General features: G+C 72.3%; 60 protein-coding genes (2 of these 60 only partly in view). 12 read left to right on the forward strand and 48 right to left on the reverse strand.

Annotation, left to right across the window (positions count from 1 at the left end):
• Both groL and groES read right to left on the reverse strand, forming a co-directional pair.
• On the reverse strand, positions 1 to 1,445 hold the 5' portion of the coding sequence (gene groL, locus RF640_RS03505; RefSeq protein WP_035924783.1) for a chaperonin GroEL. Its footprint begins 163 nt before the window's first position; the window shows 1,445 of its 1,608 coding nt (coding positions 1–1,445); the start codon lies at positions 1,443 to 1,445; the stop codon falls past the left edge of the window.
• A gap of 158 nt (positions 1,446 to 1,603) precedes the next feature.
• Positions 1,604 to 1,900, reverse strand: coding sequence for a co-chaperone GroES (gene groES, locus RF640_RS03510; protein WP_017834525.1), 297 nt, complete (start codon positions 1,898 to 1,900; stop codon positions 1,604 to 1,606).
• Between the two features lie 431 nt (positions 1,901 to 2,331).
• On the opposite strand from groES, the gene RF640_RS03515 reads away from it, so the two are divergent.
• From RF640_RS03515 to RF640_RS03545, 7 genes are all read left to right on the forward strand, one after another.
• Positions 2,332 to 3,327, forward strand: coding sequence for a siderophore ABC transporter substrate-binding protein (locus RF640_RS03515; RefSeq protein WP_095650567.1), 996 nt, complete (start codon positions 2,332 to 2,334; stop codon positions 3,325 to 3,327).
• 81 nt (positions 3,328 to 3,408) lie between these two features.
• Positions 3,409 to 4,395, forward strand: a complete 987-nt coding sequence (locus tag RF640_RS03520; RefSeq protein ID WP_035924791.1) for an ABC transporter permease — start codon at positions 3,409 to 3,411, stop codon at positions 4,393 to 4,395.
• Positions 4,388 to 5,455: an iron chelate uptake ABC transporter family permease subunit gene (locus RF640_RS03525; RefSeq protein ID WP_017834522.1), complete on the forward strand. Its 1,068-nt coding sequence runs from the start codon at positions 4,388 to 4,390 to the stop codon at positions 5,453 to 5,455. The genes RF640_RS03520 and RF640_RS03525 overlap by 8 nt, the downstream gene beginning before the upstream one ends.
• Positions 5,452 to 6,207, forward strand: a complete 756-nt coding sequence (locus RF640_RS03530) for an ATP-binding cassette domain-containing protein (protein ID WP_336649910.1) — start codon at positions 5,452 to 5,454, stop codon at positions 6,205 to 6,207. The genes RF640_RS03525 and RF640_RS03530 overlap by 4 nt, the downstream gene beginning before the upstream one ends.
• Before the next feature lie 46 nt (positions 6,208 to 6,253).
• Positions 6,254 to 7,525: a class I SAM-dependent methyltransferase gene (locus RF640_RS03535; RefSeq protein ID WP_336649909.1), complete on the forward strand. Its 1,272-nt coding sequence runs from the start codon at positions 6,254 to 6,256 to the stop codon at positions 7,523 to 7,525.
• 49 nt (positions 7,526 to 7,574) lie between these two features.
• A complete protein-coding gene (locus RF640_RS03540; RefSeq protein ID WP_035924797.1) occupies positions 7,575 to 8,720 on the forward strand; it encodes a glutamate--cysteine ligase in 1,146 nt (381 codons plus the stop codon).
• A 59-nt stretch (positions 8,721 to 8,779) separates the two neighbouring features.
• Complete coding sequence (locus RF640_RS03545; protein WP_095650568.1) at positions 8,780 to 9,775, forward strand: 2-hydroxyacid dehydrogenase; 996 nt, start codon at positions 8,780 to 8,782, stop codon at positions 9,773 to 9,775.
• Positions 9,776 to 9,790: 15 nt separating this feature from the next.
• Here the strand turns inward: RF640_RS03545 and tsaD are convergent, their stop codons facing one another.
• From tsaD to alr, 5 genes are read right to left on the reverse strand one after another with little or no spacing between them, the layout of a single operon-like run.
• Positions 9,791 to 10,888: a tRNA (adenosine(37)-N6)-threonylcarbamoyltransferase complex transferase subunit TsaD gene (tsaD, locus tag RF640_RS03550; RefSeq protein ID WP_109268105.1), complete on the reverse strand. Its 1,098-nt coding sequence runs from the start codon at positions 10,886 to 10,888 to the stop codon at positions 9,791 to 9,793.
• Entirely contained in the window at positions 10,885 to 11,364 is a 480-nt protein-coding gene (rimI, locus tag RF640_RS03555) for a ribosomal protein S18-alanine N-acetyltransferase (protein ID WP_109268253.1), read from the reverse strand. The genes tsaD and rimI overlap by 4 nt, the downstream gene beginning before the upstream one ends.
• A 32-nt stretch (positions 11,365 to 11,396) precedes the next feature.
• Positions 11,397 to 12,074 carry a tRNA (adenosine(37)-N6)-threonylcarbamoyltransferase complex dimerization subunit type 1 TsaB gene (tsaB, locus tag RF640_RS03560; RefSeq protein WP_368826635.1) on the reverse strand — a complete coding sequence of 226 codons (678 nt, stop codon included), beginning with the start codon at positions 12,072 to 12,074 and terminating at the stop codon, positions 11,397 to 11,399.
• A 40-nt stretch (positions 12,075 to 12,114) separates the two neighbouring features.
• Positions 12,115 to 12,654 (reverse strand): tRNA (adenosine(37)-N6)-threonylcarbamoyltransferase complex ATPase subunit type 1 TsaE, encoded by a 540-nt coding sequence (gene tsaE, locus RF640_RS03565; protein WP_017833346.1) that lies wholly within the window; start codon positions 12,652 to 12,654, stop codon positions 12,115 to 12,117.
• A complete protein-coding gene (gene alr / locus RF640_RS03570; protein WP_232035269.1) occupies positions 12,651 to 13,892 on the reverse strand; it encodes an alanine racemase in 1,242 nt (413 codons plus the stop codon). The genes tsaE and alr overlap by 4 nt, the downstream gene beginning before the upstream one ends.
• Positions 13,893 to 13,962: 70 nt before the next feature.
• Here alr and RF640_RS03575 point away from each other — a divergent pair, with 70 nt between their 5' ends.
• Both RF640_RS03575 and RF640_RS03580 read left to right on the forward strand, forming a co-directional pair.
• A complete protein-coding gene (locus tag RF640_RS03575; RefSeq protein ID WP_368826638.1) occupies positions 13,963 to 15,255 on the forward strand; it encodes a glycosyltransferase in 1,293 nt (430 codons plus the stop codon).
• Entirely contained in the window at positions 15,252 to 16,040 is a 789-nt protein-coding gene (locus tag RF640_RS03580; protein WP_109243768.1) for a phosphatase, read from the forward strand. The genes RF640_RS03575 and RF640_RS03580 overlap by 4 nt, the downstream gene beginning before the upstream one ends.
• Positions 16,041 to 16,107: 67 nt before the next feature.
• On the opposite strand, the gene RF640_RS03585 is transcribed toward RF640_RS03580, so the two are convergent.
• The 11 genes from RF640_RS03585 to RF640_RS03635 all read right to left on the reverse strand — a co-directional run bounded on the left by RF640_RS03585 (position 16,108) and on the right by RF640_RS03635 (position 33,023).
• Positions 16,108 to 17,193, reverse strand: a complete 1,086-nt coding sequence (locus RF640_RS03585) for an inositol-3-phosphate synthase (RefSeq protein ID WP_368826640.1) — start codon at positions 17,191 to 17,193, stop codon at positions 16,108 to 16,110.
• A gap of 116 nt (positions 17,194 to 17,309) precedes the next feature.
• Positions 17,310 to 17,987 (reverse strand): LysE family translocator, encoded by a 678-nt coding sequence (locus RF640_RS03590; RefSeq protein ID WP_095650576.1) that lies wholly within the window; start codon positions 17,985 to 17,987, stop codon positions 17,310 to 17,312.
• Between the two features lie 19 nt (positions 17,988 to 18,006).
• Complete coding sequence (locus tag RF640_RS03595; RefSeq protein ID WP_051063761.1) at positions 18,007 to 19,032, reverse strand: aldo/keto reductase; 1,026 nt, start codon at positions 19,030 to 19,032, stop codon at positions 18,007 to 18,009.
• A gap of 107 nt (positions 19,033 to 19,139) precedes the next feature.
• Positions 19,140 to 21,014: a malto-oligosyltrehalose trehalohydrolase gene (gene treZ / locus RF640_RS03600; protein ID WP_095650577.1), complete on the reverse strand. Its 1,875-nt coding sequence runs from the start codon at positions 21,012 to 21,014 to the stop codon at positions 19,140 to 19,142.
• Positions 21,015 to 21,019: 5 nt separating this feature from the next.
• The gene (treY, locus tag RF640_RS03605) at positions 21,020 to 23,377 is read right to left on the reverse strand and encodes a malto-oligosyltrehalose synthase (RefSeq protein ID WP_095650578.1); all 2,358 of its coding nucleotides are present in this window, start codon (positions 23,375 to 23,377) and stop codon (positions 21,020 to 21,022) included.
• 84 nt (positions 23,378 to 23,461) lie between these two features.
• Positions 23,462 to 25,648 carry a glycogen debranching protein GlgX gene (glgX, locus tag RF640_RS03610; RefSeq protein WP_368826643.1) on the reverse strand — a complete coding sequence of 729 codons (2,187 nt, stop codon included), beginning with the start codon at positions 25,646 to 25,648 and terminating at the stop codon, positions 23,462 to 23,464.
• Positions 25,649 to 25,783: 135 nt separating this feature from the next.
• Positions 25,784 to 27,352 (reverse strand): NAD(P)H-hydrate epimerase, encoded by a 1,569-nt coding sequence (locus tag RF640_RS03615; RefSeq protein ID WP_368826645.1) that lies wholly within the window; start codon positions 27,350 to 27,352, stop codon positions 25,784 to 25,786.
• Positions 27,349 to 27,720, reverse strand: a complete 372-nt coding sequence (locus RF640_RS03620) for a holo-ACP synthase (protein WP_368820383.1) — start codon at positions 27,718 to 27,720, stop codon at positions 27,349 to 27,351. The genes RF640_RS03615 and RF640_RS03620 overlap by 4 nt, the downstream gene beginning before the upstream one ends.
• 77 nt (positions 27,721 to 27,797) lie before the next feature.
• Complete coding sequence (gene glmS / locus RF640_RS03625; RefSeq protein WP_368826647.1) at positions 27,798 to 29,678, reverse strand: glutamine--fructose-6-phosphate transaminase (isomerizing); 1,881 nt, start codon at positions 29,676 to 29,678, stop codon at positions 27,798 to 27,800.
• A 124-nt stretch (positions 29,679 to 29,802) separates the two neighbouring features.
• Positions 29,803 to 30,948, reverse strand: a complete 1,146-nt coding sequence (locus RF640_RS03630) for a mannitol-1-phosphate 5-dehydrogenase (protein ID WP_368826649.1) — start codon at positions 30,946 to 30,948, stop codon at positions 29,803 to 29,805.
• Complete coding sequence (locus RF640_RS03635) at positions 30,948 to 33,023, reverse strand: PTS mannitol transporter subunit IICBA (protein ID WP_031282963.1); 2,076 nt, start codon at positions 33,021 to 33,023, stop codon at positions 30,948 to 30,950. Before RF640_RS03635 ends, RF640_RS03630 begins: the two co-directional genes overlap by 1 nt.
• Positions 33,024 to 33,195: 172 nt before the next feature.
• On the opposite strand from RF640_RS03635, the gene coaA reads away from it, so the two are divergent.
• Genes coaA through mscL form a run of 3 tightly spaced genes read left to right on the forward strand, consistent with a single transcriptional unit; the run spans position 33,196 to position 35,396 of the window.
• On the forward strand, positions 33,196 to 34,152 hold the full coding sequence (gene coaA / locus RF640_RS03640) for a type I pantothenate kinase (protein WP_031282962.1): 957 nt from the start codon (positions 33,196 to 33,198) through the stop codon (positions 34,150 to 34,152).
• Positions 34,152 to 34,994 carry a M15 family metallopeptidase gene (locus RF640_RS03645; RefSeq protein WP_176337770.1) on the forward strand — a complete coding sequence of 281 codons (843 nt, stop codon included), beginning with the start codon at positions 34,152 to 34,154 and terminating at the stop codon, positions 34,992 to 34,994. The genes coaA and RF640_RS03645 overlap by 1 nt, the downstream gene beginning before the upstream one ends.
• A 9-nt stretch (positions 34,995 to 35,003) precedes the next feature.
• Complete coding sequence (gene mscL, locus RF640_RS03650) at positions 35,004 to 35,396, forward strand: large conductance mechanosensitive channel protein MscL (protein ID WP_109268113.1); 393 nt, start codon at positions 35,004 to 35,006, stop codon at positions 35,394 to 35,396.
• Positions 35,397 to 35,478: 82 nt separating this feature from the next.
• Here mscL and glmM read toward each other — a convergent pair whose 3' ends face one another.
• The 30 genes from glmM to rplB all read right to left on the reverse strand — a co-directional run.
• Positions 35,479 to 36,834, reverse strand: a complete 1,356-nt coding sequence (gene glmM / locus RF640_RS03655) for a phosphoglucosamine mutase (protein ID WP_031282958.1) — start codon at positions 36,832 to 36,834, stop codon at positions 35,479 to 35,481.
• Positions 36,835 to 36,966: 132 nt separating this feature from the next.
• On the reverse strand, positions 36,967 to 37,473 hold the full coding sequence (gene rpsI, locus RF640_RS03660) for a 30S ribosomal protein S9 (RefSeq protein WP_031282957.1): 507 nt from the start codon (positions 37,471 to 37,473) through the stop codon (positions 36,967 to 36,969).
• A 33-nt stretch (positions 37,474 to 37,506) separates the two neighbouring features.
• A complete protein-coding gene (rplM, locus tag RF640_RS03665) occupies positions 37,507 to 37,950 on the reverse strand; it encodes a 50S ribosomal protein L13 (protein WP_017833326.1) in 444 nt (147 codons plus the stop codon).
• A 295-nt stretch (positions 37,951 to 38,245) separates the two neighbouring features.
• Entirely contained in the window at positions 38,246 to 39,214 is a 969-nt protein-coding gene (locus RF640_RS03670; RefSeq protein ID WP_368826653.1) for a tRNA pseudouridine(38-40) synthase TruA, read from the reverse strand.
• Positions 39,215 to 39,318: 104 nt separating this feature from the next.
• Positions 39,319 to 40,080, reverse strand: coding sequence for a 50S ribosomal protein L17 (rplQ, locus tag RF640_RS03675; protein ID WP_368826655.1), 762 nt, complete (start codon positions 40,078 to 40,080; stop codon positions 39,319 to 39,321).
• A gap of 67 nt (positions 40,081 to 40,147) precedes the next feature.
• Positions 40,148 to 41,155, reverse strand: a complete 1,008-nt coding sequence (locus tag RF640_RS03680) for a DNA-directed RNA polymerase subunit alpha (RefSeq protein WP_017833323.1) — start codon at positions 41,153 to 41,155, stop codon at positions 40,148 to 40,150.
• A gap of 137 nt (positions 41,156 to 41,292) precedes the next feature.
• A complete protein-coding gene (rpsK, locus tag RF640_RS03685; RefSeq protein ID WP_017833322.1) occupies positions 41,293 to 41,697 on the reverse strand; it encodes a 30S ribosomal protein S11 in 405 nt (134 codons plus the stop codon).
• A gap of 82 nt (positions 41,698 to 41,779) precedes the next feature.
• Positions 41,780 to 42,148: a 30S ribosomal protein S13 gene (gene rpsM, locus RF640_RS03690; protein WP_017833321.1), complete on the reverse strand. Its 369-nt coding sequence runs from the start codon at positions 42,146 to 42,148 to the stop codon at positions 41,780 to 41,782.
• A 168-nt stretch (positions 42,149 to 42,316) separates the two neighbouring features.
• Positions 42,317 to 42,430: a 50S ribosomal protein L36 gene (rpmJ, locus tag RF640_RS03695; protein ID WP_017833320.1), complete on the reverse strand. Its 114-nt coding sequence runs from the start codon at positions 42,428 to 42,430 to the stop codon at positions 42,317 to 42,319.
• Between the two features lie 55 nt (positions 42,431 to 42,485).
• Positions 42,486 to 42,707, reverse strand: coding sequence for a translation initiation factor IF-1 (gene infA / locus RF640_RS03700; RefSeq protein ID WP_017833319.1), 222 nt, complete (start codon positions 42,705 to 42,707; stop codon positions 42,486 to 42,488).
• Positions 42,708 to 42,958: 251 nt separating this feature from the next.
• Positions 42,959 to 44,131, reverse strand: coding sequence for a 23S rRNA (adenine(2503)-C(2))-methyltransferase RlmN (gene rlmN, locus RF640_RS03705; protein WP_115163593.1), 1,173 nt, complete (start codon positions 44,129 to 44,131; stop codon positions 42,959 to 42,961).
• A gap of 50 nt (positions 44,132 to 44,181) precedes the next feature.
• Entirely contained in the window at positions 44,182 to 45,018 is an 837-nt protein-coding gene (gene map / locus RF640_RS03710; protein ID WP_035924865.1) for a type I methionyl aminopeptidase, read from the reverse strand.
• Between the two features lie 117 nt (positions 45,019 to 45,135).
• On the reverse strand, positions 45,136 to 45,699 hold the full coding sequence (locus RF640_RS03715; protein WP_017833316.1) for an adenylate kinase: 564 nt from the start codon (positions 45,697 to 45,699) through the stop codon (positions 45,136 to 45,138).
• 85 nt (positions 45,700 to 45,784) lie between these two features.
• Positions 45,785 to 47,095, reverse strand: a complete 1,311-nt coding sequence (secY, locus tag RF640_RS03720) for a preprotein translocase subunit SecY (RefSeq protein ID WP_031282952.1) — start codon at positions 47,093 to 47,095, stop codon at positions 45,785 to 45,787.
• A 268-nt stretch (positions 47,096 to 47,363) separates the two neighbouring features.
• Positions 47,364 to 47,852 carry a 50S ribosomal protein L15 gene (gene rplO, locus RF640_RS03725; protein ID WP_017833314.1) on the reverse strand — a complete coding sequence of 163 codons (489 nt, stop codon included), beginning with the start codon at positions 47,850 to 47,852 and terminating at the stop codon, positions 47,364 to 47,366.
• Positions 47,853 to 47,854: 2 nt separating this feature from the next.
• Positions 47,855 to 48,064 carry a 50S ribosomal protein L30 gene (gene rpmD / locus RF640_RS03730; RefSeq protein ID WP_017833313.1) on the reverse strand — a complete coding sequence of 70 codons (210 nt, stop codon included), beginning with the start codon at positions 48,062 to 48,064 and terminating at the stop codon, positions 47,855 to 47,857.
• Complete coding sequence (gene rpsE / locus RF640_RS03735) at positions 48,064 to 48,795, reverse strand: 30S ribosomal protein S5 (RefSeq protein ID WP_017833312.1); 732 nt, start codon at positions 48,793 to 48,795, stop codon at positions 48,064 to 48,066. Before rpsE ends, rpmD begins: the two co-directional genes overlap by 1 nt.
• Positions 48,792 to 49,163, reverse strand: coding sequence for a 50S ribosomal protein L18 (rplR, locus tag RF640_RS03740; protein ID WP_017833311.1), 372 nt, complete (start codon positions 49,161 to 49,163; stop codon positions 48,792 to 48,794). Before rplR ends, rpsE begins: the two co-directional genes overlap by 4 nt.
• Before the next feature lie 2 nt (positions 49,164 to 49,165).
• The gene (gene rplF, locus RF640_RS03745) at positions 49,166 to 49,702 is read right to left on the reverse strand and encodes a 50S ribosomal protein L6 (protein WP_031282950.1); all 537 of its coding nucleotides are present in this window, start codon (positions 49,700 to 49,702) and stop codon (positions 49,166 to 49,168) included.
• Between the two features lie 23 nt (positions 49,703 to 49,725).
• A complete protein-coding gene (gene rpsH / locus RF640_RS03750) occupies positions 49,726 to 50,124 on the reverse strand; it encodes a 30S ribosomal protein S8 (protein WP_017833309.1) in 399 nt (132 codons plus the stop codon).
• 85 nt (positions 50,125 to 50,209) lie between these two features.
• The gene (gene rplE / locus RF640_RS03755) at positions 50,210 to 50,779 is read right to left on the reverse strand and encodes a 50S ribosomal protein L5 (RefSeq protein WP_017833308.1); all 570 of its coding nucleotides are present in this window, start codon (positions 50,777 to 50,779) and stop codon (positions 50,210 to 50,212) included.
• Positions 50,779 to 51,123 (reverse strand): 50S ribosomal protein L24, encoded by a 345-nt coding sequence (gene rplX, locus RF640_RS03760; RefSeq protein ID WP_017833307.1) that lies wholly within the window; start codon positions 51,121 to 51,123, stop codon positions 50,779 to 50,781. The genes rplE and rplX overlap by 1 nt, the downstream gene beginning before the upstream one ends.
• A 2-nt stretch (positions 51,124 to 51,125) precedes the next feature.
• A complete protein-coding gene (gene rplN / locus RF640_RS03765) occupies positions 51,126 to 51,494 on the reverse strand; it encodes a 50S ribosomal protein L14 (RefSeq protein WP_017833306.1) in 369 nt (122 codons plus the stop codon).
• Positions 51,495 to 51,849: 355 nt separating this feature from the next.
• Positions 51,850 to 52,140 carry a 30S ribosomal protein S17 gene (rpsQ, locus tag RF640_RS03770; protein WP_017833305.1) on the reverse strand — a complete coding sequence of 97 codons (291 nt, stop codon included), beginning with the start codon at positions 52,138 to 52,140 and terminating at the stop codon, positions 51,850 to 51,852.
• On the reverse strand, positions 52,137 to 52,412 hold the full coding sequence (gene rpmC / locus RF640_RS03775; protein WP_017833304.1) for a 50S ribosomal protein L29: 276 nt from the start codon (positions 52,410 to 52,412) through the stop codon (positions 52,137 to 52,139). The genes rpsQ and rpmC overlap by 4 nt, the downstream gene beginning before the upstream one ends.
• 2 nt (positions 52,413 to 52,414) lie before the next feature.
• Positions 52,415 to 52,831, reverse strand: a complete 417-nt coding sequence (gene rplP, locus RF640_RS03780) for a 50S ribosomal protein L16 (RefSeq protein ID WP_017833303.1) — start codon at positions 52,829 to 52,831, stop codon at positions 52,415 to 52,417.
• Complete coding sequence (rpsC, locus tag RF640_RS03785) at positions 52,832 to 53,683, reverse strand: 30S ribosomal protein S3 (protein WP_017833302.1); 852 nt, start codon at positions 53,681 to 53,683, stop codon at positions 52,832 to 52,834. It lies immediately after the preceding gene.
• Complete coding sequence (gene rplV / locus RF640_RS03790) at positions 53,684 to 54,049, reverse strand: 50S ribosomal protein L22 (protein ID WP_017833301.1); 366 nt, start codon at positions 54,047 to 54,049, stop codon at positions 53,684 to 53,686.
• Between the two features lie 53 nt (positions 54,050 to 54,102).
• Entirely contained in the window at positions 54,103 to 54,384 is a 282-nt protein-coding gene (gene rpsS / locus RF640_RS03795) for a 30S ribosomal protein S19 (protein ID WP_017833300.1), read from the reverse strand.
• A 12-nt stretch (positions 54,385 to 54,396) separates the two neighbouring features.
• On the reverse strand, positions 54,397 to 54,751 hold the final stretch of the coding sequence (gene rplB, locus RF640_RS03800) for a 50S ribosomal protein L2 (RefSeq protein WP_368826664.1). Its footprint extends 485 nt past the window's final position; the window shows 355 of its 840 coding nt (coding positions 486–840); its start codon lies off the right edge, out of view — the gene reads right to left on this strand; the stop codon is at positions 54,397 to 54,399.

The following is a 54,751-nucleotide window of genomic DNA, read 5'->3' on the forward strand; positions in this document are numbered from 1 at the left end:
TCGCCGGTGGCGGCGTCGTAGCCGTGCCCGGCCTCGAGCTCGGCGACGCGGGAGGCGACCACGGCCCCGTCCTGACCGGCGTTCTGGGCGATCCAGTACAGCGGCTGCCGCAGCGCGCGGCGGACGATGCCGAGCGCGGTCGCGGCGTCCCCGGTGAGCCCGAGGTCGGACTCGTCGAGGACCTTCGCGGCCTGCACGAGGGCGGTGCCGCCGCCGGCGACGATGCCCTCCTCGAGGGCCGCGCGGGTCGCGGAGACGGCGTCCTCGATGCGGTGCTTGCGCTCCTTGGCCTCGACCTCGGTGGCGGCGCCGACCTTGATCACGGAGACCCCGCCGGCCAGGCGGGCGAGCCGCTCCTGGAGCTTCTCGCGGTCCCACTCGGAGTCGGTGCGCTCCACCTCGGCGCGGATCGTGGCGACCCGGTCCTGGATCTCGGCCGGGGTGCCCCCGCCGTCGACCAGGGTGGTGGTGTTCTTGGTGACCGTGACGCGCCGGGCGGTGCCCAGCTGCTCCAGGGTGACCTGGTCGAGGCTGATGCCCAGCTCGCTGGTGATGAGCTGGCCGCCGGTGAGGACGGCGAGGTCCTGCATGATCGCCTTGCGGCGGTCGCCGAAGCCGGGGGCCTTGAGGGCCACGACGTCGAGGGTGCCGCGCAGCCGGTTGACCACGAGGGTGGACAGGGCCTCGCCCTCGACGTCCTCCGCGATGATGGTCAGCGGCTTCTTGGCCTGGAGGACCTTCTCCAGCACGGGCATGAGCTCGGGCACCGAGGAGATCTTGCCCTGGTACAGCAGCACCAGGGAGTTCTCCATGACCGCTTCCTGGCGCTCGGCGTCGGTCACGAAGGACGGGGACAGGTAGCCCTTGTCGAACTGCATGCCCTCGGTGACGTCGAGCTCCACCTCGGTGCTCGAGCCGTCCTCGATCGTGATGACGCCGTCCTTGCCGACGGTCTCGAAGGCCCGGGCGATGAGCTCGCCGATCGCCGGGTCCTGCGCGGAGATGGTCGCCACGTGGGCGACGTTGGTGCCCTCCACCGGGCGGGCGTTCTCGAGCAGGCGCTCGGAGACGGCCTCGACGGCCTTCTCGATGCCGCGCTTGAGGCTCAGCGGGTCGGCGCCGGCGGCCACGTTGCGCAGGCCCTCCTTGACGAGCGCCTGGGCGAGCACGGTGGCGGTGGTGGTGCCGTCGCCGGCGACGTCGTTGGTCTTGGTCGCCACCTCCTTGGCGAGCTGGGCACCGAGGTTCTCGTACGGGTCGTCGAGCTCGACCTCGCGGGCGATGGTCACGCCGTCGTTGGTGATCGTGGGGGCGCCCCACTTCTTGTCGAGCACCACGTTGCGCCCGCGCGGGCCGAGGGTGACCTTGACGGTGTCGGCGAGCTTGTTGACGCCGTTCTCGAGGGACTTGCGGGCGGCGTCGTCGAACGCCAGCTGCTTGGCCATGGGCGAAGAGCTCCTTCTGGGGTGGCTGGGGTCGCCAGCGGGTTTCGGGGTCTGGATCGGCGAAGGGTGCCCGCCGCGGGCCCGCCGGAACAGCGGGGCGTGCGGCGGGCACCCTTCGTCAGGACTGCGCGGTCTGCGCCGGGTCGGTGCGGCCCGGTCTACTTGACGACGACGGCGAGCACGTCGCGGGCCGGGAGGACCAGGTACTCCTCGCCGTTGTACTTGACCTCGGTGCCGCCGTACTTCGAGAAGATCACGACGTCGCCCTCCTGGACGTCGACCGGGATGCGGTTGCCGGAGTCGTCGACACGACCGGGGCCGACCGCCAGGACCTTGCCCTCCTGGGGCTTCTCCTTGGCGGTGTCCGGGATGACGAGACCGGACGCGGTGGTCTGCTCAGCGGCGAGCGGCTGGACGACGATGCGATCCTCGAGAGGCTTGATGGAGACCGACACGATCTCTCCTTGTCTGTAGGGGTGGAAAACGGTGGGCGACCGCGGGCGGAGCCCGCCGTCGAGCTTCGGGCCGATCGGCGCACCGACCGTCGTCGCGGTGCCGGTCGATCGCCTGGCCCTTAGCACCCTCACCCGGAGAGTGCCAAGGCCAACTGTAGGAGCGGGCTGGCAGTCGGTCAAGGCGAGTGCCAGCGCGCCGACCCCCGCGGGAACGTCCGGCGGGAATTAGGTCACGCCCGTGTTCGCCAATGATTTGCCTCACGCCCGCCCGACCCTCTAGGTTGAGCGGTAAGGCAACCCTTACCTCGGCCGAGCAGCGGTGCCCTCCTCGACGTCCCGGCGCATCCGTGCGCAGGTCCGTCGCGCCCATCGGATCCCGCCGGCGTCCGCCACCCCGGAGCACGCCGGCGTCCTCTGCACGAAGGAAGACCATGAACCGCACCCAGCACCCGGCTGCCCTCCTGGCCGTCGCCGGTGTCCTCGCCCTCACCGCCTGCGGCACGGCCCAGGGCGACGAGGCCGCCTCCGCGGAGTCGTCCGCCCCCTCCGCCGCCACGGTCGAGGTCGAGGACAACTACGGCACGCAGACGGTCGAGGCCCCGCCGGCGTCCGTCGTCGCCACCGACAACCGCACCTTCGAGACGCTCGCCGAGTGGGGCGTCGAACTGGCGGCGGCCCCGCGCGCCCTCATGCCGGACACCATCGCCTACGCCGACGACGAGTCCGTCGTCGACCTCGGCAACCACCGCGAGCCCGACCTCGAGGCCGTCGTCGCCGCGGACCCCGACCTCATCGTCAACGGCCAGCGCTTCGCCGACTACCGCGAGGACTTCGCCGACCTGGTGCCGGAGGCCACCATCGTCGAGCTCGACCCGCGGGAGGACGAGCCCTTCGACGAAGAGCTGAAGCGGCAGACCTCCGTCCTGGGCCAGGTCTTCGACCGCGAGGACGAGGCCGAGCAGATCAACGGCGACTTCGACGCGGCGATGCAGCGCGTCGTCGACGGCTACCGGCCCGGCGACACGGTCATGGCCGTCACCGTCTCCGGCGGCGAGATCGGCTTCATCGCCCCGGGCAACGGACGCACCCTGGGCCCGCTGTTCGAGATCTTCGACTTCGCACCGGCCCTCGAGGTCGAGGGCGCCAGCGACGACCACCAGGGCGACGACATCTCCGTGGAGGCGATCGCCGACTCGAACCCCGACTGGATCCTCGTGCTGGACCGCGACGCCGCGATCTCCGCCGAGGACCCGGAGTACACCCCGGCGCAGGAGGTCATCGAGAACGCCGCGGCCCTGCAGAACGTCACCGCGGTGCAGGAGGGCCAGGTCGTCTACATGCCCCGGGACACCTACACCAACGAGGGCATCCAGACCTACACCGAGTTCTTCGACACCCTGGCCGACGCCATGGGCGCGCAGGACTGACCCATCGTCCGGACGGCGGTGGCGGGGTCCGCCCCACCACCGCCGTCCGCCGGGCACGAGGCCGGAGGAAGGACTGACCCCATGTCGACGATCGTGTCGAGACCCCCCGCGGCGAGCAAGGGCTCGCTGTTCGACTGGAAGCTGCTGCTCGGTGCGCTCGGCGTCCTCGCGCTGCTGGCCGCGTCCCTCCTCACGGGGGTCTACGACGTCTTCGGCGCCGAGGACGGCGACGAGATGTTCGCGATCACGCGGATCCCCCGCACCATCGCCTTGGTCCTGGCCGGCGCCGCCATGTCCATGTCCGGCCTGGTGATGCAGCTGCTCACGCAGAACCGCTTCGTGGAGCCCACCACCACGGGCACCACCGAGTGGGCGGGGCTCGGGCTGCTGCTCGTCGTGCTCCTGGTGCCCACCGCCACGGTCCTCACCCGGATGCTCGGCGCCGTGACCGCGGCCTTCATCGGGACCATGGTCTTCTTCCTCTTCCTGCGCCGCGTCTCCCTGCGCTCCTCCCTCATCGTGCCCATCGTCGGCATCATGCTGGGCGCGGTGGTCGGGTCCGTCTCGACGTTCCTGGCGCTGCAGACGGACATGCTGCAGAACCTCGGCGTCTGGTTCGCCGGCAGCTTCACCTCGGTGCTGCGCGGTCAGTACGAGGTGCTGTGGATCGTGCTCCTGGTCGGGATCGCGGTGTTCCTCGTGGCGGACCGGCTCACCGTCGCCGGGCTCGGCGAGGACGTCGCCACCAATGTCGGGCTGAACTACCACCGCACCGTCCTGCTCGGGACCGGGCTGATCGCGGTGGCCACCGGCGTCGTCACCGTCGTCGTCGGCAACCTGCCCTTCCTGGGCCTCATCGTGCCGAACATCGTCTCGATGGTCCGCGGCGACGACCTGCGCAGCAACCTGCCGTGGGTGTGCCTGCTCGGCATCGCCATCGTGACGCTGTGCGACCTCATCGGAAGGATCATCATCATGCCGTTCGAGATCCCCGTGTCCGTGATCCTCGGGATCGTCGGCGCCGTGGTTTTCGTCTGCCTGCTCCTGAGGCAGCGTCGTCGTGTCTGAGGCCGTGCTCAGCACTCCCGCACCCGCACCGGCCGCGGCGCCGGCGGCCCCCGCCGCACGGGGCCGCGCCGGGGCCTTCCCCACCCCGCGGGCCCGGCGGCGGTACTGGACGGTCGTCGCCGTGCTGGCCCTCGCCTCCGCGGGCTTCGCCTTCGGCCTGCTGGCCTGGGACAACCCGATGCCGGTCGGCTCGGACGGCTTCTGGCGGATCGCGGACCGCCGGGTGACGAGCGTGGTCATCATGGCGGTCGTGGCCTTCTGCCAGGCGATCGCGACCGTGAGCTTCCAGACGGCCACGAACAACCGGATCATCACCCCGTCGATCATGGGCTTCGAGTCCCTCTACGTGGCGATCCAGACGTCCACGGTGTACTTCCTGGGCGCCGCGGGGATCCTCGTCCTGCAGGGCGTGCCGCAGTTCCTGCTGCAGGTCGCCCTCATGGTCGCGCTCTCCCTCGCGCTCTACGGCTGGCTGCTCTCCGGCCGGTACGGGAACCTGCAGGTGATGCTGCTCGTGGGCATCATCATCGGCGGGGGCCTCGGCTCCGTCTCGACCTTCATGCAGCGTCTGCTGTCCCCCAGCGAGTTCGACGTGCTCTCCGCCCGGCTGTTCGGCTCCGTGACGAACGCCCAGGCCGACTACCTGCCGGTGGCCGTCCCGCTGTGCCTGCTGGCCGGCGGCGCCCTGTGGCTGAGGTCCTCGCGCCTGAACGTGGTCGCCCTCGGACGGGACGTGAGCCTGAACCTCGGCCTGCGGCACCGCGCCGAGATCATGGGCACCCTCTTCCTCGTCTCCGTCCTGATGGCCGTCTCCACCGCCCTGGTGGGCCCCATGACGTTCCTCGGCTTCCTGGTGGCGACGCTCGCCTACCAGTTCGCCGACACGTACGACCACCGCCACCTCTTCCCCGTGGCGGTCCTCACCGGGTTCCTCGTCCTGACGGGCGCCTACTTCGTCCTGAACCACGTCTTCTACGCCCAGGGCGTCGTCTCGATCATCATCGAGCTCGTAGGCGGCTCCGTCTTCCTCTACGTCATCCTCCGAAAGGGCCGGCTGTGATCACCCTGACCAACGTGCGCAAGGACTACGGCGGTGAGGTCACGGTCGGGCCCGTCGACCTCGAGATCCCGTCGGCCGGCATGACCGCCCTGGTCGGCCCCAACGGGGCGGGCAAGTCCACGCTGCTGACGATGATCGGACGCCTGCTCGGCCTCGACGACGGCAGCATCGACATCGCCGGCTACGACGTGGCCCGGACCCGGTCCAAGGACCTCGCCCGGATCGTCTCCGTCCTGCGCCAGGAGAACCACTACATCACCCGGCTCACCGTGCGGCAGCTGGTGGGCTTCGGCCGCTTCCCCCACAGCCGCGGCCGGCTCACCGCCGTGGACGACGAGATCATCGGCAGGTACATCGACTTCCTCGGCCTGGCGCCGCTGGAGCACCGCTATCTCGACCAGCTGTCGGGCGGCCAGCGCCAGCGCGCGTACGTCGCCATGGTCCTCGCCCAGGAGACCGACCACGTGCTGCTGGACGAGCCCCTCAACAACCTCGACATGCGGCACGCCGTGTCGATGATGCATCACCTGCGGCGGGCCTGCGACGAGATGGGGCGCACCATCGTCATCGTGCTCCACGACATCAACTTCGCCAGCCACTACGCGGACCGGATCTGCGCCGTCAAGGACGGCCGGGTCGCCGAGTTCGGCGAGCCGCACGAGATCATGGACGGCGCGGTCCTCACCCGGGTCTTCGAGACCCCGGTGACCGTCATCGACGGCCCCCGGGGCCGTCTCGCCGCGTTCTACTGACCGGAGCCCGCCCGGACGGGCGGGCGGGGGCGGATAGGGTGGACCGATGCAGAACGAGGCGACCGACATCGCACCCCTGCTCACCGCCGAGGGGAGTCGCCTGCTGGAGGCCGTGGGCCCCTACGACGCCGACGACGCCCTGGGGGCCGCGACCCGCCTGCGCGCCGCGGGGCACGATCCCCGGCTCGTCTCCGCGGTGCTCACCCAGTCCCGGCTCCGCGCCAGGGCGCGGGAGAAGTTCGGCGACTTCGCCGACCGCATGCTCTTCACCCGGGCCGGCCTCGAGCAGGCCACCCGGCTGCGGGTGGCCGCCCTGCACGCCCGGCGCTTCGCCGACGCGGACCTGGTGCACGTGGCCGACCTCGGCTGCGGCATCGGCGCGGACGCGCTCGCGCTGGCCTCCCTGGACCGCCGGGTCACCGCCGTGGAGCTCGACGAGACCACGGCCGCGGTGGCCACGCTCAACCTCCTCCCCTTCCCCGAGGCCACGGTGCTGCAGGCCGACGTCGAGCGGCTGGACCTCGCCGCCCTGCCCGGCGGACCGCCGGACGGGGTGTGGCTGGACCCGGCCCGGCGCACCACGTCGTCGTCGGGCACCCGCCGGATCTTCGACCCCGAGGCGTTCTCCCCGCCCCTGTCCTTCGTCGAGGCGCTGGCCGGGCGCGGCCTGCCCGTCGGGGTGAAGCTGGGGCCGGGCATCCCGCACGAGGCGGTCCCCGCCGGGTGCGAGGCGCAGTGGGTCTCCGACCGGGGCGACGTGGTCGAGGCCGTGCTGTGGTTCAACGCGGTGGCCCGCCCCGGCGTGCGGCGGGCGGCGCTCGTGCTCTCCGAGCACGGGTCCGCGGAGCTCACCAGCCCCGAGGACCACGACCCCGCCCACGCCGACGCCGTGGTCGGCCCCGTGGGCGCGTACCTCTACGAACCGGACGGCGCGGTGATCCGGGCGGGGCTCGTCACGGACCTCGCCCGGCAGCTGGGCGCGCGGCTGATCCACCCCCGGATCGCCTACCTCACCTCCGACGAGCTCGTGCGCACCCCGCTGGCCCGGGCGTACCGCGTGCGGGAGGTGCTGCCGCACACCGTCAAGGTGCTCAAGCGGTGGGTCCGGGAGCACGAGGTCGGCACGCTCGAGATCAAGAAGCGCGGCACGGACGTCACCCCGGAGGAGCTGCGCCGCCGGCTCGCGCCGAAGGGCCCCGGACGGGCCACGCTCGTGGTCACCCGGACGGCTCCGGGCCCCGGCCCGGAGGGCCCGGGGCGGGGCGGCGCGGGCCCCGCGGAGCAGCGCGTCGTGATCGTCGTGGAAACCGTAGACTGATGGCTCCGCGGGCCGACCGGCCCGCCCCAGAGCACGGAGGACCTGCCGCGTGGAGATCTCGTTCGCCCGCTCCCACCAGTCGACGCTGGGCGTCGAGTGGGAGATCGCCCTCGTGGACGGCACCACCGGGGATCTCGTCCCCCGGGGCCGGGAGACGTTCGAGGCCGTCCTGGACGCCCACCCCGCCTGGGGCACGGACGGCGACCACCCGCACCTGACCGGGGAGTTCCTGCTCAACACCGTCGAGCTGGTCACCGGGGTGTGCCGGGACGTCGCCCACTCCACCGAGCAGCTGTCCACCATGCTGGACGAGATCCGCAAGGTCACCGACCCGCAGGGCCTCGAGGTCTTCGCCGCCGGCACCCACCCGTTCGCCCGCTGGCAGGACCAGCAGGTCACCGACAAGCAGCGCTACCACAAGCTCGTGGACCGCACCCAGTACTGGGGCCGGCAGATGGTCATCTACGGGGTGCACGTGCACGTGGGCCTCGACTCCCGGGCGAAGGCGCTGCCCGTGCTGGACGGGCTGCTGACCTACTACCCGCACCTGCTGGCGCTGTCCGCGAACTCGCCCTTCTGGGCGGGCGAGGACACCGGCTACGCGTCCCAGCGCTCCATGATCTTCCAGCAGCTGTCCACGGCGGGGCTGCCGTACCACTTCCCGTCCTGGGACGCCTACGAGCAGTGCATCACGGACATGATCGCCACCGGCATCATCGAGGAGATGAGCGAGGCCCGCTGGGACGTGCGCCCCGTGCCCCGGCTGGGCACCGACGAGGTGCGCTTCTGCGACGGGCTCTCGACCCTGTGGGAGGTCGGGGCGCTCACGGCGCTCACCCAGTGCCTCGCGGAGTCCATCTCCCGGGACGTGGAGGCGGGCCGGCCCCCCGCCCGCCTGAAGCCCTGGCACATCCAGGAGAACAAGTGGCGCGCCGCCCGCTACGGCCTCGACGCCGAGGTCATCACCGACCCGCGCAACGTCGAGCGGGACCTGCGCACGGACCTGACCGCGCTGCTCGACCGGCTGGAGCCCGTGGCCGCGCAGCTGGGCTGCTCCCGGGAGCTCGCCGACGTGGAGCGGATCCTGGAGCAGGGCGCCGGCTACCAGCGCCAGCGCGCGGTCGCCCGGGCCCACGACGGGGACCTGCACGCCGTCGCCCTCGACATCGTCCGCCGCACCCGGGAGAACGACTGACCCGCCCGCCCGGCACGCCCCGCTGGACGCGGGGACCTGTTCGTCCCTAGGTTGCAGGCATGACGAACACGACCGGCACCGGCCCGGACCCCTCCGCCCGCCACGCCCCGCAGGACCACGGGGTGCTGCAGCTCGGCGCCCTGCACCCCCTGCTGGAGGAGGCGCTGGCCGCCGAGTTCTCCGCCCTGCGCCTGCCCGAGGACCCCGCCGAGCAGGACCGCTTCCTCGAGCGGCACGCCGGCGACGTCAGGGTGGCGGTCGGCTCCGGGCGCACCGGCGTGGGCGCGGACCTGATGCGGCGGCTGCCCCGGCTCGAGGCCGTCGTCCACTTCGGCGTGGGCTACGACGGCACGGACGCCGCCGGGGCCGCCGCGCGCGGCATCGTGATGAGCAACACCCCCGACGTCCTGACCGACGCCGTGGCGGACACCGCGCTGGCCCTCTACCTCGACGTGCTGCGCCGCTTCTCCGCGGCGGACCGCTACGTCCGGCGCGGGCAGTGGGAAAGCACGGGGAACTTCCCGCTGGGCCGGCACGCCTCCGGACGGCGGGTGGGCGTGCTGGGCCTCGGCAGGATCGGCCGGGCGGTCGCCGTCCGGCTGGAGGCGCTGGGCTGCGAGATCCACTACCACAACCGGCGCCCGGCCACCGGCAGCGGATACGCCTACCACGGGTCCGCGGCGGAGCTGGCGGCCGCCGTCGACGTGCTCGTGGTCGCCGTCCCCGGCGGCCCGGACTCCGCCGGGACGGTCGGCGCGGAGGTGCTGGACGCCCTCGGCCCGGACGGGTTCCTCGTCAACGTCGCCCGCGGCTCGGTCGTCGACGAGCGGGCCCTGGTGGCGGCGCTGCAGGAGGGCCGGCTCGGCGGGGCCGGCCTGGACGTCTTCGCCGACGAGCCCCGGGTGCCGGCCGCCCTGCGCGAGCTCGACACGGTGGTGCTCCTGCCGCACGTGGGCAGCGCGACCGTGGAGACCCGGCGGGAGATGGCCGAGCTCACCCTGCGCAACCTCCGCAGCTGGCTGGCCGACGGCACCCTGGTCACCCCCGTGCCGTGAGCGGCCCCGGCCGGCTCAGACGGAGACGGTGGTGACCGGCAGCGAGGAGTCGGCGGCGAAGTCCAGCCCGGAGGGCGCACGGCCCTCGGCCACGACCCGGGCGGCCAGCGCGGCGACCATCGCCCCGTTGTCCGTGCACAGCGGCAGCCGGGGGATCACCAGTTCGATCCCGTGCGCGGCGCAGCGCTCGGCGGTGAGCTCGCGCAGCCGGGAGTTCGCGGCCACTCCCCCGCCGAGCAGCAGCGTCCCGAGCCCCTGCTCGGTGCACGCGAGCACGGCCTTGCGGGTGACCACGTCGGCCACCGACTCCTGGAAGGACGCCGCGACGTCGGCGACCGGCACCGGCTCGCCCCGCGCCTCGTAGCCCTCGACGACCCGGGCCACGGCGGTCTTGAGCCCGGAGAAGGAGAAGTCGTAGCGGTGCGGGCCGGGCCGCTCGGCGGAGCCCATGTACTTGCCCGCGCTCAGCCCGCGGGGCAGGCGGAAGGCGGTGGGGTCCCCGTCCCGGGCGGCGGCGTCGATGGCCGGGCCGCCGGGGTAGTCGAGGCCCAGGACGCGGGCCACCTTGTCGTAGGCCTCACCGGCCGCGTCGTCGATCGTGGCCCCGAGCAGGCGCACGTCCCGGGAGAGGTCCTCGACGGCGAGGATCTCGGTGTGCCCCCCGGAGACCAGCAGCGCCCCGAGGCCGGGCGGCAGCCCGTCGTCGAAGTCGCCCTGGAAGCCTTCGACCCCGGAGTCCTCGAGCAGGCCCACGCTGACGTGCGCCACGAGGTGGTTGATCGCGTAGAGGGGCTTGCCCGTGGCCACGGCGAGGGCCTTCGCGGCGGCCGTGCCCACCATCAGGGCCCCGGCCAGGCCGGGTCCGGAGGTCACCGCGAGCGCGTCGAGGTCCGCCAGGCCCACGCCCGCCCGGTCCAGGGCCTCGCGCAGGGCGGGGACGATCGCGTCGAGGTGGGCGCGGGAGGCGATCTCGGGGATCACGCCGCCGAAGCGCACGTGCTCGTCCATCGAGGAGGACACCACGTTGGCGAGCAGGGTGCGTCCCCGGACGATGCCCACGCCGGTCTCGTCGCACGAGGACTCGATGCCCAGCACGAGGGGTCCGTCGGTCATGGGGTCTCCTCCGTCGGGGCGGCCGGGGTGTCGGTGGCGGCCGGGGTGTCGGTTCCGGTGAGGTCGAGGCGCATGATCAGCGCGTCGGCGCCGTCCCGGTAGTAGCGGGGGCGGGTGTGGATCTGCTCGTAGCCGAAGCGGCGGTAGAGCTGCTGGGCGCGCGGGTTGTCGGCGCGGACCTCGAGCAGCACCTCGGTGGCCCCGAGCTCCCGGGCCTGCGCGTGCAGGGCGCGCAGCAGGGCGGAGCCGATCCCGCGGCCCTCGTGCTCGGGGACCACCGCGATGGTCTGCACGTCGCCCACGGGGCGGAGGCACATGAGCCCCGCGTAGCCGACGATCACGCCGTCCTGCTCGGCGACCCAGTACCAGCACACGGGCTGGGCGAGCTCCGCGAAGAACATCTCGAGCGGCCAGGCGTCGACCGGGAAGAGCCGCCGCTCGAGCGCGTGCACCGCCGCGACGTCCGCGGGGACCATCCGGCGCAGCGTCCAGGAGCCGGGGGCGGGGCTCACGCGCCCGCCCGCTTCCGGGGGCCGGGGACCTTCGCGTCGGACTCGCGCAGGTACAGGGGGGTCGTGTCCGGGGACAGCGCCTCCCCGCGGGCCGTGCGGCGCGCGGCGGCGAGGCCCAGGGACGACGCCGTGGGCTGGGCCGCGGCGAACTCCGGCACGGGCCGGGCCAGCCGGTCCGCGTAGATCCCCGCCCCGCGGCCGTAGGCGGGCAGCTCCGGGAGCTGCTCGGCGGCGGCCACGCCGGGGCCCCCGGTGCGCCGCGGGCCGTCCTCGGTCGCGGCGTACCGGGCCCAGTAGACCTCCCGGCGCCGGGCGTCGGTGAGCACGAGGAACTCCTCGTGACCGGCCGCCCGGGCGGGGCCGGCCGCGTCCTGGGCGAGGGCCTCGAGGCTCATGAGACAGTGCAGCGGCACGTCCCACGCGAAGGCGAGCGCCCGCGCCGTCGCGATCCCCGCGCGCAGGCCGGTGAAGGGCCCGGGGCCGGTGCCGACGAGGACCCCGTCGAGGTCGGCGCCGGTGACGCCGCGGCCGGCCAGCAGGTCGCGGACCGCGGGGGCCAGGACCTCGGCGTGGGAGCGGGTGTCCGGGCTCGCGTAGGAGGCGAGGACCTCGCCCGCACCGGTGACGAGGGCGGCGGAGGCGACGGCGGAGGAGTCCAGGCACAGGAGGAGCACCCGACCAGTGTAGTGCCCGCCCCCGGGGGCGCCTCCCGGCTCAGTCGAGCCGCGGGGGCCCGTCCGCCCAGCGCGGGCCGATCCCCGTGAGGGTGATGCGGCGGGGCTCGTCGTCCTCGTCCGGGTCCTCGTCCCCGGCCGCGCCGGGGACGAGGGGGTCGGTACCCACGGCGCGCTCCAGCACGATCTCGAGGCGGGAGTCGGCCAGGTGCTCGACCTTCCCGGCCCCCCACTCGACCACGGTGACGGCGGTGTCGGCCGTGTCCTCCAGGTCGATGTCGTCGACCTCCGCCGCGGAGCCCAGCCGGTAGGCGTCGACGTGCACCAGGTCCGGGCCGCCGGGCCGGGGACCGTCCGGGACGTTGGGGTGCCGGCGGACCAGCACGAACGTGGGCGAGATGATCCCCGCGCGCACCCCCAGGCCCCGGCCCAGCCCCTGGGTGAACGTGGTCTTGCCCGCGCCGAGCTCGCCGGTGAGGACCAGCAGGTCCCCGGCGCGCAGCTGGGCGCCCAGACGCTCGGCCAGGGCCTGGGTGCGCCCGGGCCCGTCCACGGTCACGGTCCGGGTCCACTCGCTCATGCCTGCTCCTCCGCCGCGCCCGCCGGGCCCTCCGCGGCGTGCAGGTGCACCCGGGGCACGCGGGGCGATACGCGGGTGACGATCTCGTAGTTGATGGTGCCGGCGGCGTCCGCCCACGCGCTCGCCGAGGGGTTCTCCCCCGCCCCGAACAGCACGGCCTCCGCCCCGAGCAGCCCGTGCTCGGGGGCGGAGCGTCCCGGCGCGCCGAGGTCGACCACGATCTGGTCCATCGCGACCCGGCCGACCTCCGGGTAGGTGCGGCCCTGGATCCGCACGGGTCCGCCGGTGCCGGAGCGCGGGACGCCGTCCGCGTAGCCGAGCGGGACGAGCGCCAGGGTGGTGGGGCGGTCGGTGACGTAGCTCAGCCCGTAGGAGACGCCCTGGCCCGCCGGCACCTCCTTGACCGCGCTGACCGTGCTCCGCAGCGTCATGGCGGGCACGAGACCGAGCTGCTCCGGGGTGCGGTCCGCGAACGGGGAGAGCCCGTAGAGGGACACCCCCACCCGGACCATGTCCAGGAGCATGTCCCCGGGGCGCTCGAGCCCGGCGGCGGAGAGGAGACCGGGCGAGTTCGCCGCGTGCCGCAGCCCGGGCCGGAGCCCGGCGGCCCGCGCCGTGGCCACGGCCGCGCGGAAGCGCTCGAGCTGCTCCCGGGTCTCGGGCCGGGACGGCTCGTCGGCGACGGCGAGGTGGGTGAAGACGCCGACCACCCGCACGAGCCCCTCGGTCTCGGCCTGCGCGGCGGCCCGCACGAGCTCGGGCCAGAGGGCCTCCGGCGCGCCGTTGCGGCCCAGGCCGGTGTCGATCTTGAGGTGGATCCGGGCGGTGGTCCCGAGCGCGCGGGCGGCCGCGGCGATCGGGGCGAGCTCCCAGCCGCTGACGCCCAGCTCGACGTCGGCGGCGAGCGCCGCCCGGAAGTCGGTGTCGACGGTGTGCAGCCACGCGAGCACGGGCGCCCCGATCCCCGCGGCGCGCAGGGCGAGGGCCTCGCCGACGTGGGCGACGCCCAGGGCGTGGGCGCCGGCCTCGAGGGCCGCCCGGGCCACGGGCACCGCACCGTGGCCGTAGGCGTCGGCCTTGACCACGGCCATGAGCCGGGCGGGGGCGGCGAGGTCACGGAGCCGGCGCACGTTGGCGCGGACGGCGGCGAGGTCGACCACGGCGCTGCGCTCGCAGCGGGGCGGAGGGGGGAGGGCGGATCCGGACGGGGCGGCCGGGACGGGGTCTGGACGGTTCACGGCTCCCATTGTGGCACCGCCGCCCCCGGGCCCGGACCGGGTCCCCGGGCCCGGCGGCTAGAGTTGAGCCGTGTCCGCCGCGCCCCGCCACGTCCTGCTGATCAGCCTGCACACCTGTCCCCTCGAGCAACCGGGGTCGGGGGATGCGGGCGGGATGAACGTCTACGTGCGCCACCTCGCCGAGGCCCTCGTGGACGCCGGCCACACCGTGGACATGGCCACCCTCGACCGGGGCCGCGGCGCCCCGGCCGTCGCCGGCGTGCGGCGCACCCGCATCCGCGAGGGGCTGCGGCTGCTCACCGTCTCGCTGCCGGGTGCCGCCGGGGCGAGCAAGGAGGACCTGCCCGGGTTCACCGCGGCCTTCGCGGAGGTGCTCCGCGCGGAGGCCGACCGGCCCGACGTCGTGCACGCCCACTACTGGCTCTCCGGTGCCGCGGGCCGGGAGCTCGCCGACGGCTGGGGCGTCCCCCTCGTCCTGACCCTGCACACCACGGCGCTCGGGAAGAACCTGCGCGCCCGGACCGGGGAGGGCCTCGAGCCGGCCTCCCGCGCCGAGGCCGAGGCCGGGCTGATCGCCCGGGCCGAGGCCACGGTGGTGAACACCCGGACCGAGGCGCTGCAGATGATCGAGCTCTACGACGCCGACGCGGGGCGCCTGACCGTGATCACCCCCGGAGTCGACCTCTCGGCCTTCTCCCCGGACCCCGCCCCCGGCGAGCCGCGCCGCGCCGACGAGCCGCCCCCCGGCTCACCGGGGCGCCCGCTGCGGATCCTGTTCGCCGGGCGCCTGCAGGCGCTCAAGGGCCCGCACGTCCTCGTCGACGCGCTCGCGCGGATCCGGCGGACCGACCCGGGCCTGCCCGTGGAGCTGGACGTCGTGGGGGTCGGCACCCGGGGCTTCACGGCCGCGCTCCGGGAGCGCGTGCGGGAGCTGGGGCTGGAGGACGTCGTGCGCTTCGGGCCCGCCCTGCCGGCCCCGCAGCTCGCCGCCCGGATGCGCCGGGCCGACGTCGTGGCCGTCCCCTCCTCCTCCGAGACGTTCGGCCTCGTGGCCCTGGAGGCGCAGGCCTGCGGCACGCCGGTGCTCGCCACGGACGTGGACGGGCTGCGCACCGCGGTGCTCGACGGGCTCACCGGCCGGCTCGTGCCCGACCGCGACCCCGGCTCGTGGGCGCGGGCCGTGGTCGAGCTCGCCGGCGACCCGGCCGCCCTGATGCGCATGGGCCGGGCCGCCGCCCGGCGCGCCGAGGGCCACTCCTGGGACCGCACCGCCCTGGCCACCGCGGAGGTCTACGCCCGGGTCCGCGCCCGGGCGGGGGTACGCGACGGTAGCGGCCGGCGCCTGAATACACTCGAACGGTGACGACCTCCCCCCTCTCCCCCGCAGACCTCGCCCGCCACCTCGACGACCACCGCATCACCGGAGCGGTGGCGACCTCCCGGGAGGCGAACCTGCGCAACATCCAGGGCTTCCTCGACGGCGACCAGCACCAGCACATGGGCGTGGTGCGCACCCGGGACTGGAGCTTCGACGACGTGTTCGCGCTGATGCGCGACCGCGTCGGCATCTCCCCCGACCGGGCCCACGCCGAGGGCCAGGACACGATCTCCGCGGAGCTGGCCGTCGCCGGGCTGGAGCGCTACGCGCGGGTCCTCGGCGAGGTGGTCGCCGCCGGCGGGCGCGTGCTCTTCGCCACCGGCCACCCGGCCGGCCTGTTCCCGGTCTACGCGCAGCTGGCCCGGGTGGCCCGCCGCGCCGGGGCGCACGTGGTGCAGGTCCCGGACGGCTTCCCGTTCGAGGACGGCGACGTCCGGCAGATCGAGAGCGTCGTGATGGTCGAGCAGTACGGCGGGCTGCGGCACACCCACTTCCCCGGGCCGATGTCCCTGACCCTGGAGAAGCTGCGCCGGGACGGGCAGAACCCGCCCGACCTCGTGGTCGCCGACCACGGCCTCGCCGGGGCGGCCGGGTCCCGGGGGCTGCGGACCATCGCGGTCGCCGACTGCAACGACCCGGGCGTGTTCGTGGCGGAGGCGCAGGGCCAGGTCGAGGTCGCCGTGCCGCTCGACGACAACCTCCCGCCGCGCGTCTACGAACCGGTCACGGCGTTCGTGCTCCACCGCGCCGGCCTGGCCGACTACCTCTGAGCCCCCGGAGCACGGGACCCCCGCACCGGCAACGGTGCGGGGGTCCCGTGCTCCGGGGGCGGCGGGCTCAGCGCTCGCGGTCGCCGCGGATGAAGGCCTCCAGGTCCGCCCTGGCCACGTCGTCGGGCAGCTGCAGGTGCGGGGACTTCATGAAGTACGCCGACGCGGAGGTGAGCGGGCCCCCGATCCCGCGGTCCGCCCCGATCTTCGCGGCCCGGATCGCGTCGATGATCACCCCGGCCGAGTTCGGGGAGTCCCACACCTCCAGCTTGTACTCCAGGGAGATCGGGGCGTTGCCGAAGCCGTGGCCCTCCAGGCGCACGAAGGCGAACTTCCGGTCCTCCAGCCACGGCACGTGGTCCGAGGGCCCGATGTGCACGTCGCGCGTGCCGAACTCCCGCTGGACGTTGGAGGTCACCGCCTGGGTCTTGGAGATCTTCTTGGACTCCAGCCGGGTGCGCTCGAGCATGTTCATGAAGTCCATGTTCCCGCCCACGTTGAGCTGATACGTCCGGTCCAGCACGTAGCCGCGGTCCTCGAACAGCTTCGCCAGCACCCGGTGGGTGATCGTCGCCCCGATCTGGGACTTGATGTCGTCGCCCACGATCGGCACTCCGGCGTCGGTGAACTTCTGCGCCCACTCGTCGGTGGAGGCGATGAACACGGGCAGCGCGTTGACGAAGGCCACCCCGGCGTCGATCGCGGCCTGGGCGTAGAACCGGTCGGCCTCCTCCGAGCCCACCGGCAGGTAGGACACCAGCACGTCCACCTGCGCGTCCTTCAGGGCCTGGGCCACGTCCACGGGCTCGGCGGCCGACTCCTGGACCATCTCCCGGTAGTAGGACCCGAGTCCGTCCAGGGTGGGCCCGCGCTGGACGGTGACCCCGGAGGGCGGGACGTCGGCGAAGACCAGGGTGTTGTTCTGCCCGGCGCCGATCGCCTCGGAGAGGTCGTACCCGACCTTGGCGGCGTCGACGTCGAAGGCGGCCACGAACTCGATGTCGGACACGTGGTAGTCGCCGAAGACCACGTGCATCAGCCCCGGCACGGTGGCGGCCGGGTCGGCGTCGGCGTAGAAGTGCACGCCCTGGATCAGCGAGGAGGCGCAGTTGCCGACACCGGCGACGGCCACGCGAATGGGATGGTGGGACACGGGACTCCTTTGTCTGGTCGTCTGGGTCCCGTCCCCGGCGCCCGGCCGGGCAGGACCCAGCGCTCCAGTCTAGTGCCCGCCGCGGGCGGGTTCGGCCCCGGGGCCGGCCGGCGGGCTCACAGCGCACTGAGCAGCAGGCCGAGGGCCAGCACGAGGAACAGCACGCCGGCGGCGAGCTCCACGGCCGCCCCGTGCCGCCGGAAGCCCGCGGCCAGCCGCTCGACCGAGCCGACCCACGCGACCGCGGTGAACCAGGCGAGGCCCACGGCCACGAGCAGCGCGAAGACCAGGGCCGCCTCCCACCACAGCGCGCCCACGGGGACCACGTTGGCGAACAGCGCCACGAAGAAGATGATGGCCTTCGCGTTCGAGAGGTTCGTCACGAGTCCGAGCACGAAGGCCCGGCCGGGGGTGACGGAGCGCCCCGGCGGGGCCTGCGGCTCCCCCGGGACGCTGCCGGGCCCTCCGCCCGCCGCGCTCGGCACCCGGTCCGGCACGGCCCGGGCGGCGAGACCCGCCCGGATCCCGCTCACGCCCAGCCAGCCGAGGAACAGCGCCCCGGCCACCTGGATCAGTCGCTGGAGCGTGTCCGCCTGGCCGATCAGGACGGTCACCCCGGTGAGGGAGAGCGTGATCCACACGAGGTTGCCGGTCATCACCCCCACCGCGGTGAGCACGCCGGCTGCCCGGGAGCCCAGCGACGCGTTGCGCAGGATCACCAGGACGTCCGGGCCGGGGGCGACGATCCCTGCGATCCACAGCCCGAGCAGGGCGAGGTACTGCGAGGCCTCCACGGCTACCGGGCCCCGCCGCTCACGCGGTCTTGGAGTCGCGGGCGCCCGCCCAGATGTTGATGTCGGAGTCCGTGGCCAGCCGGTCGATCGACTCCAGCTCCTCCGGGGTGAAGGAGAGGTGGTGCACGGCGCCCACGCTGTCCTCGAGCTGCTGCGGCGAGGACGCGCCGACGAGCGCGGTGGTGACCTGGCCGTCCGCCTGCTCGCGCAGCACCCACGCGATCGCCATCTGGGCCAGGCTCTGCCCGCGGGCGGCGGCGATCTCGTGCAGACCGCGGACCTTCTCCAGGGTCGTGCCGGTCAGCCACTCCGGGTTCAGGGACTTCTCCGCGGCGGCCCGGGAGCCCTCCGGGACGCCGTCCAGGTACCGGTCCGTGAGCATGCCCTGGGCCAGGGGGGAGAACACGATCGAGCCCATCCCCGTCTCCGTCAGGGCGCCCAGCAGGGAGGTCCCCGACGGTCCGGGGGACTCGATCCACCGGTTGAGCATCGAGTAGGACGGCTGGTGGATCAGCAGCGGCGTGCCCAGCTCCCGCATGATCTGCTGGGCGCGCAGGGTCAGCTCGGCGTTGTAGGAGGAGATCCCCACGTACAGGGCCCGCCCGGAGCGCACGATGTGGTCGAGGGCCCGCATCGTCTCCTCGAGCGGGGTGTCCGGGTCCGGGCGGTGGTGGTAGAAGATGTCCACGTGGTCCAGGCCCATCCGTTGCAGGGACTGGTCCAGGGAGGACACGAGGTACTTCCGGGAGCCGCCGAAGTGGTACGGGCCCGGGCCCATGGTCCAGCCGGCCTTGGAGGAGATCACGAGCTCGTCCCGGTACGGCGCGAGGTCCTGCGCCAGGATCCGCCCGAAGTTCAGTTCCGCGGCGCCGGCCGGCGGGCCGTAGTTGTTGGCGAGATCGAAGTGGGTCACGCCGAGGTCGAAGGCCCGGCGCAGCGTGGCGCGCTGGGTGGCGAGCGGCTTGTCGTCGCCGAAGTTGTGCCACAGCCCGAGCGAGATCACGGGCAGCTTCAGCCCGGAGTCGCCCACGCGGCGGAAGGGCATGGTCTCGTAGCGGTCGTCGGCCGGGAGGTAGGGGACGTCGGGTCCGTAGGTGCGCACGGGGGCCTTTCGAGGGTCGGGGAGGTCGTTCGGTGGACGGCGGAGAGGGCTCAGTAGCGCACCACGGCGGCGCCGTGGGCGGGCAGCGCGGCGACGCCGCCGCCGCCGGAGCCCGCGGTCAGCGACACGTCGCCGGAGCGGTAGAGCACCTCGGCGTCCGGGCGGCCGGGGAAGGGCACCTGCGCGGGCCCGGCGCCGAAGTTCAGCAGCACCGCGACCCCGTGGTCGGAGCCCGGGGCCGTGGCACGGCGCAGCACGAACCAGCGGGCGTCCTCGTCGAGGTCGGTGCCGATCGTGTCGAAGCGCGGGTCGGTGAGCTCGGGCACGGCGCGCCGCAGCGCGATGAGCTCGCGGTAGGCGCTCAGCACCCGGGCGTGGTCGTCCCGGCCGAGCTCGTCCCAGTCGAGCTTCGAGTTCGTGAACGTGCTCGGGTCCTGGGGGTCCGGGACCGTGTCCTCGTCCCAGCCCATGGACGCGAACTCCGCCTTGCGGCCCTTGGCCACGGCCTCCCCGAGCTCGGGCTCGGGGTGGGCGGTGAAGAACTGCCACGGCGTGGACGCGCCCCACTCCTCCCCCATGAACAGCATGGGGGTGAACGGCTGGGTGAGGAGCAGTGCGGCGCCCAGCACGAGCTGGTCCGGCGTGAGGCTCGCGCTGATCCGGTCCCCCGCGGCGCGGTTGCCGATCTGGTCGTGGTTCTGGATGCACGTGACGAACTGCCACGGGCGCACCCGCTGCTTGTCGACCGGCCGCCCGTGGTGGCGGCCGCGGAACACCGACATGGTGCCGTCGTGGTAGAACGCGTCCCGCATCACCTTGTCGAGGGTGCCGAGGGCGGCGAAGTCGGCGTAGTAGCCCTGCGTCTCCCCGGTCAGGGCGACGTGCGCGGCGTGGTGGAAGTCGTCGAGCCACTGCCCGGTCATGCCGAGGCCGTGGGCCGTGGTCGGCGTGATCATCCGGTGGTCGTTGAGGTCGGACTCCGCGACGGTGAACAGGGGCTTGCCGGTCTCCACGCCCACGCGCTCCACGAGCTCGGCGATCTCCTCGAGGATGTGCACGGCCCGGTGGTCCTGCAGGGCGTGCACCGCGTCGAGGCGGAACCCGTCCACGTGGTAGTCGCGCAGCCACATCTCGACGTTGTCGAGGATGTAGTCCCGCACGCCGTCCGAGCCCCAGCCGTCGAGGTTGATGAGGTCGCCCCAGGTGCTGGAGCCGGGCTTGAAGTAGTCGGCGAACAGGGGCAGGTAGTTCCCGGACGGGCCCAGGTGGTTGTAGACGACGTCCTGGATCACGCCGATCCCGCGCTGGTGGCACGCGTCCACGAAGCGCTGGTAGGCCGCGGGCCCGCCGTAGGACTCGTCCACGGTGTACCAGAGGACACCGTCGTAGCCCCAGTTGTGCTCGCCGTTGAAGCCGTTGACGGGCAGCAGCTCCACGAAGTCCACGCCGAGCTCCACGAGGTGGTCGAGCCGCTCGACCGCCGAGTCGAGGGTGCCCTCCGGGGTGAACGTGCCGGGGTGCAGCTCGTAGACGACGGACCCGGCCAGGGTCCGCCCGGTCCACGCGGCGTCCCCCCACCGGTGCGCGGAGGGCTCGAACGTGCAGGAGAGGTCGTGCACGCCCTGCGGCTGGCGGCGGGAGCGCGGGTCCGGCAGGACCTCGGAGACCTGCGAGCGCTCCTGCGCCGTGCCCTCGTCGAAGGTCTTGCCCAGGAGGTAGCCGTAGCGCACGGTGCCCTCGGGGACGTCCGCGCCGTCGGGCAGGGTCCACCAGCCGTCGCGGCGTGCCGCCGTGCCCGCCGGGGAGTCCTCGGGCAGGTCCGCGGCGGGGATCATGTCGTGGTCGTCGCCCTCGATCCGCACGGTCACCGTCCTGGCGTGCGGGGCCCAGACGTCGAAGCGGTTCAGGTGCTCGCGGGTGTTCATGGGGCTCAGGAGTCCTTCCGGCGCAGCAGCGCCACGGGGTAGTCGGCGAGCAGCCGGGACAGCGCCACGGTGCCCGAGTGCGTGCGGCGGGTCAGCAGGTCCTCGAACCCGCCCGCGGGCAGCTCGAGGGTCTCGCCGTCGAAGCCGCCCGCGGCGGCGAGGCCGAGGGGCAGGCGGGTGGCCACGGTCACGGCGCCGCCGCGGTCGAACGCGAACACGTGCCCGGCCAGCGGGCCGGACGCGGTCAGCGGGGTGTAGCCGGTGAACAGCTCGGGATGGTCCCGGCGCAGCCGCAGGGCGCGGCTGGTGACGAGCAGCTTGGCCGCGCCGTCCGGTCCCACGGCGGGGATCCCGTCGGCGGTGCCGCCCACGGGGGTGTCCAGCCGGGCGAGCCCGGCGGCCCGGGCCCCGAAGTCGACGGGACGGCGGTTGTCCGGGTCCACGAGGGACTCCGCCCACAGCTCGGAGCCCTGGTAGACGTCCGGGACGCCGGGCATCGTGAGCTGGACGAGCTTGGCGGCGAGCCCGTTCGCCCAGCCGGCCGCGGTGACGTGCTCGGCGAAGCCCTCGACGACGGCCCGCATCTGCGGGTCGTGGTGGACGAGCTCGACGAACCGGGTGAGCCGCTGCTCGAACCCGGCGTCCCCGTCGACCCAGGCGGTGGAGTTGCCGGCCTCGCGAGCGGCCTTGAGGGCGTAGTCCAGCACGCGCTCCTGCGAGATGGGCCAGGCGCCCACCACGGCCTGGAGCACGAGATTCACGAGCGGGCCGTCGCCCACGAGGGCCCCGGCCTGCTCGGCGAGCTTCTTGACGGTGCCGACCACGCCGGCCCACTGCTCCCCCGCCTCGGCGAGCACGGTGATCCGTGCCCGCACCGCCTCGGAGCGCTTGGTGTCGTGCGTGGACAGCGTCGTCATCGCGAGGGGCTCCTCGGCGGCCCGGCGGGCGAGCTCGGCGTGCGCCTCCTCGGGGGTCACGGCGAAGTGCGACGGGTCGCCGCCCACCTCGGTCAGCGAGGTCAGGCGGGGGAAGCGGTAGAACGCGGTGTCCTCGACGCCCTTGGCCATCACCATCCCGGAGGTCTGCTGGAAGCGGCGGGCGAGCTCCCCGAGCCCGGCCTCGTCCGTGGCGTCGACCCCGAGCAGCCCGCCCAGGGTCCCGATCGCGCCGGCGAGGTCCGGGCGCTGCTCCCGGGCGGCGTCGAGGGCAGCCCGCAGGTGCTCGGCGCCCTCGGGCAGGTAGCTGCGGTAGACGGGGAAGTTCGCGAGGATCTCCGCCAGGGCGTCCTCGGCGACGGCCCGGTCCAGGCCGGCGTCCTCGGGCACGAGGCGGGCGAGGCGCCGGACCTCGGCCAGCAGCGCGCCGTCGGCCATGGCGCGCTTGGTGCCGTGGATCATCTCGTCCCAGTGCACGGGCTCCCCGCCCCGCAGCCGGGCGTCCAGGCTGGTGAGCGCGTACTCCCCGGCCGGGTCGGTGAGCAGCCGGTCGATCACGCCGAGGGCGTCGTAGCCGGTGGTGCCCGCGGTGGCCCAGTCGCGGGGCAGCCGCTCGCCGGGCTCGAGGATCTTCTCGACGACGACGTAGGCGCCGCCCGTGAGCTCCTTCAGCTGCTCGAGGTACTGCCGCGGGTCGCGCAGCCCGTCGGGGTGGTCGATGCGCAGGCCGTCGACGAGGCCCTCGTCGATCCACCGCTTGATCTCCGCGTGGGACTCCTCGAAGACCTCCGGGTCCTCGACGCGCACGCCCGCGAGCGTGGCGACGGTGAAGAACCGGCGGTAGTTGAGCTCGGCGTCGCCGCGGCGCCAGTTCACCAGCTCGTAGTGCTGCCGGTCGTGGACGTCCTGCGGGTCGTCGCCCTCCGCCCAGGTGCCCTCGGCCAGCGGGTAGACGTTGTCGTAGTAGCGCAGCGTGCCGTCCTCGACCCGCAGCTGCGCGAGCTCATCGTCGCCGTCGCCCAGCACGGGGATCAGCACCCGGCCGCCGCCGGACGCCCACTCGACGTCGAAGGCCTTCGCGTACGGCGAGGCCTGGCCCTGCGCGAGCAGCGACCACCACCAGGGGTTCTGCTCCGGGGCGGCGACGCCCTGGTGGTTGGGGACGATGTCCACCAGCACGCCCATGCCGCGGGCGTGGGCGGCGTCGGCGAGCGCCTTGAGCCCGGCGGCGCCGCCCCGGACGGGGTCCACCTCGGCGGGGGACGCGACGTCGTAGCCGTGGTCGGAGCCGTCGACGGCCCGGAGGATCGGCGACAGGTAGACCCAGTCCGCGCCGAGGTCGTGGAGGTAGTCCACGAGCCCCGCGGCGCGGTCGAGCGTCAGGTCGGAGGTGATCTGGAGTCGGTAGGTCGAGATAGGTGTGCGCACCGCACCAGTCTGTCGGCCCGGCCCCGGAAACGCCAGCAGGCTGTCGACCCGTGTCCGGGTCGACAGCCTGCCGGGGCCGTCAGCTCACTGGTCCTGCGGCGTCTTCGCGTACGCGGCCACGGAGGCGGCGACCGACGCGTCGGGCTCCTCCTCGGGGGCCTCGTAGGCGCGCAGCACGACCATGGACTTGCCGTCCAGGGTGATCGAGGTGCGGGCCTTGCGGATCTGGCCGTCGGCGTACTTGCCCGCGGTGTCGATGACCTCCTCCCACTGCCGGCCGTAGCGCACCGGCGGGAGCTTGACCTTCACGGGCTCCGGGTTGGAGTTGAAGTACACGATGAAGTTCACGTCCGTGATGGGCCGCCCGCGCATGTCCACGCCGGCGATGCCGTTGCCGTTGAGCCACATCCCGAAGGACCGGGACAGGGGCTCGTCCCAGTCGGCGGGCTTCAGCGGCGCGCCGTCCGTGGTCAGCCACGCGATGTCGGGCATCGGGCGGCCGGTGTCGTCCGCGTCCATCTCGACGGGACGGCCGTCGAAGAACTCCGAGCGCCGGAAGGACGGGTGGTCGTGGCGCAGGTGGGTCACGGCGGCGACGAACTCGGTGAGCGGGCCGTCCATGGTGTCCCAGTTGATCCACGACAGCTCGTTGTCCTGGCAGTACGTGTTGTTGTTGCCGTCCTGCGTGCGGCCCAGCTCGTCGCCGTGCAGCACCATGGGCGTGCCCTGGGACAGCAGCAGCGTCGCGAGGTAGTTGCGCTGCTGGCGGGAGCGCAGGGCCAGCACCTCGGGATCGTCGGTGGGGCCCTCCACGCCGCAGTTCCAGGAGCGGTTGTGGGACTCGCCGTCGTTGTTGCCCTCGCCGTTGGCCTCGTTGTGCTTCTCGTTGTAGGAGACCAGGTCCCGCAGCGTGAAGCCGTCGTGGGCGGTGACGAAGTTGATCGAGGCGAACGGCCGGCGGCCGCTGTGCTCGTAGAGGTCCGCCGAGCCGGTGATCCGGGAGGCGAACTCGCCGAGGGTCGCGGGCTCCCCGCGCCAGAAGTCGCGCACGGTGTCCCGGTACTTCCCGTTCCACTCCGTCCACTGGGGCGGGAAGTTGCCCACCTGGTAGCCGCCGGGGCCCACGTCCCACGGCTCGGCGATGAGCTTCACCTGGGACACGACCGGGTCCTGCTGGACGAGCTCGAAGAACGTGGCCAGCTTGTCCACGTCGTAGAACTCGCGGGCCAGGGCGGAGGCGAGGTCGAAGCGGAAGCCGTCCACGTGCATCTCGGTCACCCAGTAGCGCAGGGAGTCCATGATGAGCTGCAGCGAGTGGGGGTGGCGGACGTTGAGGGTGTTGCCGGTGCCCGTGTAGTCCATGTAGAACTTCTGGTCGCCCTCCACCGTCCGGTAGTAGGCCTGGTTGTCGATGCCCTTCATGGACAGCGTGGGGCCCATGTGGTTGCCCTCGGCCGTGTGGTTGTACACCACGTCGAGGATCACCTCGATGTCGGCCTGGTGCAGGGCGCGCACCATGGCCTTGAACTCCTGGACCTGGCCGCCGAGGTCGTTGGTGGAGTGGTACTCGTTGTGCGGGGCGAAGAACCCGATGGTGTTGTAGCCCCAGTAGTTGCGCAGCCCCTGGTCGAGCAGGGTGCTGTCCTGCACGAACTGGTGCACGGGCATCAGCTCGATGGCCGTGACCCCCAGCTTCTGCAGGTGCGTGATCACCGCGGGGTGGGCCACGCCGGCGTACGTGCCGCGCTGCTCCTCCGGCACCTCGGGGTGCTGCTGGGTGAGGCCCTTGACGTGGGCCTCGTAGATCACCGACTTGTGGTACGGCGTGCGGGGGGTGCGGTCGCCCTCCCAGTTGAAGAACGGGTTGATCACCACGCCCATCATCATGTGGGGGGCGGAGTCCTCGTCGTTGAACGAGTCCTCGTCGCCGAAGTCGTAGGAGAACAGCGCCTGGTCCCAGTCGATCTGGCCGGAGACGGCCTTCGCGTAGGGGTCGAGCAGCAGCTTGGCGGAGTTGAAGCGCTGGCCCTCGGCGGGGTTCCACGGTCCGTGCACGCGGTAGCCGTAGCGCTGCCCGGGCTGGACGGTCGGGAGGTAGCAGTGCCAGACGTAGCTGTCCTGGGCCGCGACGTCGACGCGGGTCTCGGTGCCGAGCTCGTCGAACAAGCACAGCTCGACCTTCTCGGCGCCCTCGCTGAAGAGGGCGAAGTTCGTGCCGGTCCCGTCGAAGGTGGCTCCGAGGGGATAGGGCTGACCTGGCCAGACTTCCATGGGGGATCTCCTGTCGTACCGCCGGGCAGGGGTCACCGTCAGCGGGCTGGGTGTTGGGGCAAGTGGGATCGATCTTAGCCCGGACCGGAGGCGCCCGTGTCCCCGGGGCGGTCCGCCGGGGCCGGGACCGCCGGCTCAGCGGTCCCGGCGCAGGACCGTGCGCACGTTCGCGGACAGCGCCGTGGGGGGCACGGGGCCGAGGCCCTCCACCCGGGAGGCGTAGCCGTGCACGGCCACGGCGAGGGCGGCGGCCACCGCGCGGCGGGCGTCCCCGCGGGCCCAGTCCCCCGCGGCGGCGAACGCGTCAGGGTCCTCGGCGCTGCCCGCGAGCGCCGCGCCCATGATCCCCGCGAGGGTGTCCCCGCTGCCCGCGGTCGCCAGCCACGGGCTGCCGTCGGCCTGGGAGAGCAGCGCCCCTCCGGGGGACGCGACCAGGGTGGTGGCGCCCTTGAGGACGACGACGGCGCCGGTCGCCTCCGCGGCCGCGCGCGCCCACCGGGCGGGCTCGGCCTCGATCGCCGCCCGGTCCGGCGCCTGCCCGCCGCCGCCGAGGGCGGCGAGCCAGGCGAGCACCTGCTCGAGCTCCCCGGCGTGCGGGGTGAGGACCTTCCCCGGGCCGAGGGCGCCGTCGGCGGCCGCCCGGGCCGCCGCGTCGAGGGCGCCGGCGTCGACGACGGCGGGGATCGGGCCCGCGAGCACGGCGCCGATCCGGGACTCCTGGGCCGCGTCGCCCACCGCGCCGGGGCCCACGACCCACGCCTGGACGTGGACGTCGTCGGGGTGGTCCTCGGAGGCGACCACTTCGGGGCTGGTCAGGCACACCAGGGAGCGGGTGGCGGCGTCGCCGAGGTGGCGGACCATGCCGGCGCCGGCGTCCACGGCGGCGCGCGTGCACATCAGCGCCGCCCCGGGGTAGGTCGGGGAGCCGGCCACGACGCCCACCACGCCCCGGGAGTACTTGTGGGAGGCCGCCCCCGGCCGCGGCCACAGCGCCGCGACGTCGTCGGGCTCCAGGCGCCGCAGCGCGGGGGCGGGCAGGGCGTGCTCGATCCCGAGGGGCACGGTCCGCACCTCGCCGCACCACCGGTCCCCCGGCGGCAGGAACAGCCCGGCCTTGGCCCCGCCGAACGTCACGGTGACGTCCGCGGCCAGGACCGGCCCGGCCACCGCACCCGTGTCCGCCGAGACGCCCGAGGGGACGTCGCACGCCACGACCGCGGGGGCCCCCTCCGGGGGCCACCGGTCCAGGAGCGCGCGGACGAGCTCCGCCGCCGGCCCGCGCAGCCCGCCCCGGGCACCGGTGCCCAGTACGGCGTCGAGCACGAGGTCGGCACGGAGCACGTGCTCGGCCGCCTCCTCGAGGGCGGGCCCGCCGTCCCCGGCGCGCAGCACCCGACCGCCGGCGGCCCCGAGGGCCGCGGCGCCCCCGGGGTGCAGCCGGTCGCCGACCGCCACGGCGAGCACGGAGGCGCCGCGGCCCGCCAGCTCCGCCCCCGCCCACAGCCCGTCCCCGCCGTTGTTGCCGGTGCCGGCGAGCACGACCACGCGGGCGCCGGCGACCCGCTCCCGGCGCCCGCGCAGGCGCTGTGCGCAGACGAGGGCCAGGCCGTGGGCGGCCCGGCGCATCAGTGAGAGGCCCTCCCCGCGGTCGAGGAAGGGCGTCTCGGCCGAGCGCACCTGCGCGCCGGTCCAGGCGGGGATCACGCCGGCCCCCCGTCCCCGGTGCGCTCGGCGATGACCATGGCCATGGCGATCCCGCCGTCGTGCGTCATGGTGAGGTGCCACCGGTCGATGCCCTGCCGGCGCGCCTCCTCCGCCACCGTTCCCTCGGTGCACAGCTGCGGGGCGCCGGAGGGGTCCTTCTCGATCCAGCAGTGCTGCCAGATCATCCCGGGCGGGGCCTTGAGCGCCTTGGCCGCCGCCTCCTTGGCGGCGAAGCGCGCGGCGAGCGAGCGCACGTGCAGGTCCCGCTCGAGCGGGGTGAACAGCCGGGCCACGAGGCCGGGGGTGCGGGCGATCTGCTCCTCGAAGCGGGCGATGTCCACCACGTCGATGCCGGTGCCGATGATCATGGTCCCCAGCCTAACGACCGCCGGCCCGCCGCCCGGGAGGATCCGGGGCGGCGGGCCGGTGCTGCGGCGGGCGCGGGCTACTCGACGGTGACGGACTTCGCGAGGTTGCGGGGCTGGTCCACGTCGTAGCCCTTCGCCGTGGCCAGCTCGCACGCGAAGATCTGCAGCGGGACGGTGGTCAGCAGCGGCTGGAGCAGCACCGGGGACTGCGGCACGCGGAAGATGTGGTTCGCGTAGTCGGCGACGGCCTCGTCCCCCTCCTCCGCGATGACGATGGTCACGGCCCCGCGGGCGCGGATCTCCTGGATGTTGGAGACCACCTTCGCGTGGAGGGAGTCCCGCCCGCGCGGGGAGGGGACGATGACGAACACCGGCTGGCCCTCCTCGATGAGGGCGATCGGCCCGTGCTTGAGCTCGCCGGCGGCGAAGCCCTCGGCGTGGATGTACGCGATCTCCTTGAGCTTGAGCGCGCCCTCGAGGGCCACCGGGAAGCCGACGTGGCGGCCCAGGAAGAGCACGGACGAGGCGTCCTTCATGGACTGCGCGAGCTCCTTGACCCCGGCCTGGGCGTCGATGACCTGCTGGATCTTGGCCGGCATGGCCTCGAGCTCGGCGAGGATCTGCCCGATCTCGTCCTTGTACTTGTTGCCGCGCAGCTGGGCCAGGTAGAGGCCCAGGAGGTAGGCGGCGGTGATCTGGGCCAGGAACGCCTTGGTCGAGGCGACGGCGATCTCCGGGCCGGCGTGCGTGTAGAGCGCGGCGTCGGCCTCGCGCGGGATCGTGGAGCCGTTGGTGTTGCAGATCGCCACGACCTTGGCCCCCTGCTCCTGGGCGTGCCGGACCGCCATGAGGGTGTCCATGGTCTCGCCGGACTGGGACAGCGCGACCACCAGGGTCCGCTCGTTGACGATCGGGTCCCGGTAGCGGAACTCGTGGGCGAGCTCGACCTCGGTGGGGATCCGGCACCAGTGCTCGATCGCGTACCGGGCGACCTGTCCCGCGTAGGCGGCCGTGCCGCAGGCCACGACGACGATCTTGTCCACGGCGCGGAGCACCGCCTCGTCGATCTTGAGCTCGTCGAGGACCAGGTTCCCGTCCGGGTCGGTGCGGCCCATGAGGGTCTGCTCCACGGCGGCGGGCTGCTCGTTGATCTCCTTCTCCATGAAGGACGGGAAGCCGCCCTTCTCGGCGGCGGCCGCGTCCCACAGCACCTGGAAGGGCTTGCCGTCGGCGCGGTTGCCGTGGAAGTCGGTGATCTCGTAGTCGTCGGCCGTGATGGACACGACCTGGTCCTGGCCCAGCTCCACGGCGCTGCGGGTGTAGTCGATGAACCCGGAGACGTCGGAGCCGAGGAAGTTCTCGCCCTCGCCCAGCCCGAGCACCAGCGGCGAGTTGCGGCGGGCGGCGACCACGCGGCCGGGGTGGTCGACGTGCACGGCGAGGAGCGTGAACGCGCCCTCGAGCCGGCGGCACGCGACCTGCATGGCCGCGGTGAGGTCCTGGTCGCCGAGGTCGTTGTAGGTGTCGGCCAGGAGCACGGCGGCGACCTCGGTGTCGGTCTCCGAGAGGAACTCGTGCCCCTTCTCGACGAGCTCGCGCTTGATCTCGGCGAAGTTCTCGATGATGCCGTTGTGGATCACGGCGAGCCGGCCGCCGTCGACGACGTGCGGGTGGGCGTTGACGTCCGACGGTCCGCCGTGCGTGGCCCAGCGGGTGTGCCCGATGCCGGTGGTGGAGCGGGGCAGCGGGCTGTCGCGCAGCTCCTGCTCGAGGTTGAGCAGCTTGCCGGCCTTCTTGCGGAAGCCGACGGTGCCGTCCGCGACGACGGCCACGCCCGCCGAGTCGTAGCCGCGGTACTCGAGGCGCCGGAGGCCCTCGACGAGGACGTCCAGGGCGTCGTGCCCGGACTCGTCCGAGCGCTGGGAGGAGGGGCCCACATATCCAACAATTCCACACATGCGCTTCACAGTACCGCATGGATCTCGCCCGCCCGGGCGCACCGGACCCGGCGGGCCGGGCCGTGTTCCCGCCTCTTCTGGGGACACGGCCCGGCCCGCCTGTGGGCCCTTCCGTGGGGCCCGGTCAGCCCCGGCGCTCCCGGGCGGCGCCGGCCACCAGCGCCTCCAGCGGCGGGAAGAGCGGGTGCTCGGCGTCCAGCCCCGTGATCTCCCGGACGGCGTCGGCCGGCTCCAGCGTGTCGAGGAGCTCGCCCAGCCGGACGGCCTCCGGGTCGTCGGCGGGGTCGAAGCGCAGGGCGGCCCCCACGGCCGCCTGCAGGCCGTCGGTGCCGAGGCCCCGTTCGGCCAGCTCGGCGGCCGGGCCCACGAACCGCTCGTGCCGGCCGAGCTTGCGCAGCGGGGCGCGGCCCACGCGCTCGACGGTGTCGGGGAGGTGCTCGTTGGCGAAGCGGTCGAGGATCTTCGCGACGTAGCGTCCGTGCTCCTGCTCGTCGAACCCGTGCTTCGCCACGAGCAGCGCCTGCGTCTCCGCGAGCGCTGCCGCGACCCGTTCCCGGATCCCGGGGTCGGCGATCGCCTCCGCGATGCGGTGCCGGCCGGCCCGGTAGCCGAAGTACGCGCACGCGGCGTGGCCGGTGTTGACCGTGAACAGCTTGCGCTCGATGTAGGGCACGAGGTCGTCGACGTAGGTCGCCCCCTCGATGGCCGGCTCGCCCCCCGCGAACGGGGTGCGGTCGATGACCCACTCGTGGAACTGCTCCACGACCACGTCGAGCCCGCCGCCGTCCTGCTGGGGCACGATCCGGTCGACGGCGGTGTTGGCGAACACCGCCCGGCGGTCGAGGTCCTCGCCGCCGTACTCGGCGCGGACGGCCTCGGCGAGCAGGTCCGTGGCGGACAGGGCGTTCTCGCACGCCATGACCGCCACGGGGGATGCGCCGTCCGGGCGCGCGGCGATGCCGCGCGCCACGAGCGGCGCCACGAACTTGAGGATGTGCGCGCCCACGGCCGTGGTGACCACGTCCGCCGTGGCGATCTCGGCGACCACGGACTCCGGGGCGTCCGCCGAGTTGAGCGCCCGGTACCCCTCGACGACCGTGTCGCGGGAGCCGGCGCCGACCTCGTGGACGGTGTAGCTGGGGGTCGACGCCAGCGCGTCGATCAGCGGGGCCGCCACGTCGGCGAACACGACCTCGTAGCCCGAGCGGTGCATGAGCAGGCCGACGAAGCCGCGGCCGATGTTGCCCGCCCCGAAGTGGACGCACTTCATCAGTCGTTCACCTTCCCCAGCAGGTCGAGCACTTCGTCGGCGGTCCTCGCCTCGTCCAGCTGGCGCACCTTCTCCTTGTTGCCGAAGATCTTCGCGACCCGGGAGAGGATCGCGAGGTGCTCGTTGTCCTTGCCGGCGATGCCGATCACCCAGGTGACGGGCTTGCCGTTCCAGTCCAGGCCCTCGGGGTAGCGCACGACCGACAGGGCCGAGGAGCGGATGCTGTCCTTCGCCTGGTTGGTGCCGTGCGGGATGGCCAGGCCGTTGCCCATGAAGGTGGACACCGACTCCTCGCGCTCGTGCATGGAGGCCACGTACGCGTCGGTCACGGCACCGGCCGCCACCAGCAGGCCGCCGGCCTCGTCGATGGCCTGCGCGGCGTTGCGCGCGCCGCCGTCCATGACGATCCGGTCCCTGGTGAGGATGGTGGCGTCCCCGGACGTCCCGGCGCCCTCGCCCGGGTCCGCGGCCACGGTGTCGCCGCCGGAGGCCGCTCCCCCGCCGCCGGCCGTGGCCGCCGCCGCGCCGCCGCCCGCCGGGACGGCGGCGCCGTTGCGCTGCTGCACGGCCTCGACGATCTCGTCGTAGCGGGGGCTGCCCATGAAGTTGTCGACGGTCACCACCGCGGCGCTGGGCACCTTCGGCCGGGCCCGCGTGGCCAGGTCCTGGTGGGTGACCACGATGTCGAAGTCGTCGGTGAGGTTGGCGATCGCCGCGTTGGTGACCTTGACGTCGGCGAACCCGGCCGCCTTGACCTTGTTCCGCAGCACGGAGGCGCCCATCGCGGAGGAGCCCATGCCGGCGTCGCACGCGAACACGATGCGCTGCACCGGTCCGCCGTCGGCCAGCTCACGGGCGGGGGTCCCGCCGGTGTCCGCGCCGCCGCTGGTGCCGACGATCGCGGAGGACACGGAGCTCTTCTTGCCCTTCATCCCCTCCATCCGGGAGGTGGCCTCGGTGAGGTCTCCCTCGCCCTTGTCCTTGGAGGCCTTGAGGATGATCGAGGCCACGAAGAAGGACACGGCGGTCGCGGCCGTCACCGCGAGGGCCACGCCCACGTAGCTGTCGGTGGTGGCCTGGGCGAAGATCGCGATGATCGAGCCCGGGGCGGCCGGGGCGCGCAGGCCCGCGTCGAAGAGGGTCAGCGTGAAGATGCCCGTCATGCCTCCCGCGATCGCCGCCAGGATCAGCGCCGGCTTCATCAGCACGTACGGGAAGTAGATCTCGTGGATGCCGCCCACGAAGTGGATCAGGGCCGCGCCGGGAGCCGAGGCGCGCGCGGCGCCGCGGCCGAAGACCGTGTAGGCCAGCAGGATGCCCAGACCGGGGCCGGGGTTGGCCTCGAGCAGGAAGAGGATCGACTTGCCCTCCTCCAGGGCCTGGGCGGTGCCCAGGGGGGTGAGGATGCCGTGGTTGATCGCGTTGTTGAGGAACAGCACCTTCGCGGGCTCGATGAGGATCGAGGTCAGCGGCAGCAGCCCCCGGGTGACCAGGAAGTCCACCGCCGAGGCGGCCGCGTTGGAGAAGGCCAGCACGGCGGGGCCGATCAGGAAGAAGCCGAAGATGGCCATGGCCGCGGCCAGGATGCCGGCGGAGAAGTTGTTCACGAGCATCTCGAAGCCGGGCTTGATCTTCCCGTCCCAGATGGCGTCGACCTTCTTCATCACCCACGCGGTCAGCGGGCCCATGAGCATCGCCCCGATGAACATGGGGATGTCGGTGCCCACGATCACGCCCATCGTGGCGATCGCCCCGACCACGCCGCCGCGGACGTCGTAGACCATCCGCCCGCCCGTGTAGGCGATCAGCAGCGGCAGGAGGTAGGTGATCATCGGGCCGACCAGGCCCGTGTACGGCTCGCCCTCGGCGTTCTCGCCGAACCCGCCCAGCGGGCCGAAGGGGGTGAAGCCCGCCTCGATGAAGAACGCGGTGATCAGCCCCCAGGCGATGAACGCCCCGATGTTGGGCATGATCATCCCCGAGAGGAACGTGCCGAAGCGCTGCACGTGCGCGCGGGCCGCCGTCGACCGCCCTCCCGCCGGTGCTGTGGTCTCTGAGGTCGTTGCCGTCGCCATGGTCCTGTCCTGACTCTCGAGCGGGGTGGTCCTCCACCGGCGGAGCGCACGCGCCGTGCACTGCTGTGAGTTCTCTCACGGCGAATACCGGATCGAGACCAAATCTACACCCGGGTACGGGGCCTGTCTCCGGTACACCTCGGGCGCCGGGGTGCGGTCTAGACTGTGGTCGATGACCGCATCTACGCTGAGCGAACGCGCCTCGCCCTTCGTGGAGCTCGACCGGCAGACCTGGTCGAGACTCTCCCACGAGATCGACGTTCCCCTCACCTCTCGGGAGATCGAGAACCTGCGCGGCCTCGGCGACCGGCTCGACGTCGCGGAGGTCCGCGAGGTGTACCTCCCCATCTCGCGGCTGCTGACCCTCTACGACGAGTCGTCGAACCGGCTCAACGCCTCGACCAACGCGTTCCTCGGCGAGGAGCACGCCCGGACCCCGTTCGTGATCGGCATCGCCGGCTCCGTGGCCGCCGGCAAGTCCACCACGGCCCGCCTCCTGCGCGAGCTGCTGTCCCGGTGGCCGTCCACCCCCCACGTGCAGCTCATCACCACCGACGGTTTCCTGTACCCCAACGCGGAGCTGCAGCGCCGCGGGCTCATGGACCGCAAGGGCTTCCCGGAGTCCTACGACCGCCGCGCCCTGCTGCGCTTCGTCGCCAAGATCAAGTCGGGCGCCCCCGAGGTGCGGGCGCCCAAGTACTCGCACCACAGCTACGACATCCTGCCCGGCGAGGAGGTCGTGGTGACCCGCCCGGACGTGGTCATCATCGAGGGGCTCAACGTGCTCGCCCCCGCCAAGGTGGGCCCCGGGGACCGGGCCGCCCTCGCCCTGAGCGACTTCTTCGACTTCTCGATCTACGTGGACGCCCGGCCCGCGGACATCGAGCGCTGGTACGTGGAGCGGTTCCAGGCCCTGCGCTCCTCCGCGTTCGCCGACCCCGGCTCCTACTTCCACCGCTACGCCGACCTCTCCGACGAGAAGGCCGTGGCCACCGCCACCGGCATCTGGCGGCGGATCAACGAGCCCAACCTGATCGAGAACGTGCAGCCGACGCGCGGCCGCGCCCGGCTGATCCTCTCCAAGGACTCCGACCACTCGATCCGGCGCGTGCTGCTGCGCAAGAACTGATGGACGCCCTGCGCGCCGGCGCCCTCCTGCTCGCCGCCGCGGTGCTCGTGGCCGGGTGCGCACCTGATCCCGGGGCCGCTCCCCCGGCCCCGCCGGAACCCTCCGGCACCACCGCGGCACCGGCCGCGCCCGCCCCGCCCGGGTCCGGTCCTGCGTCCGTGCCGGCTCCGGCGTCCCCGTCCGGGCCGGCGTCCGCCTCCGGCACGGCGTCGCCGGCACCGGCGCCCACCACCGGCCGGGGGCCGGGACCGCGCCCGGAGCTGGACGACCCCGCCTCCCTCGCCGTGGTGGTCAACAAGCGGCGGCCCCTGGACCCGCAGGACTGGGCTCCCGCCGCCCTCGAGGACCTCGAGGGGCACCTGCTGCGCCCCGAGGCGGCCGCCGCGGCGCGCACGCTGCTGGCCGCGGCCCGGGCGGACGGCGTGCCGGTCCGGATCGTGTCGGGCTACCGCTCCTTCACCGAGCAGTCCCGCACGTACGCCGGGTGGGTGGCGCAGAAGGGCCCGGAGGCCGCCGACACGGCGTCCGCCCGCCCGGGTCACTCGGAGCACCAGACCGGGCTGGCGGTGGACGTCGGCGAGGGCTCCGGGTGCGACCTGCGCGTGTGCTTCGACGGGACGGCCACCGCCGCGTGGGTGGCCGAGCACGGGCCGGAGCACGGCTTCGTGGTCCGCTACCCCTGGGGCGAGCACGGCACCACCGGCTACTGGTACGAGCCGTGGCACCTGCGCTACCTCGGGACGGAGCGGGCCCAGGAGCTCGCGCGCTCGGGCGCCGCGACGCTCGAGGAGTTCTCCGGCCTGCCGCCGGCCCCGGACTACGGACCACCCGCGCCCGGCTAGTCTGTGGCCATGCTCAAGGGATTCCGGGAATTCATCATGAAGGGCAACGTGCTCGACCTGGCCGTCGCCGTGATCATCGGCGCGGCGTTCGCCCAGGTCGTCAACGCCATGGTCGAGGCGGTGCTCATGCCGCTCATCTCCGCGCTGGTCGGCTCGCCCAACTTCGACTCGTTCGCGGTGCTCACCGTCAACGGCAACGACATCAGGTTCGGCGTGCTGCTCACCGCGCTCGTCAACTTCCTGCTCGTGGCCGCCGCCGTGTACTTCGCCATCGTGCTGCCGATGAACAAGATGATCGAGGCCCGCAACCGCCGGCTCGGCATCGATCCCACCGAGGAGGAGGCCGACGCCCAGGTGCAGCTGCTCACCGAGATCCGCGACGCCCTGCGCCGACGCACCTGATCCCGGTCCCGCCGGACCCGCCGGACGCCGGAGGCCCGCACCGTGCGCACGGTGCGGGCCTCCGGCGCCCGGCGGGACCGGCTCAGACGGTGAGGGCCAGCTCGCGCTCCACGACGGACGCGAGGAACTCCGTCTCGGCCCGGGCGATCTCCTCGGAGGCCGCCTCGACCATCACGCGGACCACCGGCTCGGTCCCCGAGGGGCGCAGCAGCACGCGGCCCGTCTCGCCGAGGCGCTGCTCGACCTCCGCGACGGCCGCCTGCACCCCGGGGTTGGAGCCCACCGCGGTGCGGTCCACCCCGCGCACGTTGAGCAGCACCTGCGGCAGCCGCGTCATCACGCGGGCCAGCTCCGCGAGCGGTGCGCGGGTCTGGGCCACGCGCGAGGCCAGCATCAGCCCGGTCAGCAGCCCGTCGCCGGTGGTGGCGTAGTCGGACATGATCACGTGGCCGGACTGCTCGCCGCCCAGGTTGTACCCGTGCTCGGTCATCGTCTCGAGGACGTAGCGGTCCCCCACGGCGGTCTCCCGCACGTCGATGCCCGCGTCCCGCAGGGCCAGCTTGAGGCCGAGGTTGCTCATCACGGTGGCCACGAGCGTGTCCTCGACGAGCCGGCCCGCGTCCTTGAGCGCCAGGGCGAGGATCGCCATGATCTGGTCCCCGTCGACCTCGCGGCCGGTGGCGTCCACGGCGAGGCAGCGGTCGGCGTCGCCGTCGTGGGCGATCCCGAGGTCGGCCCCGAGCTCGACGACGGCCCGCTGGAGGGGCTCCAGGTGGGTCGAGCCGCAGCCGTCGTTGATGTTCAGGCCGTCGGGCTCCGCGCCGATGACGTGCACCTCGGCGCCCGCGCCGCGGAAGGCGTCCGGCGAGACCCCGCTGGCGGCGCCGTTGGCGCAGTCCAGGACCACGCGCATCCCCTCGAGCCGGTGCGGGATGGCCCCCACCAGGTGCAGGACGTAGCGGTCCTCGGCGTCCGTGAGCAGGTGGATGCGCCCGACCCCGGCGCCGGTGGGGCGCCGGAAGTCGCCGGACTCGAAGACCTGCTGGATCTCGTCCTCCACCCGGTCCGGGAGCTTCCGCCCGCCGTGGGCCAGGAACTTGATCCCGTTGTCGGGGGCCGGGTTGTGCGAGGCGGAGATCATCACGCCGAAGTCGGCGTCGAGGTCCGCCACCAGGTAGGCCAGCGCGGGGGTCGGCAGGACCCCGGCGTCGTGGACGTCCACGCCCGAGCCGGCGAGACCCGCGGTCACGGCGGCGCTGAGGAACTCCCCGCTGGCCCGCCCGTCCCGGGCGACGACCGCCGTGGGGCGCCGCCCCTCGCGTGCGTGGCCGTGGCCGAGCACGATCGCGGCCGCCTGGGCCAGGTCCAGGGTCATGTTGGCTGTGAGGAGGTCGTTCGCGAGCCCGCGCACGCCGTCCGTTCCGAATAATCTAGACATCGCCCCCATCCTACGTTCCCCGCGGCCCGGACACCGGCAGGCGGGCAGAAACGACGGGACCCCGTCCGACACCGGTGTGCACCGGGTCGGACGGGGTCCGTGACGCTGGGGGCGGGCCGGGAGGCCCTCCGATCAGCGCTTCGAGTACTGCGGAGCCTTGCGGGCCTTCTTGAGACCGGCCTTCTTGCGCTCGATGACGCGCGGGTCGCGGGTCAGGAAGCCGGCCTTCTTGAGGGTCGGGCGGTTGTTCTCGAGGTCGATCTCGTTCAGGGCACGCGCCACGCCGTGGCGCAGGGCACCGGCCTGGCCGGAGGGGCCACCGCCGTGGATGCGGGCGATGACGTCGTAGGCGCCCTCGAGCTCCAGCACCTTGAAGGGGTCGTTGACCTCCTGCTGGTGCAGCTTGTTCGGGAAGTAGTTCTCCAGGGTGCGGCCGTTGACGGTCCACTGGCCGGAGCCGGGGACGACGCGCACGCGGGCGACGGCCTCCTTGCGGCGGCCGACGGCCTGGCCGGAGACGGTGAGGGCCGGGCGCTCGGCGGCGGCCTCGGTCTCCTCCGCGGGGGAGGACTCGGAGGTGTAGCTGCTCAGCTGCTCCTCGCCGTCCACGATGTTCTGCTCTTCAGTATTCTGAGCCACGATTTTCCTCGCTCGTTTCTGTCGTAGGCCCGGTTACTGGGCGACCTGGGTGAACTCGAAGGTCTGCGGCTGCTGGGCACCGTGGGGGTGCTCCGGGCCGGCGTAGACCTTGAGCTTGGACATCTGCTGGGCGGCCAGCTTGTTCTTCGGGAGCATGCCACGGATGGCCTTCTCCACGGCGCGGACCGGGTGCTTCTCCAGCAGCTCGGCGTAGGAGCTGGACTTGAGCCCGCCCGGGTAGCCGGAGTGGCGGTAGGCCCGCTTCTTCTCGAGCTTGGAGCCGGTCAGGGCCACCTTCTCGGCGTTGATGATGATGACGAAATCACCGGCGTCCACGTGGGGAGCAAAGGTCGGCTTGTGCTTTCCGCGCAGCAGCGTTGCGGTCTGGCTGGCAAGGCGACCCAGGACGACGTCGGTGGCATCGATGACGTGCCACTGGCGCTGGATGTCACCGGGCTTCGGGGTGTACGTACGCACGTTAGTTTGCCTTCGTTCGGGTTATCTCGGTGGCGCTAGTTGGGATCACGCCGTTTCTCGGTGTGCCGTCCGGGGCTCGGGTGAGGGCCGAGCTGCATCCGGTGCCCGAGACCCCGGTGCACCGGACCGCCAGGCGTCCTGCAACGGGACAGCGGATCCGGGTACACGTGAACCGAGGCGGGACACGCACAACAGCACCCCACGGTACCGGATGGAGCGGCCAAAGACCACTCGGGCCATACACCCGGAGGGTGCGGCGGTCAATCTCCCCGCGGGCGCCCGGGCCCGCGGAGGCTCACGCTCCGCCGCGCCGGGGCGCCCCGGGAGCGTCGCGGGGATCTCCTCGGAGCTCCTCGCGGGCGGGGTCGCCGAGCGGGGCGCGCCGCGCCCGGGTGCGCTCGGCCCGCTCCCCCAGGGCGGCGTCCCCGGGATAGCGGACCTCCTCGAGCACGAGGCCGTGCGGCGGGGCCATCAGCGCCTTGGCGTCCCGGACCCGCTCCGCGAGCCGGCGGCCGAGCCAGTCGGGGTCCTCGCGGCCCGCGCCCACGCGGGCGGCCGCGCCCACGACCGAGCGGACCATGTGGTGGCAGAAGGCGTCCGCCTCGATGCCCAGCAGCACGAGCCCGTCCCGGTCCCGCTCGACGGACACGTCCAGGACCTCCCGCACCGTCGTGGCGCCCTCCCGGGGGCGGCAGAAGGACAGGAAGTCGTGCAGCCCCACCAGCTCCTGCGCCGCCCGGGCCATGACGGGGACGTCGAGCACGTCCTTCGACCACCACGTCAGGTGCCGGGTCAGCGGGTCCCGGCCCGCCGCGCCGTCGTCGATCCGGTAGCTGTAGCGGCGGGAGACGGCGGAGAAGCGGGCGTCGAAGCCGGCGGGGGCGGCGCCCGCGCGGCGGACCACCAACGCGCCCGGGCACTCGGGCAGGCCCTGCGCGCGGCGGCTGCGGCCCAGGACGTGGGCCAGGGCCCCGGTGAGGCGGCGTTCGAGCGCCCGTCCCGGGTCCTCGTCCCGGCCGCGGGCGAGACCGGTCCACTCCGCGGGGGCCAGGTCCAGGTGCGCCACCTGGCCGCGGGCGTGCACCCCGGTGTCCGTCCGGCCGGCCACCGCGACCCGCACGTCCCGGCGGACCAGCACGGCGAGGGCGTCCTCCACGGCCCCCTGCACGGTGGGCAGGCCCGGCTGACGGGCCCACCCGGCGAACGGCGCGCCGTCGTAGGCCAGGTCGATCCGCACGCGCACGGGGGAATCGGACGGGCTCATGGTCAGCTCCTGGGAGGGGGTGGTGGGGGGTGCGGCGGGCACGACGACGCCGCCGGGGACCAGGTCCCCGGCGGCGTCGCGGTGTCCGTCCGTGCGTCGTCCGGTCAGCGCAGCTTCTGCGCGGCGGCGCCGCCGGCCGGCTGGAAGCCGGCGGCCTCGGCGTTGGCCGGCGAGTCGAACCAGATCTCGGCGGTGGTGCCCGCGTACCAGCGCGAGCCGGGCACGTGGTACTTCATCGAGTTCTTGTTGCCCTTGACCTCGAAGCCCTCGGGGGCCTCGCCGGACTCGAGCGGGGCGTGCGAACCGGGGAACTCGGCGTCGGAGTTCTCGGCGGCGACCTCGGCGGCCTGCTCGGAGCCGACCTCGGGGGCCTGCTCGTCGGCGGGGATCTCCTCGGCGGCGACCTCACCGGCGGTGGAGTCCGCCGGGGTGTCGACCGGGGCGGCGGGGGCCGGGGCGGCCTTCTCGGTGGCGCGCTCGGCCTCGGCCACGGTGGCCTTGGTCGCGACGGGCTCCATCACGAGCTCGATGACCGCCATGGGGGCGTTGTCGCCCTTGCGGTTGCCGATCTTGGTGATGCGGGTGTAGCCGCCGTTGCGGTCCTCCATCGCCGAGGCGATGGTGGTGAACAGCTCGTGCACCACGGACTTGTCGGTCAGCTGCGCCAGCACGCGACGGCGGGCGGCCAGGTCACCGCGCTTGGCGAAGGTGATCAGGCGCTCGGCGTAGGGACGCATCCGCTTCGCCTTGGTCACGGTGGTGGTGATGCGCTTGTGCTCGAACAGCTGCTGCGACAGGTTCGCCAGCATCAGGCGCTCGTGCGCGGGTCCGCCTCCGAGGCGGGGTCCCTTGGTGGGAGTAGGCATGGTTGTTGATCTCCTGGAAGTGTGTCCCGGCCCGGGCGGGCACCCGTCGGGACGTCAGCGGGAAGGACTAGTGGTCGTCGTCGTCGAACGGGTTCTCGTCGTCGATCGCGGCGGCGCGAGCGGCGAGGTCGAAACCGGGGGGCGAGTCCTTGAGGGACAGCCCGAGGTCGACGAGCTTGGCCTTGACCTCGTCGATCGACTTGGCGCCGAAGTTGCGGATGTCCATCAGGTCCGCCTCGGAACGGCCCACGAGCTCACCCACGGTGTGGATGCCCTCGCGCTTGAGGCAGTTGTAGGACCGCACGGTGAGCTCGAGGTCCTCGATGGGCAGCGCCATGTCGGCGGCCATCGCGGCGTCCGTCGGCGAGGGCCCGATCTCGATGCCCTCGGCGGCCGTGTTGAGCTCCCGGGCGAGACCGAACAGCTCGACCAGGGTGGTGCCGGCGGAGGCCACGGCGTCACGCGGGGTGATGGCCTCCTTGGTCTCCACGTCCAGGACCAGCTTGTCGAAGTCGGTGCGCTGCTCCACACGGGTGGCCTCCACGCGGAAGGTCACCTTCAGGACGGGCGAGTAGATCGAGTCGACCGGGATGCGGCCGATCTCCGCGTCCCCGGCCTTGTTCTGGGCGGCGGAGACGTACCCGCGCCCGCGCTCGATGGTCAGCTCGAGCTCGAGCTGGCCCTTCGCGTTGAGGGTCGCGATGTGCAGGTCCGGGTTGTGGATCTCCACACCGGCCGGGGCCGTGATGTCCGCGGCGGTGACGACGCCGGGGCCCTGCTTGCGCAGGTAGGCGACGACGGGCTCGTCCTGCTCCGAGGAGACGGCGAGCTTCTTGATGTTGAGAATGACCTCGGAGACGTCCTCCTTCACGCCCTCCACGGTGGAGAACTCGTGGAGCACCCCGTCGAGCCGGATGCTGGTCACGGCGGCACCGGGGATCGAGGACAGGAGGGTGCGGCGGAGGGAGTTGCCGAGGGTGTAGCCGAAGCCGGGCTCGAGCGGTTCGATCACGAAGCGGGACCGGTTGTCGGCCACGACCTCTTCGGAGAGGGTGGGGCGCTGTGCGATGAGCACTGATGTTTCCTTTCAGCGGGCATCCGCTATATGACGCGCGCAAATGGTGGAAAACAGTTGATGGGTGCGGACCGGTGCCCGGTCCGTTGTCGGCATGCGCACCGGGACCCCGCAGGGTCCCGGTGGGCGTGCTCACATCAGACGCGGCGGCGCTTCGGCGGGCGGCAACCGTTGTGCGCGCTCGGGGTGACGTCCGAGATGGAGCCGACCTCGAGGCCGGTGGCCTGCAGGGAGCGGATGGCGGTCTCGCGCCCGGAGCCGGGGCCCTTGACGAACACGTCGACCTTGCGCATGCCGTGCTCCTGCGCGCGCTTCGCGGCGGCCTCGGCGGCCATCTGGGCCGCGAAGGGGGTGGACTTGCGAGAGCCCTTGAAACCCATCTCGCCGGCGGACGACCAGGAGAGGACGGCGCCGGAGGGGTCGGTGATGGTGACGATGGTGTTGTTGAACGTCGACTTGATGTGGGCCTGGCCCTGGGTGACGTTCTTCTTGTCCTTGCGGCGGGGCTTGCGGGCAGCCGCTGCGCGAGTCTTCGGGGGCATGGAGATCTCCTACAAAGTTCGGGAAGAGTGGTGGTGGGCCGCTCGGGGGACCGCGGGGTCCTGGCGCACGAGCGGCAGCGGGCTACTTCTTCTTGCCGGCGACCGTGCGCTTCGGACCCTTGCGGGTGCGGGCGTTGGTCTTGGTGCGCTGACCGTGCACGGGCAGGCCGCGGCGGTGCCGGATGCCCTGGTAGCTGCCGATCTCGACCTTGCGGCGGATGTCGGCGGCCACCTCGCGGCGGAGGTCACCCTCGACCTTGTAGTTGTCCTCGATGTAGTCGCGCAGCTCCACGAGCTGGGCATCGGTGAGTTCGCGCACGCGCAGGTCGCCCGAGATGCCGGTGGCGTCCAGGGTGGCGAGCGCGCGGGTGCGACCCACGCCGTAGATGTAGGTGAGCGCAATTTCCAGCCGCTTTTCGCGGGGGAGGTCGACGCCTGCGAGACGAGCCATATCGGCGGTTCTCCTTGTGGTGTTCCAGAGGTCTGGAGCATCGCTGTCCGGTCGGGAACGTCATGTCCCCTCCGGTCCCCGGCCTCTGTACCGGGGGCGCCCGCCTGGATCTCTCCGGTCGGGAGCGGTGCCTTTGTGGATCCACTTGCGTGGGCAGCTCGGGGCGGGTCAGCCCTGACGCTGTTTGTGGCGCGGGTTCTCGCAGATCACCATGACCCGCCCGTTGCGGCGGATCACCTTGCACTTGTCGCAGATCGGCTTCACGCTCGGTTGGACCTTCATCGCATTCCTTCGCGTCGTTCTCTCGAGTGGTGTGCGGCCCGGACGGCCGCCGGTCCTACTTGTAGCGGTAGACGATACGACCGCGGGTGAGGTCGTACGGGCTCAGCTCCACCACCACGCGGTCCTCGGGGAGGATCCGGATGTAGTGCTGTCGCATCTTCCCGGAGATGTGGGCGAGGACCAGGTGACCGTTGTTCAGCTCAACGCGGAACATCGCGTTGGGCAGAGCCTCGACCACAGTGCCTTCGATCTCGATGACTCCGTCTTTCTTGGCCATATCCTCCGCTAACTTCAGGTGCCCCCCGCCGGGGCGGCGAGCAGGGTTTCGGGTGTACATCGTCGTTAAACGCCGCAGCGGACCTGTACGCGCGCACCATCACCGTTCGTGGTGCACGGTGAGGGTCGGCGTGGTCCGAAGTGTGCGGAATCGCTGGAGCACAGACAACCAACAGGACACTCTACGGGATCGGGGGCGCCTCCCGCAACGCGGGAGGCGCCCCCGGGGAGCGGTGCCGGGGACGACGGCGCTCAGACGGTCGCGGCGAGCTGCCCGCAGGCCCCGTCGATGTCGGAGCCGCGGGTGTCCCGCACGGTGGTGGGGATGCCGTGGGCCCGGAGCCGCTCCACGAAGTTCTGCTCCACGCCGGGCCGGGACGCGGTCCACTTGGAGCCGGGGGTCGGGTTGAGCGGGATGGGGTTCACGTGCACCCACCCCCCGCCGCGGGCGTTGAGCTTCTCGCCGAGGAGGTCGGCCCGCCACCCGTGGTCGTTGATGTCGCGGATCAGGGCGTACTCGATCGAGACCCGCCGGCCGGTGGCCTGGTAGTAGTCGTAGGCGGCGTCGAGGGCCTCGTCGACCTTCCAGCGGGTGTTGATCGGGATGAGCTCGTCGCGCAGCTCGTCGTCCGGGGCGTGCAGGGACAGCGCCAGGGTGACCGGCAGCTTCTCCTGCGTGAACTTCCGGATCCCGGGCACCAGGCCCACCGTGGACATGGTGATGCCGCGGGCCGAGATGCCGAGGCCCTCCGGGGAGGGGTCGATGAGGCGGTGGATCGCCCCGATCGAGGCCTTGTAGTTGGCGAGGGCCTCCCCCATGCCCATGAACACGATGTTGGAGATGCGCAGCGGCTCCTGCTCGGCCCGGCCCACCCTGCCGCCGCGGAGCATCCGGGCGCCCTGCACGACCTGCTCGACCATCTCCGCGGTCGAGAGGTTGCGGGTCAGGCCCGCCTGGCCGGTCGCGCAGAAGGGGCAGTTCATCCCGCAGCCGGCCTGGGAGGAGATGCACATGGTCACCCGGTGGGTGTAGCGCATGAGCACGGACTCCACGGTGGCGCCGTCGAAGCAGCGGTGCACGTTCTTGACGGTGTCCCCCTGGTCGGCCTCGAGGCTGCGCACGGTCGTCAGCAGCGTGGGCAGGGCCTGGGAGACGAGCTCCTCCCGGCCGGCCGCGGGCAGGTCGGTCATGTCCTCGGGGGCCGTGGCGAACCGGTCGAAGTAGTGGCGGGAGAGCTGTCCCGCCCGGAAGGGCTGGTGCCCCATTTCGGCGAGGAACTCCCGGCGGCCCGCCATGTCGAAGTCGGCGAGGTGGCGCGGGGGCTTGCCGCGCCGCGGCGCGGCGAAGGTCAGCTGACCGGGCCGGGGTTTCACGGTGAGCTCGACGGGTGTGCTGGTGGTGCTCTGCTGCGGCTGCTGGGCCACGGTGTTCTCCTCGCGGTGTCGCGGGTCCGGGGTGGTGGAGGGCTGCCCGGTCACGGCAGGTCCTCCGGGATCGGGACGGGGCGCACGCCGAGGGGCTCGAGCTCCGAGGCCCCGCCGTCCTCGGCGGTGAGCACCCAGACGCCGTCGGCGTGCAGGGCCACGGAGTGCTCCCACTGGCTGGAGCGGGCGCCGTCGGTGGTGACCACGGTCCACTCGTCGTCGAGCACGCGGGTGCCGATCCCGCCGCGGACGAGCATCGGCTCGATGGCCAGCGCCATCCCGGCGCGCAGGCGGGGCCCGCGGTCGGTGCTGCGGAAGTTGAGCACGTCGGGGGCCATGTGCATCTTGGACCCGATCCCGTGTCCCACGTACTCCTCGAGGATCCCGAAGCGGTGCCCGGAGGCCTTGCGCACGTAGTCCTCCACGGCCGCGCCGATGTCGCCGACGTGCGTGCCGGTGGCCGCCGCCGCGATGCCGTGCCACATGGCGTTGCGGGTGACCTCGGAGAGCTCGGCGTCCGCGGGGTCCGGGCGGCCCAGGAGCACGGTGCGCGCGGAGTCCCCGTGCCAGCCCTCGACGACGGCCCCGCCGTCCACGGAGAGGATGTCCCCCTCCTGCAGCACCTGGTCCCCCGGGATGCCGTGGACGACCACCTCGTTGACGGACACGCACACGGCGGCGGGGTAGCCGAAGTAGCCGAGGAAGTTGGAGCTCGCCCCGTGCGCGTCGAGGACGGAGCGGAAGACGTCGTCGAGGGACGCGGTGGTCGCGCCGGGCACGGCGGCCGCCACGGCGGCGTCGAGGGCGCGGGAGGTCACCACCCCGGCGCGCTGCATGGTGCGCAGCTGGGCGTGGGTCTTGTACTCGATCCGGCGGCGGCCGAACATGCGGTCTTCCTTCCGAGCCGCTCCCCCGGTCGGGGAGCTCGCGGCTGTCGTGGGTTAAACGTGAGACCCCCGGGGGTGTCCGGGGGTGTCACGGCGTGCGCGGTGCGGGACGGTGCGTCAGGACAGCGCTGTCATGATCCGCTGGGAGACCTCGTCGACGGTCCCGAGCCCGTCGACCTCGCGGACGATGCCGCGCCGGTCGTAGACGTCGACGACCACGGCGGTCTCGGCGTCGTACACGTCGAGGCGGTGCCGGATGACCGCCTCCGTGTCGTCGGTGCGCCCCTCCTTCTGGGCCCGCCCGAGGAGCCGCTGGACGAGCTCGTCGCGGTCGGCGGTCAGCTTCAGCACCACGTCGAGCTCCTGCCCCAGCTCGTCGAGGATGGCGTCGAGCTCGTCCACCTGCGCGGCGTTGCGCGGGTAGCCGTCGAGCAGGAAGCCGTCGGCGGTGTCCGTCTCGGCGAGGCGGTCGCGGACCATCCGGTTGGTCACGGAGTCCGGGACGAGGTCGCCGGCGTCGATGTAGCTCTTGGCCTCCTGCCCCAGAGGGGTCCGGCCCTTGATGTTGGCCCGGAAGATGTCACCGGTGGAGATCGCCGGGATGCCGAGCCGCTCCGAGATGCGCACGGCCTGCGTGCCCTTGCCTGCGCCGGGGGGTCCGATGATGAGCATGCGGGTCATGAAGTCTCCTTGCGGTCGGTGGTGGCTGCGGTCACAGTCTACCGGGGCGTGCCCGCCGTCCCCGGCGGGGGACGGCGGGGTGGGGTCAGCGCAGCAGGCCCTCGTAGTTGCGCTGCTGCAGCTGGGCCTCGATCTGCTTCACCGTGTCCAGGCCCACGCCCACCATGATCAGCAGCGACGGACCGCCGAAGGGGAAGTTCTGGTTCGCGTCGATCAGCACGAGCGCCACGAGGGGGATCATGGACACGATGCCCAGGTAGAGGGCGCCCGGGAACGTGATCCGGCTGAGCACGTAGGCGAGGTACTTCTCGGTGGGCCGGCCCGCGCGGATCCCCGGGATGAAGCCGCCGTAGCGCTTCATGTTGTTGGAGACCTCCTCCGGGTTGAACGTGATCGACACGTAGAAGTACGTGAAGAACACGATCATCAGGAAGTACATCGCCATGTACACGGGGTGGTCGCCGGTGACGAGGTAGGTGTTGATCCAGTTGACCCAGCCGGGGATGTCCGTGCCGTCGTCCGGCATGCCGAACTGGGCGAGCATGCCGGGGAGCATCAGCATCGAGGACGCGAAGATGATGGGGATGACACCGGCCATGTTGACCTTGAGCGGGATGTAGGTGGTGGTCCCGCCGATCGTGCGCCGGCCCACCATCCGCTTGGCGTACTGCACGGGCACGCGGCGCTGGGACTGCTCCACGAACACCACGCAGGTGATCACCACGAGCCCCACGGCCAGCACCGAGAGGAACACGCCCCAGCCGCGGGTGCGGAGGATCTCGCCCAGCGCGGAGGGGAAGGTCGCGGCGATGGACGTGAAGATGAGCAGCGACATGCCGTTGCCCACGCCCTTCTCCGTGATCCGCTCCCCCAGCCACATGATGATCGCCGTGCCGGCGGTCATCGTGATGATGATGATCAGCACGGTCAGCCAGGTGTCGTTGGGGATGATCGGCAGGGGGCAGTCCCCCAGCAGGGCGCCGGACCGGGCGAGCGAGACCACCGTGGTGGCGTTGAGCAGCGCGAGGCCGATGGTGAGGTAGCGGGTGTACTGGGTCAGCTGCGTCTGCCCCTGCGCCCCCTCCTCGTGCAGCTCCTGGAAGCGCGGGATGACCACGCGCAGCAGCTGCACGATGATGCTCGCGGTGATGTAGGGCATGACGCCCAGGGCGAAGACCGACAGCTGCAGCAGCGCGCCGCCGCTGAAGAGGTTCACCATGTCGTACACGCCGCCCGTGGTGGTCCCGAGGGCCAGGCACTGCTGCACGTTGCCGTAGTCGACGCCCGGCGCCGGGATGAACGTGCCCAGGCGGTAGAGCACGATGAGGGCGAGGGTGAACCCCAGCTTGCGTCGCAGGTCGGGGGTTCGCAACGCCCGTCCGAAAGCGCTGAGCACATGTCCTCCTAGAGACTGGGTCCGACCGGCATCCGGTGGCGGGGGGTGTGGTGGTGCGGGAGCTCGGTCCGGGGTCCCCGCGCCCGGTGGGCGCGGGCGACTCCGGCAAGTCTAGCGAACGCGGCCCGCCCGGGACTCACCGGGGGCGCGCGCCGACGGGGCGGGCTCGTGCCCGCCGACGGATCAGGCCCCGCCCACGCTGGCGTGGACGGGGCCTGATCCGTGGGTGCCGCGGGGCCGGGCGTGCGCCCGGCCCCGCGGCCCGCGCTCACAGCGCGGTGGTGCTGCCGCCGGCGGCGGCGATCTTCTCCGCGGCGGAGCCCGAGAAGGCGTGCGCCTTCACGTCGACCGCGACCGCGATGTCGCCGGAGCCCAGGACCTTGACGGGCTGGTTCTTGCGCACGGCGCCGCGGGCCACGAGCGACTCCACGGTCACCTCGCCGCCCTCCGGGAAGAGCTCGGTGAGCTTGTCCAGGTTGACGACCTGGTACTCCACGCGGAACGGGTTCTTGAACCCGCGCAGCTTGGGCAGGCGCATGTGCAGCGGAAGCTGCCCGCCCGCGAAGCCCGCCTTGACCTGGTACCGGGCACTGGTGCCCTTGGTGCCGCGGCCGGCGGTCTTGCCCTTGGAGCCCTCACCGCGACCCACGCGGGTCTTGGCGGTCTTCGCGCCCGGGGCCGGACGCAGGTGGTGCACCTTGAGCGCGTGCACCTTCTCGTTGCTCTGAGCGGTGTTCTCAGCAGTGTTCTCTGCCATGGTTACTTGGCCTCCTCGACCTTGACCAGGTGGGCGACGGTGTTGACCATGCCCGCGGTCACGCCGTCGGCCTTGCGGACCACGACGTTGCCCGGCCGCTTGAGGCCGAGGGACCGCAGGGTGTTGCGCATGTTCTGCTTCTGGCCGACCACCGACCGGACCTGCGTGATGCGCAGCTCCGTGCCGTCGGGCTGGATACGCTTGCCGGACATCAGGCACCTGCCTTCTGGATCGAGCGCAGCAACGGACCGGGGACGACCTCGTCCATCGGGAGCCCACGACGGGCCGCGACGGCCGCCGGCTCCTCGAGCTGGCGGAGCGCCTCGATGGTTGCGTGCACGATGTTGATCTGGTTCGACGAGCCGAGGGACTTCGACAGCACGTCGTGGATGCCGGCGCACTCGAGCACGGCGCGGACCGGACCACCGGCGATCACACCGGTACCCGGGGTCGCCGGGCGCAGCATGACGACGCCTGCGGCGGCCTCGCCCTGCACGCGGTGCGGGATCGTGCGGTCCTCGATGCGCGGGACGCGGAAGAAGTTCTTCTTCGCCTCCTCGACGCCCTTCGAGATCGCCGCCGGCACCTCCTTGGCCTTGCCGTAGCCGACGCCGACCATGCCGTTGCCGTCGCCGACGACGACGAGGGCGGTGAAGCTGAAGCGACGACCACCCTTGACGACCTTGGAGACACGGTTGATGGTCACGACGCGCTCGAGGAACTTGTCCTTCTCCTCGTCGCGGCCGCCGCGGCCACCGCGGCCGCCGCGCTCGCCACGGCCCCCGCGCTCACCGCGGCCGCCGCGCTCGCCGCGGCCCCCGCGGTCGCCGCGGGAGTCCTGGGAGCGGTTGGCCTCGGTGGTCTGCTGGGCCCCGGTCGCCTCCGTGGAGGCAGTGCTGGCTTCGGTCACCTGGGTTTCCTTCTCGTTGTTCTGCTCGCTCACAGTGCCAGACCTCCTTCACGGGCGCCGTCGGCGACAGCCGCCACGCGACCGTGGTACTTGTTGCCGCCGCGGTCGAACACGACGGACTCGACACCGGCGGCCTTGGCGCGCTCGGCCACGAGCTCACCCACGCGCTTGGCCTTGGCGGTCTTGTCCGCGTCGGCGCCGCGCAGGTCGGCCTCCATGGTGGAGGCCGAGGCGACGGTGACACCCTTGGTGTCGTCGACGACCTGGACGAACACGTGGCGGGCGGAGCGGTTGACGACCAGGCGCGGGCGCGCGGCCGTGCCGGCCAGGTGCTTGCGCACCCGGACGTGGCGGCGGCTGCGGGCGGCGGCCTTGGACTTGCCCTTGATCTTCAGAGCCATGGTTACTTACCAGCCTTTCCGGCCTTGCGGCGGATCTGCTCGCCGGCGTACCGCACGCCCTTGCCCTTGTAGGGCTCGGGGGCGCGGAGCTTGCGGATCTTGGCGGCGACCTCGCCGACCTGCTGCTTGTCGATGCCGTTGACCGAGAGCTTGTTGACGCCCTCGACGGCGAACGAGATGCCCTCCGGCGCCTTGAAGGTGATCGGGTGGCTGTAGCCGAGGGCGAACTCGAGGTCCTGGCCCTTGGCCTGCACGCGGTAACCGGTGCCGACGATCTCGATGCCCTTGGTGTAGCCCTGGGTGACGCCCTGGATCATGTTGGCGATCAGGGTGCGGGTGAGACCGTGCAGCGAGCGGGACTCGCGCTCGTCGTCGGGTCGGGTGACGGTGAGGGTGCTGTCGTCGAGCGCGACGGTGATCGGGCTGGCAACGGTGTGCTGCAGCTCGCCCTTGGCGCCCTTGACGGAGACGACGTTGCCGTCGATCTTGATCTCCACACCGGCCGGCACAGAGATGGGGAGACGTCCGATACGTGACATGTTCTCTTCCTTTCTGTTCCGGGTTACCAGACGTACGCGAGGACTTCGCCGCCCACGCCCTTCTTCGCGGCCTGCTTGTCGGTCAGCAGCCCGGAAGAGGTGGACAGGATGGCGATGCCCAGGCCGCCCAGGACCTTGGGGAGGTTGGTGGACTTGGCGTAGACGCGCAGGCCCGGCTTGGAGATGCGCCGGACGCCCGCGATGGAGCGCTCCCGGTTGGGGCCGAACTTCAGGGAGAGCGTGAGGGTCTTGCCGACCTCCGCCGCCTCCTCCTTGTAGTCCGCGATGTAGCCCTCGGCCTTGAGGATGTCCGCAACGCGAGCCTTGAGCTTCGAGTACGGCATGCTCACGGAGTCGTGGTAGGCGGAGTTGGCGTTGCGCAGACGCGTCAGCATGTCCGCGACAGGATCTGTCATTGTCATTTTGGGGGCACGTGCCCTTCCTCGTCCCGGTTTCCGCACCTGGCGGCGCCCGTGGGCGCCCGGCCGGACCTGGAACGTAGCGAGATTAGTTGGTCTTGAAGGGGAAGCCGAGCGCCTTCAGCAGCGCGCGGCCCTCGTCGTCGGTCTTCGCGGTGGTGACCACCGTGATGTCCATGCCGCGGACCCGGTCGATGCGGTCCTGGTCGATCTCGTGGAACATGGACTGCTCGGTGAGGCCGAAGGTGTAGTTGCCGTTGCCGTCGAACTGGCGGTCGGACAGACCGCGGAAGTCGCGGATGCGCGGCAGGGCCAGGGTCACCAGGCGGTCGAGGAACTCCCACATGCGGTCGCCGCGCAGCGTGGTGTGCGCGCCGATCGGCATGCCCTCGCGGAGCTTGAACTGCGCGATGGACTTCTTCGCCCGGGTCACGAGCGGCTTCTGGCCCGTGATGGCGGTGAGGTCGCGGACGGCGCCGTCGATGAGCTTCGAGTCCTTCGCGGCGTCACCGACACCCATGTTCACGACGACCTTGACGACGCGCGGGATCTCCATGACGTTGCCGTAGCCGAACTGCTCCTGCAGCGCGGGCACGACGGTCTCCTGGTACTTGTCCTTGAAGCGCGGGGACACGCTGATCTCGGTGGTTTCGGTCATCACAGGTCCTTGCCGGTGCTCTTGGAGACGCGGACGCGGACGGTCTTCTGGCGTCCGTCGCGCTCCACGGTCTCGGTGCGGTGGCCGACGCGGGTCGGCTTGTTGGTCTCCGGGTCCACGAGCGCCACGTTGGACACGTGGATCGGCGCCTCGACCTTGTCGATGCCGCCGGCTTCGCCCTGCATGGAGGCCTTGCGGTGGCGGGTGATCACGTTGATGCCCTCCACGACCACGCGGGAGGTCTCGGGGATCACGCGCAGGACCTTGCCCTGCTTGCCCTTGTTGTCCCTGCTGCCGGAGATGACCTGCACCAGGTCGCCGGTCTTGATCTTGAACTTCGCCATGGTCAGAGCACCTCCGGGGCCAGCGAGATGATCTTCATGAACTTCTTGTCGCGCAGCTCACGGCCCACGGGGCCGAAGATGCGGGTACCACGGGGGTCACCGTCGTTCTTCAGGATCACTGCGGCGTTCTCGTCGAACTTGATGTAGGAGCCGTCCGGACGACGGCGCTCCTTCTTGGTACGGACGATCACGGCCTTGACCACGTCGCCCTTCTTCACGTTCCCGCCGGGGATCGCGTCCTTGACGGTGGCGACGATGATGTCGCCGATGCCTGCGTAGCGACGTCCGGATCCACCGAGAACACGGATGGTGAGGATTTCCTTCGCACCCGTGTTGTCGGCGACCTTCAGTCGCGACTCCTGCTGAATCACTGATTACTCCTGTCGTCACGCCGGTTCCAACACCGATCGAGAGCACGGTGCGGGCCTTGCGGAACAGCTTGTCGGATGATGTGCCCTCCCCCGGCGCGCACGCCGGACCGGGCCCAGCCCTCCATGCCAGGAGCATCTGAACCCGCCACCAGGTGGCACGGGGGCGCCCTGCACGCGGTCATTATGCGCTGGCACGAAGAGCTGTGGATTGCACGGACAGAGATTTCCGCCCATACAAGCTCACCAGCCTAGCACAGGCGGGGCGCCGTCCGTGCGGGCGGTGAACAGGCGACGGCCCGCCCCCTCCAGGAGGGGGCGGGCCGTCGGGGCCGTGGCCGGCTCTAGCGAGCTCGGGTCACTTGGCCTTCTCGAGGATCTCCACGATCCGCCACCGCTTGGTCGCGGACAGCGGGCGGGTCTCGGAGATCAGGACGAGGTCGCCGACGCCGGCGGCGTTCTGCTCGTCGTGGGCCTTGACCTTCGAGGAGCGGCGCATGACCTTGCCGTACAGCGAGTGCTTGACGTTGTCCTGCAGCTGCACCACGACGGTCTTGTCCATCTTGTCGGAGACCACGTAGCCACGACGGCTCTTGCGGTCACCGCGCTCGTCGGCCTGCTCGGCCTCGTTGTTGATCTGCTCGGTCACTTGGCGTCCTCCTCGGAGGTGGTCTCGGCGGTGGTCTCGGCGGAGCCCGCCTGGGGCCGGATGCCGAGCTCGCGCTCGCGCAGCACCGTGTAGATGCGCGCGATGTCGCGCTTGACGGCCTTGAGGCGGCCGTTGTTCTCGAGCTGACCGGTTGCGGACTGGAAGCGGAGGTTGAACAGCTCCTCCTTGGCCTTGCGCAGCGCCTCACCCAGAGAGTCCTTGTCGAGGGCCGCGAGGTTCTCGATGCTCAGATCCTTGGATCCAACAGCCATTCTCATTCACCACCTTCGCGACGCACGATGCGTGCCTTCATCGGGAGCTTGTGGATCGCCAGGCGCAGGGCCTCGCGGGCGACCTCTTCGGAGACACCGGAGAGCTCGAACATCACGCGCCCGGGCTTGACGTTGGCGACCCACCATTCGGGGGAGCCCTTGCCGGAGCCCATGCGGGTCTCGGCGGGCTTCTTGGTCAGGGGGCGGTCCGGGTAGATGTTGATCCAGACCTTGCCGCCACGCTTGATGTGGCGGGTCATGGCGATACGGGCGGCCTCGATCTGACGGTTCGTCACGTAGGCCGGCGTGAGCGCCTGGATGCCCCATTCGCCGAAGGCGACAGTGGTGCCGCCCTTGGCAGCGCCCGACCGCTTCGGGTGGTGCTGCTTGCGGAACTTCACACGACGTGGGATGAGCATTTACTTACCACCCTCTGCGTTGGTCGCTCCCGCGGCCGGAGCCGGGGAGGCGGCGGAGTCGTTGCGCTCACGGCGTCCGCCACGGTCGTTACGGTCGGGACGACGACGGTCGCCGCCGCCGCCTCCGCGACGCTCGCCCGGACCGCCGCGACGGTCACGGTCGCCGCCGCGGCCGCGCGAGGGAGCGGCGGCCTGCTGGGCCGCCAGTTCCTTGGCGGTGAGGTCGCCCTTGTAGATCCAGACCTTCACGCCGATGCGGCCGAAGGTGGTCTTGGCCTCGAAGAAGCCGTAGTCGATGTTCGCGCGCAGGGTGTGCAGGGGCACACGGCCTTCGCGGTAGAACTCCGAGCGGCTCATCTCGGCGCCGCCGAGGCGGCCGGCGCACTGGATGCGGATGCCCTTCGCGCCGGCGCGCTGCGCCGACTGGATGGCCTTCTTCATGGCGCGGCGGAAGGCCACGCGGGAGGCGAGCTGCTCGGCGACACCCTGGGCGACCAGCTGGGCGTCCACCTCGGGGTTCTTGACCTCGAGGATGTTCAGCTGGATCTGCTTGCCGGTGAGCTTCTCGAGCTCGCCGCGGATGCGGTCGGCCTCGGCGCCGCGGCGGCCGATGACGATGCCGGGGCGGGCGGTGTGGATGTCCACGCGCACGCGGTCCCGGGTCCGCTCGATCTCGACCTTGGAGATGCCGGCCCGCTCCATGCCCGTGGACATGAGCTTGCGGATCTTGATGTCCTCGCGGACGTAGTCCTTGTAGCGCTGGCCCTCCTTGGTGGAGTCCGCGTACCAGTGCGACACGTGGTCGGTGGTGATGCCCAGCCGGAACCCGTGCGGGTTGATCTTCTGTCCCACTTAGCGGACCTCCTCGCTGTCAGGGCTCGCCACGATCACGGTGATGTGGCTCGTGCGCTTGTTGATGCGGTAGGCGCGGCCCTGGGCCCGCGGCTGGAACCGCTTCATGGTCGGACCCTCGTCGACGAAGGCCTCGCTCACGACGAGCTCCTCCTCCTTGAACGGCAGGCCGTCGCGGTCCGCCAGCTGGCGCGCGTTGGCGACCGCCGACTGGAGGACTTTGAACACCGGTTCCGAAGCACCCTGGGGGGCGAACTTCAGAATCGCCAGAGCCTCATTCGCCTGTTGGCCACGAATCAGGTTGACGACGCGCCGGGCCTTCATAGGCGTCACGCGGATGTAGCGCGCAGATGCCTTGGCTTCCATTGCTTTCCTTCTCTCGTCTTCTCGAAGTGCTCACGCTGCGGGATCCCGGAGGATCAGCGGCGCTTGCCCTTCTTGTCGTCCTTCACATGGCCGCGGAAGGTCCGCGTGGGGGCGAACTCGCCGAGCTTGTGCCCGACCATCGACTCGGTGATGAACACGGGGATGTGCTTGCGTCCGTCGTGCACGGCGATCGTGTGCCCGAGCATGTCGGGGACGATCATCGAGCGGCGGGACCACGTCTTGATGACGTTCTTGGTGCCCTTGTCGTTCTCCTTGGCGACCTTCAGGAAAAGGTGCTGATCGACGAAAGGGCCCTTCTTCAGGCTGCGTGGCATGTGTCAGGCTCCTTAGCGCTTGTTCTTGCCGGTGCGACGACGGCGGACGATGAGCTTGTCGCTCTCCTTGTTGGGGCGGCGGGTGCGGCCCTCGGGCTTGCCGTTCGGGTTGACCGGGTGACGGCCACCGGAGGTCTTGCCCTCGCCACCACCGTGCGGGTGGTCGACGGGGTTCATGACCACACCGCGGACGGTCGGGCGGACGCCCTTCCAGCGGTTGCGGCCGGCCTTGCCCCAGTTGATGTTCGACTGCTCGGCGTTGCCGACCTCGCCGACCGTCGCGCGGCAGCGCACGTCGACGTTGCGGATCTCGCCGGAGGGCAGCCGGAGCTGGCCGTACTTGCCCTCCTTGGCGACGAGCTGCACC

Origin of the sequence: Kocuria sp. CPCC 205231, from assembly GCF_040980965.1 — a bacterium.
Classification (GTDB): domain Bacteria; phylum Actinomycetota; class Actinomycetes; order Actinomycetales; family Micrococcaceae; genus Kocuria; species Kocuria rosea.

Excerpts from the sequence above, each read along its gene's own strand:
- RF640_RS03515 (WP_095650567.1), top strand. The coding sequence starts at position 2,332 with ATGAACCGCACCCAGCACCCGGCTGCCCTCCTGGCCGTCGCCGGTGTC.
- RF640_RS03520 (WP_035924791.1), top strand. The coding sequence starts at position 3,409 with ATGTCGACGATCGTGTCGAGACCCCCCGCGGCGAGCAAGGGCTCGCTG.
- RF640_RS03535 (WP_336649909.1), top strand. The coding sequence starts at position 6,254 with ATGCAGAACGAGGCGACCGACATCGCACCCCTGCTCACCGCCGAGGGG.
- RF640_RS03545 (WP_095650568.1), top strand. The coding sequence starts at position 8,780 with ATGACGAACACGACCGGCACCGGCCCGGACCCCTCCGCCCGCCACGCC.
- tsaD (WP_109268105.1), bottom strand. The coding sequence starts at position 10,888 with ATGACCGACGGACCCCTCGTGCTGGGCATCGAGTCCTCGTGCGACGAG.
- rimI (WP_109268253.1), bottom strand. The coding sequence starts at position 11,364 with ATGGTCCCCGCGGACGTCGCGGCGGTGCACGCGCTCGAGCGGCGGCTC.
- tsaE (WP_017833346.1), bottom strand. The coding sequence starts at position 12,654 with ATGAGCGAGTGGACCCGGACCGTGACCGTGGACGGGCCCGGGCGCACC.
- RF640_RS03595 (WP_051063761.1), bottom strand. The coding sequence starts at position 19,032 with ATGCCCTTCCGCCGCGTGGGCGACTCCGGGCTGAAGCTGCCCGTGATC.
- treZ (WP_095650577.1), bottom strand. The coding sequence starts at position 21,014 with ATGAACACCCGCGAGCACCTGAACCGCTTCGACGTCTGGGCCCCGCAC.
- glgX (WP_368826643.1), bottom strand. The coding sequence starts at position 25,648 with ATGGAAGTCTGGCCAGGTCAGCCCTATCCCCTCGGAGCCACCTTCGAC.
- RF640_RS03620 (WP_368820383.1), bottom strand. The coding sequence starts at position 27,720 with ATGATCATCGGCACCGGCATCGACGTGGTGGACATCGCCCGCTTCGAG.
- glmS (WP_368826647.1), bottom strand. The coding sequence starts at position 29,678 with ATGTGTGGAATTGTTGGATATGTGGGCCCCTCCTCCCAGCGCTCGGAC.
- RF640_RS03630 (WP_368826649.1), bottom strand. The coding sequence starts at position 30,948 with ATGAAGTGCGTCCACTTCGGGGCGGGCAACATCGGCCGCGGCTTCGTC.
- RF640_RS03635 (WP_031282963.1), bottom strand. The coding sequence starts at position 33,023 with ATGGCGACGGCAACGACCTCAGAGACCACAGCACCGGCGGGAGGGCGG.
- coaA (WP_031282962.1), top strand. The coding sequence starts at position 33,196 with ATGACCGCATCTACGCTGAGCGAACGCGCCTCGCCCTTCGTGGAGCTC.
- RF640_RS03645 (WP_176337770.1), top strand. The coding sequence starts at position 34,152 with ATGGACGCCCTGCGCGCCGGCGCCCTCCTGCTCGCCGCCGCGGTGCTC.
- mscL (WP_109268113.1), top strand. The coding sequence starts at position 35,004 with ATGCTCAAGGGATTCCGGGAATTCATCATGAAGGGCAACGTGCTCGAC.
- glmM (WP_031282958.1), bottom strand. The coding sequence starts at position 36,834 with ATGTCTAGATTATTCGGAACGGACGGCGTGCGCGGGCTCGCGAACGAC.
- RF640_RS03670 (WP_368826653.1), bottom strand. The coding sequence starts at position 39,214 with ATGAGCCCGTCCGATTCCCCCGTGCGCGTGCGGATCGACCTGGCCTAC.
- rplQ (WP_368826655.1), bottom strand. The coding sequence starts at position 40,080 with ATGCCTACTCCCACCAAGGGACCCCGCCTCGGAGGCGGACCCGCGCAC.
- rpsK (WP_017833322.1), bottom strand. The coding sequence starts at position 41,697 with ATGCCCCCGAAGACTCGCGCAGCGGCTGCCCGCAAGCCCCGCCGCAAG.
- rpsM (WP_017833321.1), bottom strand. The coding sequence starts at position 42,148 with ATGGCTCGTCTCGCAGGCGTCGACCTCCCCCGCGAAAAGCGGCTGGAA.
- rpmJ (WP_017833320.1), bottom strand. The coding sequence starts at position 42,430 with ATGAAGGTCCAACCGAGCGTGAAGCCGATCTGCGACAAGTGCAAGGTG.
- infA (WP_017833319.1), bottom strand. The coding sequence starts at position 42,707 with ATGGCCAAGAAAGACGGAGTCATCGAGATCGAAGGCACTGTGGTCGAG.
- map (WP_035924865.1), bottom strand. The coding sequence starts at position 45,018 with ATGTTCGGCCGCCGCCGGATCGAGTACAAGACCCACGCCCAGCTGCGC.
- RF640_RS03715 (WP_017833316.1), bottom strand. The coding sequence starts at position 45,699 with ATGACCCGCATGCTCATCATCGGACCCCCCGGCGCAGGCAAGGGCACG.
- rplO (WP_017833314.1), bottom strand. The coding sequence starts at position 47,852 with ATGGCAGAGAACACTGCTGAGAACACCGCTCAGAGCAACGAGAAGGTG.
- rpmD (WP_017833313.1), bottom strand. The coding sequence starts at position 48,064 with ATGTCCGGCAAGCGTATCCAGCCCGACGGCACGGAGCTGCGCATCACG.
- rplR (WP_017833311.1), bottom strand. The coding sequence starts at position 49,163 with ATGGCTCTGAAGATCAAGGGCAAGTCCAAGGCCGCCGCCCGCAGCCGC.
- rplF (WP_031282950.1), bottom strand. The coding sequence starts at position 49,702 with ATGTCACGTATCGGACGTCTCCCCATCTCTGTGCCGGCCGGTGTGGAG.
- rpsH (WP_017833309.1), bottom strand. The coding sequence starts at position 50,124 with ATGACAATGACAGATCCTGTCGCGGACATGCTGACGCGTCTGCGCAAC.
- rplE (WP_017833308.1), bottom strand. The coding sequence starts at position 50,779 with ATGACCGAAACCACCGAGATCAGCGTGTCCCCGCGCTTCAAGGACAAG.
- rplX (WP_017833307.1), bottom strand. The coding sequence starts at position 51,123 with ATGGCGAAGTTCAAGATCAAGACCGGCGACCTGGTGCAGGTCATCTCC.
- rpmC (WP_017833304.1), bottom strand. The coding sequence starts at position 52,412 with ATGGCTGTTGGATCCAAGGATCTGAGCATCGAGAACCTCGCGGCCCTC.
- rplP (WP_017833303.1), bottom strand. The coding sequence starts at position 52,831 with ATGCTCATCCCACGTCGTGTGAAGTTCCGCAAGCAGCACCACCCGAAG.
- rplV (WP_017833301.1), bottom strand. The coding sequence starts at position 54,049 with ATGGAAGCCAAGGCATCTGCGCGCTACATCCGCGTGACGCCTATGAAG.
- rpsS (WP_017833300.1), bottom strand. The coding sequence starts at position 54,384 with ATGCCACGCAGCCTGAAGAAGGGCCCTTTCGTCGATCAGCACCTTTTC.